Origin of the sequence: Blautia sp. LMAG:89, assembly GCF_008679485.1 — a bacterium.
Lineage (GTDB): Bacteria > Bacillota > Clostridia > Lachnospirales > Lachnospiraceae > Blautia_A > Blautia_A fusiformis.
This window is the reverse complement of record NZ_NANC01000004.1, coordinates 1-57,671: the sequence shown is the minus strand read 5'-3', so window position 1 is coordinate 57,671 and position 57,671 is coordinate 1. Positions and strand designations below refer to the sequence as shown.

The following is a 57,671-nucleotide window of genomic DNA, read 5'->3' as shown; positions in this document are numbered from 1 at the left end:
AGAAGCTGTTTCGTCCATGGGAACGGAATTTCAGAAATATGTGCTGGGACAGAAAACAGAAGCGGAATTTTTTGCCGGGGCACAGAACTGCATAGACCAGTATTACAAAAAAGCATCGTACTGATGCTTTTTTTGTTTTGAAAAAATAAGAACTTTTTTTCAAAACATATTGACAAATATTTTACATGGTGATATCTTAAAGACTGTAGATGTTAGCACTCCACTAAAATGAGTGCTAACAGATGTAAAAAAAGAATCAACATCCGTCAGGAAAGAATAAAAAGGAAAGGAGATGGATTCATGGAAGAGGTGTTGAATGAGCGCAAGCAAAAAATCTTAAAAGCAATCATCAAGACCTATATGGAAACCGGAGAACCGGTTGGTTCCAGGACCATTTCCAAGTATGCGGATCTCAATGTCAGTTCCGCAACGATCCGAAATGAAATGTCAGACCTGACAGATATGGGCTATATCGTCCAGCCTCATACCTCAGCAGGAAGGATTCCTTCAGATAAAGGCTACAGACTTTACGTCAATGAGCTGATGAAGGAGAAGGAAGCGGAGGTTGCAGAGCTGCGAGATCTGATCATTGAGAAGACAGATAAGATGGATAAGGTGCTTAAGAAGGTTGCGAAGGTTCTTGCTTCCAATACCAACTATGCTACCATGGTTTCCGTTCCGCAGTACAGCGGCAACAAGATCAAGTTCATCCAGCTGTCGAGAATGAGCGAGCTTCAGCTTGTGGCAGTGGTTGTCAGTGACAACAATACAGTCCGGAACCAGATCATCAATCTGGATGAGGAAATGGACGACCAGACGATCCTGAAACTGAATCTTCTTCTTAACACCAATCTCAATGGGATCCCGATTCAGGATATCAACCTTGGGATGATCGCCAGACTGAAGGAACAGGCAGGCAGCCACAGCGGTGTGGTGGCAACGGTTCTGGATGCAGTGGCAGCCACCATTCATGTGGAAGAGGAAGATATGGAGATCTATACTTCAGGTGCAACTAACATCTTCAAGTATCCGGAGCTTGCCGATAAAGAGAAGGCAACGGAGCTGATCTCCGCATTTGAGGAGAAGCATGAACTTGCCGATCTTGTAAAAGAACAGATGTCAGATGGAGAGAATACAGGAATCCAGGTTTACATCGGTGATGAGATGCCGATCCAGACCATGAAGGACTGCAGCATTGTAACTGCCAGATATGAACTGGGAGACGGAATGTACGGAACCATCGGGATCATCGGTCCCAAACGAATGGATTATGAGAATGTAGTGGACAGTCTGAAGGAACTGAAGAATCATCTGGATGACGTTTTGAAAAAGAAGAAAACTTAGAAAGGCGGTAGAAAAAAAGTGTCGGAGGAAACAAAGAAAACATCCGAAGAGCAGGAAGCGGAGAAGGAAATCCCCGTAACTGACGGAGATCAGGAAGAAGAAAACCTGACACCGGAGGGAGAAGATCTGCCGGAGGAAGAAAACAATACTCCAGGCGAAGAAGCTGCCTCAGAGGATAAAAAAGAAGAAAAATCAAAAACTTCCTTTTTCGGAAAGAAGAAAAAAGATAAATCTGAGCAGAAGGTGGAGGAACTTACCGATCGCCTGAAGCGTACCATGGCTGAATTTGATAATTTCCGTAAAAGAACGGAAAAAGAAAAATCCAGTATGTACATCATCGGAGCAAAAGAGATCGTTGAAAAGATCCTGCCGGTTGTGGATAACTTTGAAAGAGGTCTTGCACAGGCACAGGAAGGCGATGCTTTTGCAGATGGAATGAAAATGATCTACAAGCAGCTTACCACAACACTGGATGAGCTTGGTGTGAAGCCGATCGAAGCAGTGGGAAAGGAATTCAACCCGGATTTCCATAATGCAGTGATGCATGTGGAGGATGAAGAGGTTGGAGAGAACATCGTGGTGGAAGAATTCCAGAAGGGTTACACCTACAAGGATTTCGTAGTACGCCACAGTATGGTGAAGGTTGCGAACTAACTGACAACAAACTTTATTTTAACAGATACAGACTAAAACAGGAGGAAAAAATCATGGGAAAGATTATTGGTATTGACTTAGGTACAACAAACAGCTGTGTAGCCGTAATGGAAGGTGGACAGCCGACAGTTATCGCAAATACAGAAGGCGCAAGAACAACACCATCCGTTGTAGCATTCACAAAAACAGGAGAGCGTCTGGTAGGTGAGCCTGCAAAACGTCAGGCAGTTACAAATGCAGACAGAACGATCTCCTCTATCAAAAGAGAGATGGGTACCGATTACCGTGTAACCATCGATGACAAGAAATATTCTCCACAGGAGATCTCAGCAATGATCCTTCAGAAACTGAAAAAGGATGCAGAGGCATATCTTGGTGAGAAAGTAACAGAGGCAGTTATCACAGTTCCGGCTTACTTCAACGATGCTCAGCGTCAGGCAACCAAAGATGCAGGTAAGATCGCAGGTCTTGATGTAAAACGTATTATCAACGAGCCTACAGCAGCAGCTCTTGCATATGGTCTTGACAATGAGAAAGAGCAGAAGATCATGGTATACGACCTTGGCGGCGGTACATTCGATGTATCCGTGATCGAGATCGGTGATGGCGTTATCGAGGTTCTTTCCACAGCTGGTAACAACCGTCTTGGTGGAGATGACTTTGATAAGAAAGTTACAGATTACATGCTTGCTGAGTTCAAGAGAACAGAGGGCGTAGACTTAAGCAACGACAAGATGGCTCTTCAGAGACTGAAAGAGGCAGCTGAGAAGGCTAAGAAAGAGCTTTCTTCCGCAACAACAACAAACATCAACCTTCCGTTCATCACAGCTACAGCTGAGGGACCGAAGCATTTTGATATGAACCTTACAAGAGCTAAATTTGATGAGCTGACACATGACCTTGTAGAGATGACTGCAGAGCCGGTTCGCCGTGCACTGTCTGATGCAGGTATCACAGCTTCTGAGCTTGGCCAGGTACTTCTGGTTGGTGGTTCTTCCCGTATCCCGGCTGTACAGGATAAGGTAAGACAGTTAACTGGCAAAGAGCCAAGCAAGAACCTGAACCCGGATGAGTGTGTTGCACTTGGTGCTTCCGTACAGGGTGGTAAACTTGCAGGTGATGCAGGTGCCGGTGATATCCTTCTTCTGGATGTTACTCCACTGTCACTGTCCATCGAGACAATGGGTGGTATCGCAACTCGTCTGATCGAGAGAAATACTACAATTCCTACAAAGAAGAGCCAGATCTTCTCCACAGCAGCAGATAACCAGACAGCTGTAGATATCAACGTTGTACAGGGTGAGCGTCAGTTCGCGAAAGACAACAAATCCCTCGGCCAGTTCCGCCTGGATGGAATCCCGCCAGCACGTCGTGGAGTTCCGCAGATCGAGGTAACATTTGACATCGATGCCAACGGTATCGTTAATGTATCTGCTAAGGATCTTGGAACAGGTAAGGAGCAGCACATCACGATCACAGCTGGTTCTAACATGTCCGATTCCGATATCGACAAAGCTGTCAAAGAAGCAGCTGAGTTCGAGGCTCAGGATAAGAAACGTAAAGAGGCTATCGACACAAGAAACAATGCAGACTCCATGGTATTCCAGGTTGAGAATGCACTGAAAGAAGCTGGCGACAAGCTTGACGCAAACGATAAAGCAAGTGTTGAGGCTGACCTCAATGCACTGAAAGATCTTCTTGCACAGACAGCAAATGCTCAGGAGCTTACTGATTCTCAGGTTGCAGATATCAAGGCTGCACAGGAGAAGATGATGGAGAGCGCTCAGAAACTGTTCTCCAAGATGTATGAGCAGACTCAGGGAGCTCAGGGTCAGGCTGGTCCTGGACCGGATATGGGCAACATGGGCGGAAACGCTGGTGCCCAGGGCGGAAATGAAGCAGGATACGGCGATGATGTTGTAGATGCTGATTACAAGGAAGTCTAAGACAAGTAGGAAATAATTACAATGGCTGATAAAAGAGATTATTATGAAGTCTTAGGTGTGGATAAAAACGCCGACGACGCAACATTAAAAAAAGCATATCGTAAGCTGGCCAAGAAATATCACCCGGATGTAAATCCGGGTGATAAAGAGGCTGAGGCGAAGTTCAAAGAGGCGACAGAGGCTTATTCCGTTTTAAGTGATGCCGACAAGAGAAGACAGTATGATCAGTTTGGTCATGCAGCATTCGAAAACGGCGGCGGAGGCGGTGCCGGCGGCTTTGGTGGATTCGACTTCAACGGTGCGGATATGGGAGACATCTTCGGAGATATCTTCGGAGACCTGTTCGGCGGCGGAGGCAGAACCAGACGGGCCAACAATGGACCGATGAAGGGTGCCAACCTTCGTGCACGTGTGAACATTACTTTTGAGGAAGCGGTTTTCGGATGCGAGAAAGAGCTGGAGATCGTTCTGAAGGATGAGTGTACCACATGTCACGGAACCGGAGCGAAACCTGGAACATCACCGGTCACATGTCCGAAATGTAAAGGCCAGGGTCAGATCGTTTACACTCAGCAGTCCATGTTTGGTATGGTACGTAATGTTCAGACCTGTCCGGACTGTAATGGAACCGGTAAGGTGATCAAGGATAAATGCAGTGCCTGCCGTGGAACCGGATATACTTCTTCCAGAAAGAAGATCCAGGTATCTGTACCGGCCGGTATCGACAATGGCCAGTGCATCCGTATCCGTGAAAAAGGTGAGCCGGGAACCAACGGCGGTCCGAGAGGAGATCTGCTGGTGGAGGTAAATGTAGCCCGTCATCCGATCTTCCAGAGACAGGATATGAATATCTTTTCAACAGCTCCGATCACATTTGCACAGGCTGCACTCGGCGGTGAGATGCGTATTAATACCGTTGACGGTGAGGTTTCCTATGAGGTGAAACCGGGAACACAGACGGATACAAGAATCCGCCTGAAGGGCAAAGGTGTTCCGTCATTACGTAACAAGAACGTTCGTGGTGACCACTATGTAACACTGGTAGTCCAGACTCCGACTAACCTTAATGAGGAGGCAAAGAAAGCTTTGGAGGCTTTTGATGCGGCATGCGGCAACCGTCCGGCAGCAGACAGTACAGCCGAGACTTCCGAAAAATCTGAAAAAACAGAAAAGAAGAAAAAAGGTTTCCGTGAGAAAGTAAAGGAAATGTTTGAGGAATAAATAAAGTGAAAACAGGAAAGAGGCACAAAATGCCTCTTTCTTTTTTTTCTGTATTCGTGTATATTAAAAGAAGTGCCCGTTTTCGGGACAATAGAAAACAGGCGACAGACTGGAATGAAAATCCGTAAATGTGTATACAGCATAAGGAGATATAAAAGATGAAATGGAACCGTTTTACACTTAAGACAAAAACAGAGGCAGAGGATATTGTGATCTGTACACTTGCCGAGGTGGGAATTGAAGGTGTGGAGATCCAGGACAAGCAGCCGCTGACCGATGAGGATAAGGCACAGATGTTTGTGGATATTATGCCGGAAGGACCAGCAGATGACGGGATCGCATATCTGAACTTCTATCTGGAAGAGGATGCGGATACCGAGGCAATCCTGAAAGATGTGAAGGCTGCACTGGAGGATCTGAGAAGCTTTGTGGATATCGGAGAGGCAACCATCACAGAATCCCAGACAGAGGACAAGGACTGGATCAATAACTGGAAACAGTACTTCCATCAGTTCTATGTAGACGATATTCTAATCGTACCGTCCTGGGAAGAAGTGAAGGCAGAAGATAAGGACAAGATGATCCTCCACATTGATCCGGGAACAGCCTTTGGTACAGGAATGCATGAGACCACACAGCTTGTGATCCGTCAGCTGAAGAAATTTGTGAAGCCGGGAATGGAGATTCTTGATGTGGGAACCGGAAGTGGAATCCTGGGAATCGTTGCACTGAAGCTTGGAGCAGGCCATGTGGTTGGTACAGATCTTGATCCCTGTGCAGTTCCGGCAGTATCTGAGAACAAGGAGGCCAACCAGATCGAGGAGAAATCCTTTGACATGATGATCGGAAACATCATCGATGACAAAGAAGTTCAGAATCAGGTCGGATATGAGAAATATGATATCGTAACTGCAAATATCCTGGCAGATGTTCTGGTACCGCTGACTCCGGTGATCGTTGCACAGATGAAAAAAGGCGCTTACTACATTACATCAGGCATCTTGGATGTAAAGGAGGATGTCGTAGTGAAGGCTGTAAAAGACGCCGGACTGACGCTTGTTGAGGTGACTCATCAGGGCGAGTGGGTATCTGTGACAGCAAGAAAGGACTGATCTCATGCAGCGATTTTTTGTGGAACCTCATCAGATCGACAGGGACAGACATGAGATACGTATCACAGGAAATGATGTCAATCATATTGTCAATGTACTCCGCATGAAAAAAGACGAGGAGCTCTGGATCAGCGATAAGGAAAAAGAATATCACTGTGTGATCGAAAACGCGGGGGAGGATGAAGTCCTGCTTCATATCCTCTATGTACAGGAGCCGGATTATGAGCTGCAGAACCGTATTTATCTTTTTCAGGGACTGCCGAAGGCTGATAAGATGGAGCTGATCATCCAGAAGGCAGTAGAGCTTGGAGCATATTCCGTAGTTCCTGTTTCAACCAGGCGCTGCGTGGTAAAACTGGATAACAAAAAAGCAGAAAAAAAAGTATCCCGCTGGCAGCAGATCGCAGAAAGTGCGGCAAAACAGTCCAAGCGTATGCTGGTGCCGGAGGTACATTCTGTGATGACCTTTAAAGAAGCCCTTGTCTATGCAAAAGAACTGGACGTTCTATTGATCCCTTATGAGCTTGCAAAGGGAATGAAAGAGACGAAAGAACTGATCCGGTCGATCGAACCGGGAAAAAGCATAGGTGTCTTTATCGGCCCTGAGGGTGGTTTTGAAGAGCAGGAAGTGGCAGATGCTATGGAAGCCGGTGCGAAACCCATCACCCTGGGACACCGGATCTTACGGACAGAAACCGCGGGACTCGCAGTACTTTCTGTTCTGATGTTTCAACTGGAGGATGAATAGATTATGGAAGCATATTTTGACAATTCCGCGACAACGAGATGCTTCGATGAAGTAAAGGATATTGTCTGCAAAACCATGACAGAAGATTTCGGAAATCCTTCTGCCATGCATAAAAAGGGAATGGAAGCGGAGAATTATGTCCGCAGAAGTGCCCAGACCCTTGCAAAATTACTGAAAGTGAATGAAAAAGAGATTCTTTTTACCTCCGGTGGAACAGAATCGGATAACCTTGCTATCATCGGTGGTGTGGAAGCCAATAAGCGTATGGGAAACCATATCATCACAACTGCAGTAGAGCATGCAGCAGTGGCCCAGCCTTTTGCTTATCTGAAGGAACAGGGCTATGAGGTGACCATTCTTCCTGTTGATCATCAGGGCGTTGTAAAGCTGGATGCACTGGAAGCGGCTCTTCGTCCGGATACCATTCTGGTGTCTGTGATGTACGTGAACAATGAGGTGGGAGCCGTGATGCCGGTAGAAGAGATCGGAAAGCTTGTCCATGAAAAAAGTCCGAAAGCACTTTTTCATGTAGATGCCATCCAGGCGTTCGGAAAGTATCGTATCTATCCGAAAAAGCTGGGGATCGATCTTCTTTCTGTGAGCAGCCACAAGATCCATGGACCAAAGGGCGTAGGCTTTCTCTATATTAACGAAAAAGTAAGAGTACAGCCGCAGATCCTTGGCGGCGGACAGCAGAACGGTATGCGTTCCGGAACAGACAATGTACCGGGAATCGCAGGCCTTGGCGTTGCCGCAGAGATGGTATATACGGATTTTGATAAAAAAATACAGCACCTTTATGACCTGAAAGAACGGATGGCAGAGGGACTTTCAAAGCTTGGAGACATCACCATCAACGGAATGCCTTTAAGAGAAGGGGCACCGCACATCATGAGCGTGACTTTTCATGGAGTCCGAAGCGAAGTCCTGCTCCATACGCTGGAAGAATTCGGAGTATATATTTCCGCAGGAAGTGCATGCTCCAGTCATAAGAGAAAACCAAGTGCAACACTGACAGCTATAGGCTTGAGCAGAGCCGATGTGGAAAGTACCGTTCGCATCAGCTTCTGTGAGGAAAATACCTTTGAAGAGGTAGATTACTGCCTGGAAGTACTGGGAAAAACAATTCCGATGCTGCGCAGGTATGCACGTCGATAGAGAATACAGAAGAAAGGGATTTTTATGTTAGTACATGCATTTCTGATTAAATATGCGGAAATTGCCCTTAAGGGAAAAAACCGCTATCGTTTTGAAGATGCTCTCGTACATCAGATGGAGATCGCACTCTCCAAGATCGAGGGAGATTTTGAAGTAAAAAAAGAGCAGGGAAGAGTTTATGTATTCTGCCCGGAGAATTATGATTACGATGAGGCTGTAGATGCGCTGCAGCATGTATTCGGTATTGTAGGCATCTGCCCGGTTATGATCTATGAAGAACAGGGCTTTGAGAAGCTTGCCGAAGATGTTGTGGGTTATATGAAGCAGTGGCATCCGGACTTTAACGGAAGCTTCAAGGTCTGGACACGCCGCGCAAAGAAATCCTATCCGATCAGCTCCATGGAAGTCAGCGCTGAGCTTGGCGGACGTATCCTGGATGCGTTCCCGGAGGCAAGTGTAGATGTTCATCATCCGGAGCTGGATCTTTCTGTTGAGATCCGTGACAAGATTTACGTATATTCCCAGACCATTCCGGGCGCAGGCGGAATGCCCATCGGAACAAACGGAAAAGCCATGCTTCTTCTTTCCGGTGGGATCGACAGTCCGGTTGCCGGCTATATGATCGCAAAACGTGGTGTCAAGATCGATGCGGTATATTTCCATGCACCGCCCTACACCAGTGAGCGCGCAAAACAGAAGGTAGTGGATCTTGCCCGCCTGGTAGCCAAATACAGCGGACCGATCCGTCTCCATGTAGTTAACTTTACAGATATACAGCTTTATATTTATGATCAGTGTCCTCATGATGAGCTTACTATTATCATGAGAAGATATATGATGCGCATTGCCGAGCATTTCGCTAAAAAAGACCGTTGTCTCGGACTTATCACAGGTGAGAGTATCGGACAGGTTGCAAGCCAGACCTTACAGAGCCTTGCTTCTACAAATGAGGTCTGCACACTTCCGGTATATCGTCCGGTGATCGGCTTTGATAAAGAGGAGATCGTCCGTATTTCCAGAAAGATCGATACCTTTGAGACTTCTATTCAGCCGTTTGAGGATTGCTGTACCATCTTTGTAGCGAAACATCCTGTAACAAAGCCGAATCTTAAGGTGATCCGCCGTTCTGAGCAGAAGCTTTCTGAGAAGATCGATGAGCTTATGGAAACGGCTTTGAATACCACAGAGATCATTGAAATTCAGTGATCCGTTTTTAGATAAGAAAAAACAAACAGGGAACCTCGCTGCAGAGGTTCCCTGGAATTACCGATATATCAGGAAAAGGGAGTTCATTGAGAACAGAAGGATTCTGAAAGCATGAAAAAAGAGGAACTGTATCCGATACAGTTCCTCTCAAATATACAGTATAGATTAGTCGATTGTATATTTGGAAATAATCTGCATTACGTTATCCAGAGCAGCGCCATCTGCATGGATGTTGAGGTCGATCGGCTTGGAAAGATCCAGGCTGAAGATACCCATGATGGATTTTGCATCGATCACATATCTTCCGGATACTAAATCAAAATCGCAGTCGAATTTGCTGATCTCGTTTACGAATGCTTTCACCTTATCGATGGAATTCAGTGAGATTTTAGCTGTTTTCATTATAATAACCTCCCTTGATAAATTTTTGTTATTTTACAGCTTTCATCTTACCTGTCAGTACCCAAAAAGTCAAGGTGAAAAGAGATAAAAATTGTTTTAATAATTAGTTAAAGTGTAAAAAAAGTGAGGAAAAATGGGAAATAAAGTTGCATTACACAACCTGGGCTGCAAAGTAAATGCCTATGAGATCGAGGCCATGCAGCAGCTTCTGGAGGAGGCGGGATATGAGATCGTGCCTTTTGAGCCGGGAGCGGATATTTATGTGATCAATACCTGCACAGTAACCAATATTGCAGACAGAAAATCAAGACAGATGCTCCACAAAGCAAAAAAAATGAATCCGGAAGCGATCGTGGTGGCAACGGGCTGTTATGTACAGACCGGTGGCGAGAAACTGGAAAAAGACGAAGCCATTGATCTTGTTCTGGGAAATAACCAGAAGATCAATATTGTGGAGGCACTGGCCGAATATGCGGAAAACAAACCGGGCCATGGTTCCCATGTGATCAAGATCAATCAGACAAAAGAGTATGAGGAACTTTCCATTGATCATACAGCAGAACATGTAAGGGCATATATCAAGGTTCAGGACGGATGCAATCAGTTCTGTACGTACTGTATCATTCCCTATGCAAGAGGCCGTGTCAGAAGCCGGAATATTGAAAGTGTGCTGAAGGAGGTCCGTGCACTTGCGGAAAAAGGGTATAAGGAAGTGGTCCTTACAGGAATCCATTTAAGCTCCTATGGAGTGGATTTCCCGGAGGAGAAAAAAGAGACACTGCTTTCTCTGATCCGTGCTGTGCATGAGATCGAAGGAATCAGGCGTATCCGTCTGGGATCGCTGGAACCGGGAATCGTTACAAGAGAATTTGCGGAAGGGATCGCGGCGCTGCCGAAGGTATGCCCGCATTTCCATCTTTCTCTGCAGAGTGGCTGTGATGAGACTCTGGAGAGGATGAACCGCAGATACAGAAGCGGGGAATACAGAGAGCGCTGTGAGCTTTTAAGAGAAGTGTATGGAAATCCGGCACTGACAACTGATGTGATCGTAGGCTTTCCGCAGGAATCGGAGGAAGAATTCCGGAAATCCTATGATTTTGTGGACAGCATCCGTTTTTATGAGACTCATATCTTCAAATATTCCAGAAGACAGGGAACAAAGGCGGCTGCCATGGACGGACAGCTGACAGAGGCGGAGAAATCCTTCCGCAGTGAGAAGATGATCGAGCTGCATCATCGTCATGCAGGGGATTATGAGAAATCCATGCTTGGCAAAAACCTGGAGGTACTGATCGAGGAAGAGTATACAAAGGATGGACGGACCTGGTATCTGGGACACAGCCGGGAGTATATAAAAACTGCTGTACCGAAATCGGAAGCTTATGGTGTAAATGATATCGTAATCGTAAAGGCAGAAGGCTTTCTTGAAGAGCATATCATGACCGGTGAAGCCGTGGAGTGAAGAACGGGATCGTATGTTGAAAGGTTATTTGTTCACTGGTAATATTTTGCGAAACGTGTTACTGAGAACGGAATGAACAGTAACGTTGACAGTTTGTATCCGCAATCCTCGTTAAATTTAAGATTGTAATTTATGTAAATTTATATTAAAATAAAAAAGAATATATTTTAAGGACGTGAGAGACAATGGCAGAGAATAATCTGGGAAATACACAGTATTTCAGAACAAAACCGGATCAGGAGCTTCAGGTAAAAGAAGTCCTGGATCTGGTGTACAATGCAATGGATGAGAAGGGCTACAATCCGGTGAATCAGATCGTAGGATATATTATGTCCGGAGACCCGACCTACATCACAAGCCACAAGGGTGCGAGAAGCATGATCATGAAGGTGGAACGTGATGAACTGGTAGAAGAGCTTCTCACCGAGTATATCAAGAACAAGTCCTGGGAACGGTAATATGAGAGTACTGGGACTGGATTATGGCTCGAAGACTGTGGGGGTTGCAGTGAGCGATCCCCTTGGTCTGACAGCCCAAGGTGTGGAAACCGTATGGCGCAAGCAGGAAAACAAGCTTCGTCGTACTCTGGCACGTATTGAAGAGATCATTTCGGAGTATCAGGTTACGGAGATCGTTCTGGGATACCCGAAAAACATGAACAATACAGTAGGAGAGCGGGCCGAGAAATCTCTGGAGTTTAAGGAAATGCTGGAGAAACGTACAGGCCTGCCTGTTGTTATGTGGGATGAGAGACTGACTACCATGGCGGCAGACCGTACTCTGGAGGAGACCGGTGTGCATAAGGAAGACCGCAAACAGTATCTGGATCAGGTAGCGGCAGTTTTTATCCTGCAGGGATATCTGGATGCTGCCGCACACAGAAGAGAGCAGCAGGAAGGCGTGGAAGAATGATCGGAAACGCAAATAGATATTTTGAGCGGATCAGGTAGCAAATGCGGATTGCGAATATCCGCTTGACAAGAACGGATAAGGAAGAATTAAATATGGAAAAAATAATATTTCAGTCAGACGACGGCACAGCTGCTGAGTTTTACGTAGAGGAGCAGACCCATATTGCGGGTGTGACTTATCTTTTGGTGTCCGATTCACAGGATGAGGAAGCAGACGCATATATTCTGAAGGATATTTCAGCTCCGGGAAGTACAGAAGCCTGTTATGAGATGGTCGAGGATGATGACGAACTTCAGGCTGTATATGCAGTTTTTCAGCAGATGCTGGATGACGTGAATTTTGAATGGAGGAGCGATTTTTGAAAAGCGAGAACAACGATGACAACAAAAATGCGGAGAGCAGAGTACAAGCTTCTGCAGGCGGTGCCAGAAGAACCGCATCAAGACAAAAGAATGCCGGATCAAGAACAAGACAGTATCGTGGTGGCAGCAAAAACCGTCAGGATAAGCCTTTCCGGCCAACAGCAAAGAAAACAGCAGCCGGTGGCGCTGTAAAAAACAGCAGAAACACACAGAAACCGGCAAAGACCGGCGGCAGGCCATCCGGTCGGAAAACCGGCCGCAGAACAACATCCAAGCTTAAGATCATACCACTTGGCGGTCTGGAGCAGATCGGAATGAACATTACCGCTTTTGAGTATGGCGACAGTATTGTAGTTGTAGACTGTGGCCTTTCTTTCCCTGAGGACGATATGTTGGGAATCGATCTGGTCATTCCGGATGTAACATACCTTAAGGAAAATATTTCCAAGGTGAAGGGATTTGTGATCACTCACGGACATGAGGATCATATCGGAGCCCTTCCGTATGTGTTGAAAGAGATCAATGTTCCGATCTATGCTACCAAGCTGACACTGGGACTGATCCGCAACAAACTGAAAGAGCATAACCTTGTGCGTTCTACCAAATTGAAAGAGGTAAAACACGGGCAGGTGATCAATCTTGGGGATTTCGCTGTGGAATTTATCAAAACGAATCACAGTATCCAGGATGCATCCGCACTTGCTATTTATTCACCGGTGGGAATCGTGATACACACAGGAGACTTTAAAGTTGATTATACACCGGTATTTGGAGATGCCATCGATCTGCAGCGTTTTGCAGAGATCGGCAAGAAGGGTGTGCTTGCACTGATGTGTGAGAGTACCAATGCAGAGAGACCGGGATTTACAATGTCCGAGCGTACAGTGGGACATGTATTTGATAATCTTTTTAATGAGTACCGGACATCCAGGATCATCATTGCAACCTTTGCATCCAACGTGGATCGTGTGCAGCAGATCATTAACACTGCATACCGGTTCGGAAGAAAGGTTGCTGTGGAAGGCCGCAGTATGGTCAATGTTATTTCCGTAGCGTCAGAGCTTGGCTATCTGCAGATCCCGGAGAACACACTGATCGAGATCGATCAGGTGAAGAATTATCCGGACGATAAGGTGGTTCTGATCACAACCGGAAGCCAGGGTGAGTCCATGGCGGCACTTTCCCGTATGGCAGCCAATATCCATAAGAAGATCACGATCAAGCCTAACGATACCATCATTTTCAGCTCCAATCCGATCCCCGGAAATGAAAAGGCAGTTTCCAAGGTCATCAACGAACTGTCTATGAAGGGAGCCAAGGTTATTTTCCAGGATGTCCATGTTTCCGGACATGCCTGCCAGGAGGAGATCAAGCTGATCTACTCCCTCGTAAAACCGAAATATGCCATTCCGATCCATGGTGAGTACCGTCATCTGACTGCACAGAAACACATTGTGGAAGATCTGGGAATCCCGAAGGAGAATATTTTTATCCTTTCTTCCGGAAATGTTCTGGAGTTGGACGGACAGGATGCCAAGGTGACAGGAAGCGTTCATACAGGTGCGATCTTCGTAGACGGACTTGGCGTTGGCGATGTGGGAAATATCGTACTCCGTGACCGTCAGCATCTGTCTGAAGATGGAATCATGATCGTAGTTATGACACTGGAGCGCCACAGTAATGTAGTTCTCGCAGGTCCGGATATCGTTTCCAGAGGTTTTGTGTATGTAAGAGAATCTGAGGATCTTATGGAGCATGCCAGACAGGTTGTGGAAACTGCACTGGATTCCTGCCTGGAGAACAATATCACGGACTGGGGCAAGATCAAAACCGAGGTCAAGGATGCCCTTGGAGAGTATCTGTGGAAACGGACCAAGAGAAATCCTATGATCCTGCCTATCATTATGGAGGCGTAGGTTCATGGATGAGATCAGCATGGAGATCGAGAAGCTTCTCGATGCTGTGCACAGAAGCGATGAATATCAGGAATATCAGAAACAGGCAGCCCAGCTTGAAGCGGATCCTGAGCTGAAAGCCAGAGTGATGAGATTCCGTGGAGATAATTTCAGACTGCAGAATCATTCAGACAAGGATGAGCTGTTCCATATTGCGGAACAGCTCAATCAGGAGTCTGCAAGTCTGAGACAGAACCTGAAAGTAAATGCCTATCTCGACGCAGAGCTTGCGCTGTGCAGACTGATGCAGCGGATATGCAGGACGCTGGTGGACGGGATCGACATACAGATTCCTGACTTATAGGAGGAAAGACTATGGCAGACACAAGAGACAAGGTTGGCAGGGCCGGCGTTTTTCTGGCTGGAGGGGTATTTAAAACCGCTGTATATATCTTTATTATCGTATTTCTGATCTGGGTTGGAAAATCAGCATATCAGTTTGGCTACGATGTGTTTAACCAGCAGGCTATGAGCCCGGGAGAGGGACAGCAGGTCACGGTAGTCATAAAAGAAGGTGCCTCTGCATATAAAGTAGGCAAGACACTGGAGCAGAAGGGTCTTATCAAGGATGCGCTTGCATTTACCATACAGGAAAGAATGTCCGCATATCACGGACAGATCAAAGCAGGTACATACCTTCTCAGTACAGCTTATACACCGACCAGGATCATTGCAGTGCTGTCAGGAGAAGAGAGCAAGGAAGGATCGAACAGCCAGTGATCGTAGAAGAACGCATGCAGACCTATATCAATTCACTGGATATGGGGAATACTCCATTTCTGCAGGAGTTGGAGACAAAGGCACTTGCAGATCGGGTGCCGATCATCCGGAGAGATATGCAGAGCTTTATGAGGATGCTTCTGGCACTGAAACAACCGAAGCGCATTTTGGAGGTGGGGACTGCCGTAGGCTTCTCCACACTTCTTATGTGTGAGTATGGGCCGGAAGATATGGAAATTGTTACCATAGAGAATTATGAAAAAAGAATTCCTGTCGCAAAGGATAATTTCAGGCGCGCAGGAAGAGAGTCACAGATCACGCTTCTGGAGGGAGATGCCGGAGAGATCCTGAAGAATCTTACCGGAACCTTTGATATGATCTTCATGGACGCAGCCAAGGGCCAGTATATCCACTGGCTTCCTGACGTGCTGAGACTGATGAAAGAGGGAAGCGTGCTGGTATCTGACAACGTGCTGCAGGAAGGGGATATTATTGAATCTCATTATCTTGTGGAACGGCGTAACCGTACAATCTATAAAAGAATGAGAGAATATCTCTGGCAGCTGACTCACAGTCCGGTGCTTCGTACATCGGTGCTTCCTCTTGGAGACGGAGCGGCTGTAAGTGTAAAAACAGGAGAACAGGTTTATGAAACGACCAGAACTATTGGTTCCGGCGAGCAGCCTTGAGGTTTTAAAGGTTGCCGTCATATATGGTGCAGATGCTGTTTACATCGGCGGAGAAGCTTTTGGACTTCGTGCAAAGGCTAAGAATTTTTCAAAAGAAGATATGTGTGAGGGAATCGCATTTGCCCATTCCCATGGTGTAAAGGTTTATGTGACAGTAAACATCCTGGCGCATAACCGTGATCTTGAGGGTGTAAGGGAATATCTTCAGGAACTGAAGGAGATCGGACCGGACGCATTGATCATTGCAGATCCGGGAATCTTTATGTATGCAAAGGAAATCTGCCCGGAGATCGAGCGTCACATCAGTACACAGGCAAATAATACCAATTATGAGACTTACCGTTTCTGGTATAACCTTGGTGCCAAACGTGTGGTAAGTGCAAGAGAGCTTTCTCTGGAAGAGATCCGGGAGATCCGGGCACATATTCCGGAGGATATGGAGATAGAAACGTTTATCCACGGCGCCATGTGCATTTCCTATTCCGGAAGATGTCTTCTCAGTAACTTTATGGCAGGAAGAGATGCCAATCAGGGAGCCTGTACCCATCCCTGCAGATGGAAATATTCTGTTGTGGAGGAGAAGCGTCCGGGAGAATACATGCCAGTATTTGAAAATGAGAGAGGAACTTTTATTTTTAATTCCAAGGATCTTTGTATGGTAGAACATATGGAAGATATCCTTACAAGCGGTATTGACAGCCTGAAGATCGAAGGACGTATGAAAACAGCTCTTTATGTGGCAACAGTGGCAAGAACCTACCGCAAAGCCATTGATGACTGTATGGAAAGTCCGGAAAAATATCATGCAAATATGCCGTGGTATCAGGAGCAGATCTCAAACTGTACCTACCGTCAGTTTACCACCGGATTTTTCTACGGAAAGCCGGATGAGAACACCCAGATCTATGACAGCAACACATATGTAAGAGAATACACATATCTTGGATTTGCAGAAGAGATCGATGAGAGAGGTCTGGCAAGACTGACACAGAGAAACAAGTTTTCTGTAGGAGAGACCATCGAGATCATGAAACCGGACGGAAGGAATATTCCGGTCACAGTGGAAGCCATTTATAATGAAGAGGGCGAAGCTATGGAGAGTGCACCACATGCTCAGCAGAGGATCTATGTGAAACTGACTGAGATGCCGGAGGTATTTGATATTCTCCGAAGAGGTGAATGATCCGAAAGGGTGGATAAGAGAGTAAAGGGGAGAACGAAAAGAACGTTCTCCCCTTTACTGATTTTCAGGAAAAAGAGTACGGAGTTTTCGAAGAGCGTTCTTTTCGATACGGGATACATAGGAGCGGCTGATGGAGAGATTTTCAGCAATCTCTCGCTGGGTCAGTGGCTCCTGACCATTCAAACCGTAGCGGCAGCAGATCACCTGGTATTCCTTTGGGGAGAGTACTGTCCGGATATAACGGAGAAGATAGGAAATGCTGTCCCTTTTGAAACAATCATCCACAACATCAACGGGTGGACTTTCAATGATATCGAGAAGGCTGATCTCGTTGCCTTCCCGGTCTGTGCCGATGGGTTCATAGAGAGAAACTTCTCTGGAACGTTTCCTGCGGGCACGGAACATCATGAGAAGCTCATTGTCAATGCACCGTGCAGCATAAGTGGAAAGCTTGGAAGTCCGGCTGGGATCAAAGGTGGAAATGGCTTTGATCAGACCTATGGTGCCTATGGAGATTAGATCATCCGGATCCTCGTCACATCCCTGATATTTTTTTGCAACATGTGCTACGAGGCGGAGATTGTGTTCGATAAGGATATTTTTTGCTTCCGGATCGCCCCTTTGGAGCTGTAGAAGATAGAACTGCTCTTCCGCAAAAGAAAGCGGTTTCAGAAAGGTTTTCAAGGGTTCACCTCAAAGGGGATTTCCTTATAGCTTATGAGCCGGACGTGCTTTTCGTGCTTTTCCAACAGAAACTTTATAAAAAGGACAGAGGCGAACACCTGTTGCGTCACATTCTGATCTGGTGTATAATCATAAAATACGAGTGACAACAATCAGTGTATATTGATGAGGAGTATATATTTTGAAAAAGAGGATAGAACAGCTTCTTAACGGAAAATTTATTTATGAACAGCCTGAGCTTCTGTTTTCACAGGACCGTATTTTCGCTACGCTGAAGGCAGGAGAGACTACAAAGGATGAGATTTATTTCGGTACCGATGACAACCGCAGGATCAGTGGCTTTGTGACTTCATCTGACCGGAGACTGGTGCCGGGATTTGACCGCTTTTCCGGAACCACAGTGCGCATGCCTTATGGGGTAGATGCAGAGGGAATGAGGCCGGGAGAGAGCTTTGAAGGCTGGCTGTGTTTTACTACCAGTATCGGAGAATATAAGCTGCCGTTCACTGTACAGGTACAGACGGAAGAGGTGAAGAGTGCAGGCAGAAAGGTAGCTTCTCTGGAAGAATTTCTGCATATTGCAAAGGAAGATTTCCATGAGGCTTACCGGATCTTTACAGAACGCCATTTTTCCCTGATCCTGAGTGATCAGAGCGAGAAGATCCGTTCTCTTTATGCAGGAATGTCACAGCAGCCGGTGACCTATCAGCATCTGGAGGAATTTCTGATCGCAGCCGGTGCCAAGGAAAAGGTGACATTGAGTCTGAACAGAGAAGAGGCGAGTTTTTATGATGTCAGTGAATCTGTTCAGGAATCCCTTTATATCCACAGGAGCGGATGGGGACACCTGCGGGCAGATATTGAGGTAAACGGGGATTTTCTGGAGGCAGGCAAGCATGTGGTCACAGAAGAGGATTTTATCGGAAGTACCTGTGAAATAAACTATGTGATCCGCCAGGAAAAACTGGGAAAAGGAAATCAGTACGGCGAGATCATTGTAAAAACCCCATACCAGAAACTGGTATATCACGTTCTTGCATCCAGAGGAACTGAGAGTGCCGTGAACCTGGATCTTCTGGAAAAACAGTACCGGATATCTTTGATGAAGGAATACCTGGGATATCTCTGTAAAAGAACAGATTTTCAGGCCTGGACAGCCTCTACTCATGAGAAGCTTGACCGTATGGGCGAAAACGGACTGAAATATCCGGAATATCAGCTTCTGGAAGCCTATCTTCTTCATCTGGAAGGAGAAGATGACCAGGCTTCAGAAATCCTTGAGCGTTATCAGAATAAATCCTTTCATCACAATGAACTGGAACTGGCAGGGATTTATCTGTATCTGTGTACACAGACCGGGCTGTACCGGGATAAGGAACAGGCCCTCCGCAAGGTACAGAATTTCCAGATGCAGAAGGAAGACAGCTTTATCCTTCTGAAACTGGTATTTGAAATGGATCATACGCTTTCTCCGTCAAAAAAGATCTTTCTGATGGAGGAACTTTTTGAGCGGGGATGTACAAGTCCTTTTCTGTATCTGGAAGCATGGAACCGTATTTGTGCAGATATGTCTCTGCTGCATCGAATCAATGGGTTCTGGGCCCAGGTATTCCTTTTTGCAGGAAAAGAACAGATGCTGACGGAAGAGCTGGTCATGCGCCTGGCATATCTTTCCGGTTATGAGAAAGCTTTTAACGAAAGTCTGTACCGTGCTATGGCCATGGGATGTGAAGCCTTTCCGTCGGATGATACCGTGGAAGCTATCTGTAAATATATTATGAAGGGAAATCCAAGAAAACCGGAATATTTTCAGTGGTTTTCCGCTGCCGTGGACCGCGGGATCCGGATCACACGGCTGTATGAATATTATGTGGAAACACTGGATACTTCTTATCGGAGAGTCCTGCCGAAACCGCTTTTGATGTATTTTACCTATAACAACAATACTCTCGGTGATTCCAAGCGTGCCTATCTGTATGCATGCATCATTGCAGGGAAGGAACGTGATCCACAGACATACGAAAGTTATCGTGAAAGCATGGAGGAATTTGCTTTCCGTAAGTTACGGGAAGGCCGGATGAATGAAAATTATGCCGCTGTTTATCAGGAATTCATGCGGGAACCATCGGACAGCGAAAAAGCGCAGGTGATCGCCTCCAGAATGTTTACCTGCCGGCTGTATACGGATGATCCGAAGGTTCGCAGTGTGATCGTCCGTCACAGACAGATGAAACAGGAAGAAATCTATCCGTGTATCCATGGGATCGCTTACCCAAGGATCTGCAGCGAAGATGCGGCCGTTGTATTTCAGGATGAAAAACAGAGACGTTATGCTGCTACGGTAGATTATAATCTGACACCACTTTTTGATGATCGTGAGATGGTTCCGGCAGTGTTGGAAAAAGGGGCGGATGAACCGGCTGTGCTTTTGTATTACTGTCAGGGTCAGGAGATCAGTCGTAAGAATCTGGGGATTTTTCAGAAACTGGTCCTTTCACCGGCGTTTACCGATGAATATAAGAGGCTGATCCGCAAAAAGATCCTGGATTATTATCGGGATCACGTGCAGGGAGAAGATCTGGATGCCTGTCTGGAGATGATGGATTATCGGGAATATGCCATGGTCGACCGGAAAACCCTTCTGGAGATCCTGATCCAGCGGGGATTGTTTCCGCAGGCTATGAGCGTGGTGGAAGCATTTGGATTTGAAGGAGTAGAGGAGCGTGCTCTTCTGAAGCTGGTAAGCCGTATGATCATCCGTTGTGACTGTGCGGAAGACGAAGAGCTGATCGCACTTTCCTCTCATGTATACCGACAGGGAATCTATGATGAAGTGATCCTCATGTATCTGATGAAATTCCGGTTTGGACCTGTGGATGAACTTCTGGATATTTGGAAAAGTGCCTGTGGGTTTGATATGGATACCTATAATCTGGAGGAGAGGATCCTTTCTCTTCTGATGTTTAACTGGGATTATCGGCCAGAGGGTGAGGATATCCTGAAAGCATATATCCGCCATTCCGGAAAAGAGAGTGTGATCGGTGCGTATCTGACTCTGATGTCTTACGGAATGTTTGTAAAAGAAATGCCGGAGATGCCTGGACTTAAGGAGTATCTGAAAAATCGCAGAGAAAAGGAGTGGCCCGGAGACCGGATCTGTGACCTGACCCTTCTGAAACTGCTTTCCGAAGAAAAAACTGCTGATGAAGAAAATCTGGAAATGGAGGAAAAAATCCTCTCCTCCTGTGTAAAGGAAGGAATGATATTTGAGTTTTTCCGGAATCTGGATCAGAGTATCCTGCGACCGTATCAGCTGGATGATAAGACTTTTGTAGAGTATCATACTTCACCGGAGGCTTCGGTCACACTGTATTATTCCCTGGATACCGGTCTTGGAACTGTACCGGACTATAAAAGTGAACCGCTCAAAAATATCTATGAGGGAATTTTTGCCAGAGCATTTACATTGTTTTATGGAGAGACCCTGCGATATTATTTCCAGACAGAAGATGAAACCGGTGTACACAAAACGGAAGAAAAAATACTGACCATGAACCAGAGTAATGACCAGGCATCCAGCAAATATCAGCTGATCAATCAGATACTCTGTGCAAGGAAACTGGAGAAAGACACGGAAGTGAAGGAGAAGCTGGCACAGTATCTCCGGCAGGAACAGTACGTTAATGAAATGTTTGTCATAGAGAAGGAACCGGAAAGATGAATGAAATTCGTGACTTGATCATAGGAATTGATATTGGAAAAGAATACACACAGATCTGTTATTATGACAGAAAAGCAGAAGAAGCCCGTTCTCTTTCCATGAAGGTAGGAGCCAGTCAGTACGAAGCTCCGGGCTGTATCTGCTATCGTACCGATCACGGTGATTACTGCGTAGGCCTGGAAGCAGAGTATTTTGCCAGGGAAAAGGGCGGGATCATGATCGGAAATATTTATGATATCTGTCAGAAGGAAGAAAAGATCCAGGTGGCAGGAGAGGAAAAAGAGCCGGCAGAGCTTCTGGCACATTTTCTAAGGGGAATCCTGAAATTTCTGGGAATCCAGGATATCGTAAAGAATACCCGGTGTCTTTGTATCACATCGCCGGAGCTTAGTACACTTCAGGTACGGAATTATCAGAAGGCCTGCAGCCTTGCAGGTTTTTCCCGTGAGAAATATATGCTTATGGACTATGGCGAGAGCTTTTATTATTATGCACTGGGACAGAAACGGGAAACCTGGAATCGAAGTGTAGGCTGGTATGCCTTTGCAGGCGATACGGTAACCTTCCGGAAGCTGACCATCAACGGCTCTTCCAGACCGGTGCTTGTAAAACTGGAGGATCCGGTCAGTACAAAGCTTGAACCGGAAGATGAGATCCGTGATGTGGAATTTTACCGTTTTATCAGTAAGACTCTCGGCAAAGAGCTCTTCTCCAGTGTGCAGATCACGGGAGAAGGATTTGACCAGCAGTGGGCACAGCAGTCTGTAAAGCTCCTGTGTCATCAGGGACGGAAGGTTTTTTACGGAAACAATCTTTTTGCAAAGGGAGCCTGCATAGCCGGTAAGGACAGGCTGGAGGATAAAAAACTCAAAGGTTACCGCTATTTAAGTGATTCGCTGGTGACTGCGGACGTAGGAATGGATATGCGGGTGATGGGCTCTCCGGCTTACTATCCGCTGATCGAAAGCGGCAGCAACTGGTATGAATGCAGTGCATCCTGCGAGCTGATCCTGGATGATACCAGTGAACTGGTATTTGTAGTAAGTATTCCGGAAGAAACCGAGAAGAAACGTGTGGCCATGGCACTTGAGGGTCTGCCAAAGCGGCCTAATCGGACTTCAAGGCTTTCCCTCACGCTGAAATACGTATCGCCGAGAGACTGTGAGATCACAGTAGAGGATCTGGGCTTTGGCGAAATGTATCCTTCCAGTGGGAAGATCTGGAGGGAACTGGTACGATGGGATGAGCAGGAAGAAAGGAAGCAGGCATGAGCGGATATATTTTATGTCAGGTAAGAAAAGCAGAGAAGCCGTTTTATATCGAAAATATCAGTACCAATATCTATTCTATAGAAGAACTCTGCTATTATCTTTATAACAATCTTTATCTTGTGGACAGCTCATTGATCAGCAGTAAGCTCTGTACCTGGCTGGAGGAAGAACTGGAGCTTCCGAAGCTTGCGGCCAAGCTGAAACCTTATATTGGAAGAGAGGCCGGACTTGAAGAAGTACTGTATCCGATATTTAAAGAGATCAATTATCTGGCTTATGAAGAGCTTAAGACCTTAAACGGGCGCATTGAAGCCAGAAAACGTGAACCTGAAGAAATACGGGAGAAACGCAAAGGTGATGCGCTGATGGAGAATCGGATGTATGTGAATGCACTCCGTGTTTATCAGAAGCTTCTGGAGCATGGCGGGAAAGAAATCACCGGAGAGATGCGTGAAAGGATCCTGCATAATCAGGGATGCGCATACAGTTACCTGTTCCAGATGGATAAAGCGCTGGAATGCTTTTGGAAAGCATGGAAGGAGAATCATTCAGAGAAAGCGATGAAGGTTTATCTTCTGGCCTACCGCAGTGTTCACAGTGAAGAAGAATACAGGAAACGACAGGAAGATCTGAAGACAGATGAAATGGTAAGGCAGGAAACCGACCAGGCTCTGAAAAGCTTTGCCGGTCTCCCGGAGCAGCATATCGCATCCGGAGAAACCGACAGGATCCTGGAGGATCTCACAAGAGAATATCACAGAAGTACCGGCTCTTAAAGCTGTTCAAGAAGTCCCAGCAGGATCTGCCGGGCTTCTTTTTTTGTATATACGGATTCTTCCTCAGACAGGGAACAGAGGTAATCATTCAGGGCCTGTCCGATACTGGTTTCTTTCAGATAGATACAGAGAAAAGTATCTTTTTCGGAAAGAAAGCAGAGAAAAACGGAATAGTCAGACAGAACTTCCAGATGGATCCCGGTTTCAGGAAGTACGGAAGGCTTCAGGATCCTGCATTTTTCATGTCCCATATCTGTGTCAAGAAGATGCTTGAGGGCTTTTTTTCGTTCTTCTTTCGGAAGAGGGGTCTGATGGTAGGAATAAGGTCCGTCAAGGAGTCCGGTACGGGCAAATTTCCGGATCCCGCTCAGTGTAAAATAATTGCAGGAAAAGGCAGCTTCTGTAAAAGAAAAGGAAGTCTGGTTCAGAACCGCTGCCAGCTGGGTATAGACCGGATCGGAAAGATCGATATCCCTGTTATCAAACAATGACTGAATAAAGCCCGGACCATAGGACATCAGTGCAAGGCAGGGATGAGATTCCAGTGCAAAATTTGTTGAGATCTTTGTCTGCATGATAGAACCAAAGATATTAAGGATCCTGTCCGGAGAATCCGACTGCAGGAAGAATTGGCTGGAATTCTCAAGAGCCCGCCGGAATTCCTGTTGATATGCGTGGATCGCTTCCGGATTTTCAGTAAAAATACAGGTCATCATATCCGAGGATAACAGCAGCAGCTTTTTTTCAGTGAGTAAGAAAAAAGGAAACAGTTCATAGCTGGAAAACTCTCGGCCTGTCTGAGTATAGTAATAATATGGCTGGTAGCCCACAAAACCTGACAGGATCGGAAGGAGTGTGCAGAGAAAGGTTTCCAGATTCATGTTGTAATCCGGTGAGGCGGACGGGTTCTGGTGAAGCGGCAGGATCTGGATCACCGGTGGCAGTTTCTCATATTTGGGATAAAGATGGGAAAAGATCTGTACAAGAAGCCGGCAGTTGGCCGGAAGGTTGGTACGGATCGTTTCAGAAGAACCGGAAGACAGGATGTCCTCAAAAAGGCTCAGGACCTTCTTTTCCACATCAAGAGAAAAAGTTCCACGGTAAAAGGGAAAGGATGGAAGCCTGAGAAAACCCTCCCGGGAAATGACCTGCTGGGAGCTGATAACACCCAGAAGCTCCTGTATATATTTGCGGTTGTAATATATTTCTTTTCCGATTTTTTCTATTTTATATAATTCCATCAGTTCCCTGCGCTGGGAAGGATTGATCCGGAGGGAATCGCAGAACTGGCGCACAAAATCAATACCGGGAAGACGTTTCCCTGTGATCATACGTTGTAGCGAGGTACGGTCAAGTCCCGAAGAAGCAGATAATTGATAAACGTTTTCTCCTGTATCCTTTAGGGATTCCCGGCATTTGTTGCTGAAATCAGACATAGTAGTACTCCTTTTGGTGCTTATATGACATTATTATACGAAAACAGATCATGAATTGCAATAATTTGTAAAAAAACAAGGCACAATTAGAAGCACATATTGCGCAGGTCTTTCCTTGAAAATAAAATGTTAATATCAGAAAGAGCATGAGGGAGGAAAACACGGCAATGGCAGTGATGACGATCGCGATATGTGATGAAATACGAAAGGATGCACAGAAGCTGTACAGGCAGCTTTCCACACTGGTCCCTGATGCAGAGCTCCTTCTGTATCGGACCAGAGAGAGTCTTCTGAAAGGACTGGCAGAGGGACACAAGATCTGCAATCTGATATTTCTGGGGCTGGATGGTGATCAGGGCAGGAGTCTGGAAACTGTACGGACAATGCGCCTGAAAGGACATTATATCCCGGTTGTGCTGGTGGCAGAGAATGAAAAATTCTATAAAGAAGCATTTGAAGTGTTTGCCTATAACTATCTGGTCAAACCGGTTGAAAGTGGAGAACTGGAACATGTTCTGGTACATATCCTGGAGGTATGCAGGCGTGAAGGCGGAAGAGCGCTGTATTTTCGCTACAGGAAACAGGTTTATACACTGCAGCACGATCATCTGGCATATATATCCAGTAGTCTTCACAGTGTGACATTTCATCTTACCGATGGAAAAAAGATCAGCTGCAGAGCCAGGCTGGGGGATTTTTCGGGACAGCTGTCAGACAGCAGCTTTCTGAGATGTCATCAGAGCTTTTGTATCAACATGGAGAAGGTAACTTCACTTAAGAAGAACAGTTTTGTGGTCGGACAGGCGGAAATCCCAATTTCCAGAACATATCTGAAAACGGCCAGAAAGAAATACAAAGATTATCTGGCAGAGCAGAAGGTTTGCTCTTGACAGCTCCTTTTGGGTATGTTACTATAACCATACGCTTTCGCGTGGTAGAGTGACCATGTGATAAAGAGATAACCGAAAAAAGGAGAATGACCATGAAGAAAAGAACAGTTGCAGTAGTAATGGCGGCAGCGATGACAATAGGAATGATGGTAACAGGAGTGAGTGTACAGGCAGGTGTTGAGGATAAGACCCTGATCGTAGGATTTGATGCTGAATATCCTCCGTTCGGATATAAGGATGATAGCGGAGAATATGTAGGATTTGACCTTGACCTTGCCCAGGAAGTATGTGATAATCTTGGCTGGGAACTTGTTAAGAAGCCTATCAACTGGGATTCCAAGGATATGGAGCTGAACTCCGGAACGATCGACTGTATATGGAATGGATTTACTATCAACGGACGTGAGGATGACTATACATGGAGTGATCCATACATCAACAATGAGCAGGTGATCGTAGTTGCCAAGGATTCCGGAATTGAGAAGCTTGCGGATCTTAAGGGCAAGAACGTAGTGGTACAGGCTGCATCCGCTGCACTGGACGCATTGAACAACGATGACAATAAGGAACTCAAGGACAGCTTTGCATCTCTTACAGAGAATCCGGACTACAACACTGCATTTATGAATATTGATTCCGGAGCTGCAGACGCTGTTGCTGTTGATATTGGTGTTGCTAACTATCAGCTTTCCCAGAGAGGCAAGGATAAATATGTGATCCTTGACGAGCCAATCCAGAACGAGCAGTATGGCATCGGATTCAAGAAGGGAAATGATGAGCTGAAGGATCTCGTATGGGATGAGGTCAAGAAGCTTGACGAGTCCGGTGAGGTTGACAAGCTTGCAGATAAGTATGAACTGGATAAGAGCATGCTCTGCATCAGCGAGGACAAGGATAAGACAGAGAATTCTGATTCAGCAGAAGCTGACACAGAAGAAAGTGCAGACAGCACAGAGAAAGAAACCGATTCTGAATCCAAATGATCCGGTACAGATCCGGTACAGTAAAAGCTGTGAAGATATTTTTTAAGCTATCCAACAGCAGTAGAAATAAGAAACATAGCAGAAGCTTTTGAAGCTTCCGCATAAAAAGGAAATGAGGGTGCTTCGGCGCAGAAAGAGCTGCCGTACACGCTCATTTCCTGTTGTTTACAGGAATTACAGGTATCAGTCCGATAAATGGGACTGATACTCCGAACCAGGAGGAAAAAAATGAGTTTTAGTGTAATGCTCCAGCAGCTGGCAGGAGGAATGCTGGTCTCTATTGAGATCTTTTTTGTAACCTTGCTGTTTTCTCTGCCGCTGGGACTTCTGATCTGTTTTGGCAGAATGTCCAGAAACAAAGTGATCCGTACCATTGTATCCGGGTACATATCCATCATGAGAGGAACGCCGCTGATGCTGCAGCTGATGGTGGTATATTTCGGCCCTTATTTTATCTTCGGGATCCGTATTTCCATGGGATATAGTCTGATCGCTGTATTTATCGCATTTGCCATCAACTATGCAGCTTACTTTGCAGAAATCTATCGCGGCGGCATTGAATCCATGCCGGTGGGACAGTATGAAGCTGCAAAGATCCTTGGATACAATAAGGTGCAGACATTTTTTCGCATCATCCTTCCACAGGTGATCAAGAGGATTTTGCCGTCTATTACAAATGAGGTCATTACGCTGGTCAAGGATACTTCCCTTGCGTTTGTTGTGGCAGTTGCGGAGATGTTTACCATTGCCAAGCAGATTGCAAGTGCACAGACAACAATGATGCCATTTGTGATCGCTGCGATATTTTATTATGTGTTCAACCTGATCGTGGCTGTTGTGATGCAGAAGGTTGAGAAAAGTATGAATTACTATCGCTAACCGGAATGGAGAGTATAAAATATGAAATTATTTGAAATGAAACATATCAAAAAAAGCTTTGACGGACTGGAAGTTCTCAAAGATATCTCTCTTGACGTGGAAGAGGGAGAAGTTTTAAGTATCATCGGTCCTTCCGGTTCCGGCAAGTCAACTATCCTGCGTTGTGCCACAGGACTTGAGACGCCGGACAGCGGCGAGATCATCAAAAACGGTGATGTGGGACTGGTGTTCCAGCAGTTCAATCTGTTTCCGCATTTTTCCGTACTGAAAAATATAGTGGATGCACCTCTGAAGGTGCAGAAGAGAAAGAAAGATGAGGTTTACGCCCAGGCAAGAAGCCTTCTTAAGAAAATGGGCCTTGCAGACAAGGAGAAGGCATATCCTTTTCAGCTTTCCGGAGGACAGCAGCAGCGAGTTTCCATTGCCCGTGCGCTCTGTATGAATCCGAAGATCCTGTTTTTTGATGAACCTACATCTGCACTTGATCCGGAACTGACCGGTGAGATCCTGAAGGTTATCAAGGATCTTGCTCAGGAGCATATCACCATGGTGATCGTTACTCATGAAATGAATTTTGCAAGAGATATTTCCGACCGTATCATCTTTATGGATAAGGGTGTGATCGCAGTGGAGGGAACGCCGCAGGAGGTATTTTCTTCCGAAAATGGCAGAATGAAGGAATTTTTGGGAAAATTCCATCAGGGTATGGAGTAACAAACGGTTGCTTTTAAAGAGGCAATGTTATATAATTTCAAGAGGCGTGAATTAACCAGAACCGGGCAGATAACGGATCTTTCGCCATTCCGGCCCGGAGGTATGTGATCAGGAGGTAGTAATGAATACAGACAGATATGTAAGCCCGCTGTCAGAGCGGTATGCAAGTAAAGAGATGCAGTATATTTTTTCCCCGGACATGAAGTTCCGCACATGGAGAAAGCTGTGGATCGCACTTGCTGAGACGGAACGTGAGCTTGGCCTTAACATTACCCAGGAGCAGATCGACGAAATGAAGGCTCATGCGGATGATATCAATTATGATGTGGCTAAGGAGCGTGAGCGTCAGGTTCGCCATGATGTAATGTCTCACGTGTATGCGTTTGGCGTACAGTGCCCGAAGGCAAAAGGCATCATCCATCTGGGAGCAACCTCTTGTTATGTAGGAGATAATACGGATATCATCATTATGACAGAGGCGCTGAAGCTTGTCCGCAAGAAACTTGTGAACGTGATCGCAGAGCTTTCCAAGTTTGCAGCACAGTATAAGGACCAGCCAACTCTGGCGTTTACTCATTTCCAGCCGGCACAGCCGACAACCGTAGGTAAGAGAGCAACTCTCTGGACTCAGGAATTCCTGATGGATCTTGAGGACCTTGAGTATGTATTAAGCACTATGAAGCTTCTTGGCTCCAAGGGAACAACCGGTACACAGGCTAGCTTCTTGGAACTTTTTGACGGGGATCAGGAGACCATCGACAAGATCGATCCGATGATCGCAGAGAAGATGGGATTCAGATCCTGCTATCCGGTTTCCGGACAGACCTATTCCAGAAAGGTTGATACCCGTGTGCTGAATATCCTTGCGGGAATCGCTGCAAGTGCACATAAGATGTCCAACGATATCCGTCTTCTTCAGCATCTGAAGGAAGTAGAGGAGCCATTTGAGAAATCCCAGATCGGATCTTCCGCTATGGCATATAAGAGAAATCCGATGAGAAGTGAGAGAATCGCTTCCCTGTCCAGATATGTGATGATCGATGCACTGAACCCGGCGATCACATCTGCAACACAGTGGTTTGAGAGAACTCTGGACGACTCTGCAAACAAGCGTCTCAGCGTTCCGGAAGGATTCCTTGCGATCGACGGAATCCTGGATCTCTGCCTCAATGTTGTAGACGGACTGGTTGTTTATCCGAAGGTTATCGAGAAAAGACTGATGTCTGAGCTTCCATTTATGGCAACTGAGAATATCATGATGGATGCAGTTAAGGCAGGCGGAGACCGTCAGGAGCTTCATGAGCGTATCCGTGAGCTTTCCATGGAAGCAGGAAAGAACGTGAAGGTAGAGGGTAAAGATAATAATCTTCTTGAGCTGATCGCAGCAGATCCGGCATTTAACCTGACTCTTGAGGATCTTCAGAAGGCCATGGAACCGTCCAGATATACAGGACGTGCCAAAGAGCAGACAGAAGCTTTCATTGCAAATGTGGTACAGCCGGTGCTGGATGCGCATAAAGATCTGCTTGGCGTTAAGGTTGAGATCAACGTATAATGCTGTAAGCATAAAAAGAACGCAGACAGGAATGTCAGTTTTCTGTGGATGATATACAGATAACGTGGCATTCCGAATAATAGAGAAAGACACAAGGAGGAAACTGTGTTATGGTAACTGCAGTAGTAGGAGCAAACTGGGGAGATGAAGGTAAAGGCAAGATCACAGATATGCTTGCTGAGAAAGCCGATATCATCGTAAGATTTCAGGGTGGAGCCAATGCGGGCCACACCATCGTAAATGATTACGGTAAATTCGCACTTCATACACTTCCGTCAGGTGTGTTTTACGGACATACGACCAGTGTCATCGGAAACGGTGTTGCACTGAACATTCCGGTATTCTTCAAGGAGTACAACGAAGTAGTAGGCCGTGGAGTACCGGCACCGAAGATCCTGATCTCCAACAGAGCACAGATGGTAATGTCTTACCACATTCTGTTTGATCAGTATGAGGAGGAGCGTCTTGGCGGCAAGGCTTTCGGTTCCACAAAATCCGGAATCGCTCCGTTCTATTCTGACAAATATGCAAAGATCGGCTTCCAGGTAAGTGAGCTTTTTGATGAGGAAGCACTGAAAGAGAAGGTTGTACGTATCTGCGAGACCAAGAACGTAACACTTGAGCATCTCTATCATAAGCCTCTTCTGAAACCGGAAGACATCATGAATGAGCTGATGGAATACAAGAAGATGGTTGAGCCATACGTATGCGACGTATCGCTCTATCTCTGGAATGCACTGAAAGAGGGAAAACAGGTTCTTCTTGAGGGACAGCTTGGAACTCTGAAAGACCCGGATCACGGAATCTATCCGATGGTTACATCCTCTTCCACACTGGCTGCTTATGGTGCCATCGGTGCAGGTCTGCCTCCATATGAGATCAAGAAGGTCGTAACCGTATGCAAAGCTTACTCCAGTGCAGTTGGAGCAGGTGCATTCGTTTCTGAGATCTTCGGCGAGGAAGCAGATGAGCTGAGAAAACGTGGCGGTGACGGTGGTGAGTTCGGTGCTACTACAGGCCGTCCGAGACGTATGGGATGGTTCGACTGTGTTGCATCCAAATACGGATGCCGTCTCCAGGGAGCTACAGACGTTGCTTTTACAGTACTGGATGTTCTGGGATATCTGGATGAGATCCCGGTTTGCACAGGCTATGAGATCGACGGAGAGGTAACAACAGAATTCCCGACAACTGTGCAGCTTGAGAAAGCAAAACCGGTTATTGAGAAGCTTCCGGGATGGAAATGCGATATCCGTGGAATCAAAAAATATGAGGATCTTCCGGAGAACTGCAGAAAATATGTAGAGTTCGTAGAAAAACATATTGGATTCCCGATCACAATGATCTCTAACGGACCAGGAAGAAACGACATCATTTATAGATAATTATTTTTACAGTATCAGGATTATGACAACAGGAAGCGCCGGGGAAGAATTTCTCCGGCGCCCTTTTGGTTCAAAGAGATATTCAGTTAAAATAACAGATAGAATAGCGGATGTATCATGTGAAAGGAAGCTCAATGAAAAATTTTAAAAGAATCGCGGCACTTGCAGGTGTTGTCATATTACTTCTTATATTCTGCCTTCCAATGGCATTTGCCTGGGGAAGCAGTGAAAACGCCCAGGCTTTGTTCCGGGGGGCTTTTGCGGCAGCAGTTCTGGTACCGATCGTAGCGTATGTTTTCTGGATGGCGTACCGGATCTGGGGAAATAAGAAGCCGAGAGAGGATGAAAACCGTATGATCGAGAATATTATTTTTGATGTGGGAAATGTGCTGATGGGCTATGACTGGGAAGAGTATCTTCGGAGCTATGACTTCCCGGAAGAAAAGTATCAGAAAATTGCAGATGCAGTATTTCGAAACCCGATCTGGGAGGAACAGGACCGTGGACAGCATGAGGAGTCCTGGTATGTAGATAAATTTGTGGAAAGTGCACCGGAATATGAAGCAGATATCCGTGAGGTGGTACGACGTGATCCGGAGTGTATGCATCTGTATGATTATGCGGAAACCTGGGTGAAATATCTCAAAAATCAGGGATATCATCTCTATGTCCTTTCCAACTACGGAACTTATATGCTGGATCGTACAAAGCAGGATATGTCTTTTCTGAAATATATGGATGGAGTGGTATTTTCCTGTGATGTGCAGCAGATCAAGCCTGAGGTGGATATTTACAAAACACTTCTGAAGCGTTACAGCCTGAAACCGGAGAAATCGGTATTTTTGGATGATCGTGCCGTGAACTGTGAGGGAGCCGGAAAAGCCGGTATCCATACCATCCAGTTTGAGAATCTGAAGCAGGCGGCGAAGGCGCTTGAGAAGCTTGGTGTGAAATGACCTTCAGTGTGAAAAGAGAAACGCAGAGGGCCTGCACCATCGCGAAGCCCTCTGCATTCTAAAGGGGAGGATATGATAAGTATCTCCCGGAACGGCATCTGTTATACAGAAAATATATAAGATCTTGTAATCTTTTATTCCCTGTTCTTCTTCCGGTATTCACCGGGAGTCATTCCATATGTTTTTTTAAAAGTACGCATGAAATGCTCCGGACTTTCATACCCTACAAGTTCACAGATCGCAAGATTGCTGAGCGAGGTTTCACGCAGAGCATGACATGCCTGGTTCAGCTTGATATCCCGGATGATCTGTAAAAATGTCCGTCCGGTACTTTCCCTGATCAGGGTACTGAAGTGGGAAGTACTATAGCCAAAATGCTTCGCAGCTTCACGTAAGGTAACGCTCTGGTAGTGACGGTTCAGGTAGTTGAGGATTTCCGTTACAGAATTTCCGGTGCTGTCCTTTGTAAGGATGGATTCAATATCATTTTCGTGAAAACGCAGCAGCATGGCCCAGAATATTAAAAGCAACACTGTCATCAAAGATCCCCACACTGTGAGTGGTATGCGGTGGGATGATACAGATATCTCCGGTATGCAAAGTGTGTTCGATCCCCTGTATCGCAGTGTGGGCAGTTCCGTCATACAGACAGAGAATCTCAAAAAATTCATGTTCATGGGGAAAAACAGGGGTATAGCGGTAATGCTTGGAAAGCACGATATTGCCATTTATATCATGAGCAAGTCAGGTATGGATGATCCTGGCAGAAGCGGTCAGCAGCGAAGAAGGAGCAGAAATACTGGATCGTCTGGTGGAACTGAAACCGGAAAAAGGAATGGTTTCTCCATATATGAACCATCATTTTGTGGAAGCACTTCTGATGTGTGGTAAAAAAGACCAGGCAATGGAATATATGAAATATTACTGGGGCGGAATGATAAGCCACGATGCGGATACATTCTGGGAGCTTTATAATCCGGAAAATCCTGCAGAATCTCCATATGGAAGCAGCATTGTCAACAGCTACTGCCACGCATGGAGCTGCACTCCGACTTATCTTCTCAGAAAATATTTTAACTGAAGCAAGTAAGTCCCCTGCGGAGGCACGAATATCTGCTTGAACTAAATCACAGTGTGATAAAATAACTCGGATATGAAACAGATGTATTTGATTTCTTCACCAAAAGATGATATAATAAATAGAAATTGCGAAGCGGAATATAAATCTCCGTCTTATTTATCTAAAATTTTGGAAAAGAGGATCAGACAATGAGCGATATGACAATTCTTGAGCAGTGGCGTTCCATTGCTTATAATCAGAATGCAGATAAGAATAAGCTTCAGCGCTTCTGGGCAAATTATTTTAACATTGAGAAGAATATTTATGAGCAGCTTCTTGAGAACCCGGATGAGATCGTTTCCGGAACTGTAAAAGAGCTTGCTGAGAAATACGGTCAGGACGTTATGACTATGGTTGGTTTCCTTGACGGAATCAATGACAGTCTGAAGGTTCCGAACCCGATCGAGACTATGGATGAGGATACCAAGGTAAACCTTGCATTTGATAAAGAGGCACTCTATAAGAACATGGTAGATGCCAAGGCTGACTGGCTTTACAACCTTCCTCAGTGGGACAAGATCTTCACAGAAGAGAAAAAGAAAACCCTCTACATGGAGCAGAAGAAATCCGGCACAGTTGTGAAACCGCACAAGGTCGGAAGAAACGATCCGTGCCCATGCGGAAGCGGCAAGAAATACAAACACTGCTGCGGAAGATAATGAGCGTAAAGAAGAATCTGGATTACATTATCGTGTTAGGTGCCCATGTGGACGGAACACGGATGACACTTGCCCTTCTGGAACGAGCCAGAAGGGCTCTTCTTTATCTTGAAGAAAATCCGGGTACGAAGGCAGTGCTATCCGGAGGAAAAGGAGATGGAGAAAACATTTCCGAGGCAGAGGCCATGTATCGTTATCTTACCGGTCACGGAATAAACAGGGACAGACTGATACGGGAAGAGGAATCTACCAGTACAAAAGAGAATTTGGAATTCAGCCGCAGAAGGATCGGAACCACAGACTGTTCCGTAGGCGTGGTGACGAACAATTTTCATGTATGGAGAGGAGCTGCCATTGCAAGAAAATGTGGATTCCGGGAAGTGGCCATGGTACCTTCCAGGTATCGAAGCTGGCGTCTTTTTATTTACATTCCCCGTGAGATTCTGGCCATTATTAAAGACAAACTCATGGGAAATCTGTAGATCTGTGCGAGAAGAGAAATCTCAAAAATTTTGTCAACATGCGTTGACAAATAAAAATACTGCGCTTATAATGAACCACAGAAAAAGAAATAAAAAACACGCTGACGAGACGAGTAAGCTGTGAAACGTTACAGAGAGAGATGTGAAGTGCTGGAAACATCTTATCGGGAAACAGCCGAAGACTACCTCCGAGTGGCCCCAATCCGGTCCGGTGATTCCGTTATCATCATAATTGAGAGGCTTTGCATCCTGGCATGACCGGGCAGCAGAGCAAGCAGGGTGGAACCGCGAGAATGAATGAACTCGTCCCTTACAGTATGTGATGTGCTGTGAGGGATTTTTTTATTGCAGAATCTCTTGCAAAAGCAGACACATACTGTGTACCATAGAAACTTCATTTAAAATGAAAGGAGAAACAACAATGATCATTACATTAAAAGACGGCTCAAAAAAAGAATATGCAGAAGCAAAAGCTGTGATCGATATCGCATATGACATCAGCGAAGGCCTTGCACGTGCTGCATGTGCAGGAGAAGTAAACGGAGAGGTCGTAGATCTTCGTACAGTTCTTGACAGCGACTGTGAGCTGAATATCCTTACAGCGAAAGACGAGAAGGGCCTTGCAGTTCTCCGTCATACAGCATCTCACGTAATGGCACAGGCTGTACAGAACTTATACCCGGAGGCAAAGGTTGCCATCGGACCATCCATTGATACAGGCTTCTACTATGATTTCGACCACGAGCCATTTTCACGTGAGGATCTTGACGCCATTGAGAAAGAGATGAAAAAGATCATCAAAAAAGGCGCAAAGATCGAGCGTTTTACAAAATCCCGTGAGGATGCCATCGCATACTTTAAAGAGAAAAATGAGCCATACAAGGTTGAGCTGATCGAGGATCTTCCGGAGGGAGAAGAGATTTCCTTCTATTCACAGGGAGACTGGACAGACCTCTGTGCAGGCCCGCACCTGATGAGTGTAAAAGGCATCAAGGCATTCAAGCTTCTTTCTTCTTCCAGCGCATACTGGAGAGGCAGTGAGAAAAACGCAATGCTCACACGTATCTACGGAACAGCCTATGCTACAAAGGATGAGTTGAAAGAGCATCTGGAGCAGATGGAAGAAGCAAAGAGACGTGACCATAACAAGCTTGGCCGTGAGATGAAGATCTTCACAACTGTAGATGTGATCGGACAGGGACTTCCGCTTATCATGCCAAACGGTGTGATCATAATGCAGGAGCTTCAGCGCTGGATCGAGGATGAGGAGACAAAGCGTGGCTATGTAAGAACAAAAACTCCTCTTATGGCAAAGAGCGATCTTTACAAGATCTCCGGACACTGGGATCATTACAAAGATGGTATGTTCGTACTTGGTGATGAGGAGAAGGACAAAGAGGTTTATGCACTTCGTCCGATGACATGTCCGTTCCAGTACTATGTATACAAAGCAGAGCAGCACAGCTACCGTGATCTGCCGATCCGTCTCGGCGAGACCTCCACACTGTTCCGTAATGAGGATTCCGGAGAGATGCATGGCCTGACACGAGTTCGTCAGTTTACTATTTCCGAGGGACATCTGATCGTAAGACCGGACCAGATGGTAAAAGAGTTCAAAGACTGTATCGCACTTGCCCAGTACTGTCTGCAGGTACTTGGTGTTGAGGAAGATGTAACCTATCATCTTTCCAAATGGGATCCGACAAACAAAGAAAAATACATCGGTGAGCCGGAGGTATGGGAAGAGACAGAAGGCCATATCCGCCAGATGCTTGAGGAGCTGAACATTCCATTCACAGAGGATGTGGGCGAGGCTGCTTTCTACGGACCGAAGGTTGATATCAACGCAAAGAACGTATACGGAAAAGAAGACACCATGATCACGATTCAGTGGGATGCACTTCTTGCAGAGCAGTTTGATATGTACTATATCGATGAGAATGGTGACAAACAGCGTCCGTACATCATCCACCGTACATCCATGGGATGCTATGAGAGAACACTGGCATGGCTCATTGAGAAATACGCAGGAATGTTCCCGACATGGCTCTGCCCGGAGCAGGTTCGTGTGATCCCGATCTCCGAGAAGTACAACGATTATGCACAGAAGGTTGAAGCTCAGATGAGAGAAGCAGGAATCCGCTGCTCTGTAGACGGACGTTCCGAGAAGATGGGATACAAGATCCGTGAGGCACGTCTTGAGAGAGTACCTTACATGCTTATCGTTGGTGCAAAAGAGGAAGAAGAGGGTAAGGTTTCCGTAAGAAGTCGCTACCTTGGCGATGAGGGAATGAAAGAGCTTGGTGAGTTCATTGACTTCATCAAAGAAGAGATCAAGAACAAAACGATCCGTAAGATCGAGGTTCAGGAAGAGAAGAAATAAACAAAACAGATGATTGACGGATAAATAAAAGGCGACCCGTGTGATAGGCGGGCCGCCTTTATTTTTGATCCGGCAATATTGAGGCCACGCTGTGATGCGGAGGCGGTCAGTATTGTCGGATATTTTTTATTTAAAATATTTCTCCCTGACGAGCTCAACCGGCATGTCCAGTCCGGTCCAGATGTGGAAAGCCTTTACACCCTGGTGGAGCAGCATGTACATTCCGTTAAAGGTCGGACATCCGGCTTCCCGGGCTTCCCTGAGAAGTCTTGTTTCTCTTGGTTCATATACAACATCGGCTACGGTAAGCTCCGGATGGAACAGAGTCTTGTCCGGGATCACGGTGCCTGTCACATCCGGAACCATTCCCACAGAAGTTGCATTGATGAGGAGATTGCTTTCCTCCAGTGCGTCCTTCAGCGCAGTGAGATCATCCATCTCATGAAGGATCATCTCACATTCTGTCATATGAGACATTTTTTCTGCCATGGAAACGGCGCGTTCCCAGTAACGGCTGGTAGGACGTGCAAAAACATGGATCTTTTTTGCACCCTCCAGGGCGGACTGGCCGCAGATCGCCATTCCGGCACCGCCGACGCCCATAACGGTGATGGTGCGTCCTTTTACATCACAGCCGGCATCTCTGGCAGACTGGGTAAATCCATAACCATCCGTATTAAACCCCTTTAATTTTCCGTTGTCGTTGCGTACGGTATTTACCGCTCCGATCAGCTGGGCAGTGGGAGAAAGCTCGTCCAGAAGCTCCACGATCTTATTCTTGTTTGGCATGGTCAGGTTAAAGCCCTTGATCCCACAGGCTTTCAGTCCTTCCACAGCCTGGGGAAGGGTCTCCTCTGTTACATCAAAACAGAGATACACATAATCAAGTCCAAGATAACGGAATGCCTCATTGTGCATTAAAGGTGATACGCTGTGTGCCACGGGGCTTCCCAGAAGGCCGGTAAGCCCGGTATGTCCGGTAATATTGATCATTGTTCGATTCCCTCCTGTATCTCATATAATAGAATTTCTTTACGAAATATAATAAAAAATATTTTAGCACTATAAAGTGCGAAAATCAATAAATACAAATATTGTACGGAAATTTATACATTTTTGTCGCCGATTCATAGAAAAAATCTATAAATGTCGAGGCAGACAGAAACGACCCGATAAGTTAGAAGAATCGACATCCGGATTTGACAAAATATGCAAAGAGCCTGCCCTATAATAAATACACTTACCAAAGTTGAGAATCGATGGCAGACGAAACAGCAGTGGGGGAAGCTTATGTATCAGAGGATGTACATAGATATCGTTTTTATGACGAATTTCCTTATGGATTACATGCTTTTAAGACTTGTGGGAAAATTTCTGCATCTTGACGGGAAACGCAGAAGATGTGTGATATCCGCTGCCTTTGGATCTTTTGTATCCTGCCTGCTTGTATGTGCACCTTTTAAGATCATTTTTCCTGCCGCTGTACTGATCCATGGCGGCTGCGCTTTTTTTATGGCGTCGTTTGCTTTTCGACTGAAAAAAGGCGGCCTTCTTGTAAAAACCATTCTGGCTCTGTATTTCACAGCTTTTGTGGTTGGCGGGATCTATCAGGCACTGGAAACGGAAAGAACCATGACTGTGAAAATATTTCTGCTTTTTCTGGCAGGGATTTATGGCACACTTTATACTCTGGGATGTGTGACCGAGACCTTCCGGTTTGGAAGAAGAAATATTTTTCCGGTCACTTTGAAATATCAGGGGAAGCTGCAGCAGACATACGGCTTTTATGATACCGGAAATCTCCTTATGGATCCTGTGAAAAAACAGCCGGTATCGATCATCAAACAGGAACTTTTGGGAAGCCTGATATCGAAAGAGCAGGTAAAAAAACTGATGGATATAAAAGATAAACCAGAGGAGCTGGAAAATACAGAATCTGTCAGCCTGCAGCCGCATTTTCTGAGCTGTCATACCGCAGATGGAAAAAAAGGACTGCTGCTGGCAGTGATCCTTGATGAACTTCTGATCCAGACTCCCGAAAGGGTGGTACATGTAGGAAAACCGGTGCTTGCCATAACATCCGAGCCCTCAGCTTTGGGAGAAGAGTACGAGATACTTTTGAATTCCAGACTATTAAATTGAGAAGGGGGCTTATGTTATGAACAGAGCAGCTGCAAGATCCTATCCGTTTCAGGTGATTCGGAAATTTATGTTCAATCGTCCGGGAGAGGTTTTTTATATTGGTGGAAATGATATCCTTCCGGCGCCGTTGTCAGCGGAACGGGAGGCTGAAGTGATCGAAATGCTGGGAACAGAAAAGGAAAAAGAGGGAAAGTCGGTTCTGATCGAGCATAATCTACGGCTGGTGGTTTATATTGCAAAGAAATTTGATAATACAGGGGTAGGTGTGGAGGATCTGATCTCCATCGGAACCATAGGGCTCATAAAGGCTATCAATACCTTTGATCCGGTAAAAAATATCAAGCTTGCTACCTATGCATCACGATGTATCGAAAATGAGATCCTGATGTATCTGAGGAGAAACAGCAAAACAAAGATGGAGGTTTCCATTGATGAGCCGCTGAATGTGGACTGGGATGGAAATGAGCTGCTGCTTTCGGATATCCTGGGAACGGATGACGATGTGATCTCCAGACGTCTGGAAGATGAGGTGGAGATCGCACTTCTTGGAAAAGCCATCAGCAAACTGACAAAGCGGGAACAGATGATCATCCGTCTGCGATTCGGTATCGGAAACCGGGAAGGAAGCGAGAAAACACAGAAGGAGGTAGCGGATCTTTTAGGAATTTCGCAATCCTACATTTCTCGCCTGGAAAAGCGGATCATGAAGCGGCTGCGGAAAGAAATCGTAAAGTATGAATAGATGAAACCGAAAAAAACGGTTTACCGGACAGGTTTCCCTTATGGAGGAAGTAAAACCAAAAAATATTTTTGAGACACCACAGGGAGATGAGCGTCTTGGATGGACCGGTGATGCAGAAATCTTCTGCCGTACGGCATGCTTCCTTGAAAATACCTATTCCTTCTACCGAAAATGGCTCCGTGATGTGGAGGCAGACCAGACAGAGGAGGGCGGTGTTGCCCATGTTGTTCCGGATATCATTTCCGGAAACGAAGGGGATAATTGGCTCCTTGAGCAGGGAAGTCATTCGGCAGCAGCGAGAAGATTTAAAATTCCGGGAAATACAGTAGAATTTGTCAGAGACCTTCGATATAATAAATACAGAGTGTTTACAGAGCTACAGAATGAACAAAAGAAGAAGGGGTGTGGCAGAATGATCGACATTGCACATGCAAAACAGGAATTCGAAAAATATCTGGATGAATACGACCGGGAGGATGAACAGATCTGTCTGAAGATCGTACATACCTATGGAGTGGTGAAATACGCAGGAGAGATCGCCAGAAAAATGGAATGTTCCGGTGAAGATGTGGAACTTGCGGAGCTGATCGGTCTGCTTCATGATATTGGACGTTTTGAGCAGATCCGTAGATTTCACAGCTTTGAGCCGGGAACCATGGATCATGCCGTGTTCGGTGCAGAACTTCTCTTCGGGGAGGAGAAGCTGATCCGACGTTTCGTGGAGGATGATAAATTTGATGAGCTGATCGATGCAGCAATTCGGAAGCACAGTGATTTCAAACTGGAAGGAATCCACGATGCAAGAACACTTTTCCATGCAAAACTGATCCGAGATGCCGATAAGCTGGATAACTGCAGAGTAAAGCTGGAGGCGTCAATAGAGGCCATGCTTGGTGTATCAGAAGAGGTTGCAGGAGAAGGGCTGATCTCACCGGCAGTGTGGGAGTCCTGTCTCAGAAGAGAATCCGTGTTATCCGCAGACAGACATGTGCCGGTGGATTACTGGGTATCTTATCTTGCACAGTATTATGATATCAATTTTCCTGAGACCTGTGAGATCATCGAAGAAGAGGATTATATCACCAGGATCGCAGGGCGGCTGACGTACCAGGAACAGGATACCAGAACTAAGCTCCATATTCTCACAGAAGATCTGAACAGGTATCTGGAGATGCCGGCTGTGTCTGTGAAGGAATAGGAGCATAGCAGTTACTGTTCACTGGTCAATGTCCCGCGAGGTGTTTTTTGTGAGCGAAGGTCACAGAAAACCCGAGACATACCGCGCGAATTTATGCGATTAGCATAAATTCTGTGCATCGCGAAGCGTGTTACTGAGAACGGAGTGAGCAGTAACTCATAGCAGAGAGACTTGTTATATTTTTTTGTTTGGGGTTGACTTTGAGGCGGTTTTCGCCTAAAATATATCAAAGATACGGCGATGATGAGAATAGTACACAGGGAATTATCTCAGAGAGGGATCTGCTTTGGTGGAAGGATCCTGTGCGTGAACTGTGGAACCGGCCTCGGAGCTCTGCGTGATTGAAGCGTGGCGTGTGTTTCCGGCGTTAACGGGTGTTGAGAGAACAGCTTTTCAGGCTGTTAACTGGGGTGGTACCGCCGAAGTCATTCGGTCCCTTGTGAGGGATTTGGATGGCTTATTTTTTTGTCCGTAAAACGGGATTGTAAATACAGTGTACGGTTTATGGGACAGAAGAGTGAGCTGGAAGGATTCCGGATTGCTGTGGCTGCCTGACAGCCGGCAATATGTAACAGATCACAAGAAAAAGGAGATTTATCATGGCAAAAGAAAAGAAATTAGTACAGGCCATCACATCTATGGATGAGGATTTTGCTCAGTGGTATACAGACGTTGTTAAGAAGGCTGAGCTCTGTGGCTATACAAGTGTTAAGGGCTGTATGGCGATCAAACCTGCAGGTTATGCGATCTGGGAGAATATCCAGCATGAGCTTGACCGCAGATTTAAAGAAACCGGTGTAGAGAACGTTTACATGCCGATCTTTATCCCGGAGTCTCTTCTTGATAAAGAGAAAGATCATGTAGAAGGTTTTGCTCCGGAGGTTGCATGGGTGACTCATGGCGGCCTTGATCCGCTGCAGGAGAGACTTTGCGTGCGTCCGACTTCTGAGACTCTGTTCTGCGATTTCTACCAGAAAGAGATCCAGTCCCACAGAGATCTTCCAAAGGTATATAATCAGTGGTGTTCCGTTGTCCGTTGGGAGAAGACAACCCGTCCCTTCCTTCGTTCCAGAGAGTTCCTGTGGCAGGAGGGACATACTGCTCATGCAACAGCTGAGGAAGCGGAGCAGCGTACCATCCAGATGCTGAACATCTATGCAGACTTCTGCGAGGAAGTTCTTGCGATTCCAGTCATCAAAGGCCAGAAGACAGACAAGGAGAAATTTGCAGGTGCTGAGGCTACTTATACCATCGAATCTCTGATGCACGACGGCAAGGCTCTCCAGTCCGGTACAAGCCATAACTTTGGAGATGGCTTTGCCAAAGCATTCGGAATCCAGTACACAGATAAAGATAACACACTGAAATATGTTCACCAGACATCCTGGGGAATGACAACCCGTATGATCGGTGCGATCATCATGGTTCACGGTGATAACAGCGGACTTGTTCTTCCTCCGAGGATCGCTCCGGTACAGACTGTGATCATCCCGATCCAGCAGCGTAAAGAAGGGGTTATGGAGAAGGCTGACGAGCTTCTTGCAGCACTGAAGGCAGCAGGTATCCGTGCAAAGGTTGACGCGACAGACAAGAGCCCGGGATTCAAGTTTGCTGAGCAGGAGATGCGTGGTATCCCGCTTCGTGTGGAATGTGGACCGAAGGATATCGAGAACGGTCAGGCAGTTCTCTGCAGAAGAGATACCCGTGAGAAATACACAGTATCCTTCGAGGAACTTGCAGATAAGGTAAAAGAGCTTCTGGATACCATTCAGCATGATATGCTGGAGCGCGCACGTGCACACAGAGAGGCACATACTTACGTAGCAAAGAATTATGAGGAGTTCGGTGAGATCATCAACAGCAAACCGGGATTCATCAAAGCTATGTGGTGCGGTGATCGTGCATGTGAAGACAAGATCAAGGAAGATTTCCAGGCAACATCCAGATGTATGCCGTTTGAGCAGGAGCAGTTAAGCGACGTTTGCGTATGCTGCGGAAAACCGGCTAAGAAAATGGTTTACTGGGGACGTGCATACTAAAAAAATACAGCAGGCCACTTCAAAAAAGTGGGATGATCATATTGCGTTACTGTTCACTGGTAATGTCCCGCGAGGTGTTTTGTGTGAGCGAAGGTCACAGAAAACCCGAGACATACCACGCGAATTTATGCGATCAGCATAAATTCTGTGCATCGCGAAGCGTGTTACTGAGAACGGAGTGAACAGGAACCATATTGCAGAAACAACGGCGGGGCAAAATATGCTCCGCTGTTTTTATGAATCTATGTTATAATAGCGTTAAGGAAAACATATCAGAATATTATTCGGCTGCTGACATGGAGATAATACAGCGAAATGTAAACGTGTTTTGAACGCAGATCGCGAAGCGACTGCGTTCATGAGCAAGTAGCGAAGCGGATTGCGAATGTCCGCTTTACCGGACGGCAGCGATCATCAAGAGGAGTTATTATGACGATTAACATACCACAAAAAGCAGAACAGATCCTGCATATTCTCAATGAAGCCGGCTATGAGGCATATGTTGTTGGCGGCTGTGTCCGGGATTCCATCCTGGACCGGGTGCCTGGGGACTGGGATATCACTACCTCCGCACTTCCAGAGCAGGTGAAGGAGCTTTTTCACAGAACTGTAGATACGGGGATCCAGCATGGAACAGTAACTGTAATGATGGGCAAAGAGGGCTTTGAGGTGACAACCTACCGTGTGGACGGAGAATATCATGATGGCCGTCACCCGGATGCCGTGACCTTTACCAGGAGTCTTGAGGAAGATCTGAAACGAAGAGATTTTACCATTAACGCCATGGCTTATCATCCGGGGCATGGACTGGTGGATCTGTTTGGCGGAATGGAGGATATCAATAGGAAGATCATCCGTTGTGTCGGGGATCCGGTGGAACGTTTTACAGAGGATGCTCTTCGGATGCTCCGTGCAGTGCGTTTTTCCGCACAGCTTGGTTTTACTGTGGAGGAGAATACGAAAGCGGCACTGGCGCGGATGTCGGGGAACCTGGAGCATGTCAGTGCAGAGCGTATCCAGACAGAGCTTGTAAAGCTTCTGGTATCCGATCATCCGGATTACCTCCGGACAGCCTGGGAGACAGGCCTTACCCGGGAATTTCTTCCGGAATTTGATGCCTGTATGGAAACAGCGCAGAATACCCCCCATCACTGCTGCAGCGTAGGCGAGCACATCCTGAAAAGCCTTACGGAGATCGAGAATGACAGGCTTCTTCGTATCACCATGCTTCTTCATGACATTGCCAAGCCGGTTGTAAAAAAGACAGATGAGAATGGAAGAGACCACTTTAAGACTCACGGACCGGCAGGCGAAAAGCTGGCAGGAAAGATCCTGCGTCGTCTGAAATTTGATAATGTAACGATCCGAAATACCTGTCGTCTGATCCGGTATCATGATCTTCGTCCCACTCCGGACGCCGAGGATGTGCGGAGAGCTGTGAATCTTATCGGAGAAGAGCTTTTTCCGCTGTATCTGAAAGTGCAGAAGGCAGATCTTTTATCCCAGAGTACTTACAGGAGGGAGGAGAAGCTGGCACGGTTAAGCGGTGTGACGGAAGCTTATCAGGGGATCCTTGAAAGAGGTGAATGTACATCTCTGAAAACCCTGGCAGTTTCCGGAAAGGATCTTATAAAGGCAGGACATCCGGCCGGACCGGCACTGGGAGCACTGCTCGAAAGACTTCTTGACTGTGTGCTGAAAGATCCAACCCTTAATACAAAAGAAAAACTTCTTGAAACAGCAGAAAAAGACAGCATAAAAACCGAATAGAATAACAAAAATCCCCCCTGCATAAAATAGAACGTAAAATAAGGCAGGGGGGAACTTTTTTGTATGATTATGGGTTGAGCGTGCTGGAGCAGTATGGGCTTACGGCTTCATTCTCCGGCAGGGTGCGGGGGGCACTTCTGTGCCGGACAGAAAAAGGTCCGGTGATACTCCGGGAATTTCATGGCTCGGAAAAAAAGCTTTCCATGCAGCAGCAGCTTCTTGAAAAAATGAAAGAACAGAACTGTCTTGTGGACGCCTATCTCAGAAACAGGGAAGGCGTACTGGTAAGCAGGGACAAAGATTCTGTTCCATATACTGCACAGATCTGGTTTGAGGGACGGGAATGTGACACGAGATCCGAAAACGATATTTTAAAAAGCATCCGGACTCTGGCACAGATCCACAAGATCATGCAGCTTCCTGTGGAAATGGATTATGCGGGAAGAAATCTGCAGGAAGAATATATCCGGCATAATCAGGAAATGAAAAAAATACGCCGTTTTATCCGAAAAAAAGGAGCGGTCAATTCTTTTGAGAAGGATTATCTGAAAAGCGTGGAATGGTTTCTGCAAAAAGGAGAAGAAGCGGCAGCTATGCTGGAAACCACGGATTATAAAAATCTGCGGCAGCAGTCTCTTCAAAGCGGCAGTATCTGTCATGGCGAATATAATCAGCATAATGTGCTGATACTTGGGAAAAACACAGCGGTGACGAATTTCAGTCACTGGAGCTTTGATGTGCAGATGGCAGATCTGTACCGCTTTATGCGGAAAATTCTGGAGAAATACAGTTGGGATCTGCACCTCGCGCAGAAGATGCTTTCTGCATATGATTCCGTACGGCCGCTTTCGGAGTCTGAGTGGCAGAACCTGAGAGTCCGGTTCTGTTATCCGGAAAAATACTGGAAATTGGCAAATCATTATTATACACATAACAAGGCTGTGATCTCTGGAAAAAATGTGGAAAAGCTGAGAACCCTGATCCATCAGAAAAAACAGTGGGAGGAATTTTCAAAACAGTGCTTCAGGCAGTAATGATTCTGAATGTGAAAAAAACAAAACTTCCCTTTTTCTGAAAATTGTTATATAATATTAAGTATCTTATATAAAGAAACAGGGAGGTATTTTGGAACATGGATTATAAAGAAATCTATAATCAGTGGCTTGAAAACCCATACTTCGATGAGGCGACAAAAGAAGAACTGAAAGCGATCAAAGACGACGAAAATGAGATCAAAGAGCGTTTTTATATGGATCTTGAGTTTGGTACGGCAGGCCTGCGTGGTATCATCGGCGCAGGTACCAACCGTATGAATATTTATGTGGTAAGAAGAGCAACCCAGGGGCTTGCCAATTATATTGCCAAGGTTGACAAGAAATCCCAGGGAGTTGCTATCGCATATGATTCCCGTCATATGTCACCGGAGTTTGCCCAGGAAGCAGCACTTTGCCTGGCAGCAAACGGGATCAAGGCTTATATCTTTGAGACACTTCGTCCGACACCGGAGCTTTCCTTTGCAGTACGTCATCTGGGCTGTGTGGCAGGTATCAACGTAACAGCCAGCCACAATCCTCCGGAATACAACGGATACAAGGTTTACTGGGAGGACGGCGCGCAGATCACACCACCTCATGATTCCGGTATCATGGGCGAGGTAAAGGCAATCTCCGACTGGAATACCGTAAAGACCATGGACAAGGAAGACGCAGTAAAGGCAGGACTTTTCGAAGTGATCGGACAGGCTGTCGATGATGCTTACATGGCAGAGCTTAAGAAACAGATCATCCATATGGATGCGATCCAGGCAGAGGGCAGGAACCTGAAGATCGTTTACACACCTCTTCACGGAACCGGCAATATCCCGGCCAGAAGGATCCTTAAAGAGCTTGGATTTGAGAATGTATATGTAGTACCGGAGCAGGAGCTTCCGAACGGGGATTTCCCGACAGTCAGCTATCCGAACCCGGAGGCAGCAGAGGCATTTGAGCTTGGCCTGAAGCTTGCGAAGGAAGTGGATGCAGACATCGTACTTGCTACAGACCCGGATGCAGACCGTCTTGGCGTCCGCGTAAAGGATAAAAACGGAGAGTATCATGATCTTACCGGTAACATGTCCGGATGCCTTCTTGCAAACTATGAGCTGAGCCAGAGAAAGGCTGTAAACGGAAGCCTTCCGGAGGACGGAGCTCTTGTAAAGACTATCGTTACAACAAACCTGGCAGATGCCATTGCCAAGGGATACAACGTGAATCTTATCGAAGTACTTACCGGATTCAAATACATCGGACAGCAGATCCTCGGATTTGAGAACAGTGGCAAGGGTACATATCTTTTCGGATTTGAGGAGAGCTACGGCTGCCTGATCGGAACTTATGCAAGAGACAAGGATGCTATTGTTGCTACCATGGCACTTTGCGAAGCTGCTGCTTACTATAAGACACAGGGCAAGACTCTCTGGGATGCAATGATCGATATGTATGAGGAGTTCGGTTACTATAAGGATGCCATTCAGGCAGTTACCATGAAGGGTATCGAGGGACTTCAGAAGATCCAGGAGATCATGACAACACTTCGTCAGAATCCGCCTGCTGAGTTTGCCGGACATAAGGTGACTGCTGTACGTGACTACAAGCTGGATGAGATCACAGATCTTGCAACAGGTGAGAAGAAGCCGACAGGACTTCCGAATTCCAATGTTCTCTACTATGAGCTTACCGATGATGCATGGGTTTGCGTAAGACCGTCCGGAACAGAGCCTAAGGTTAAATTCTATTATGGCGTTAAGGGAACATCTCTTGCAGATGCAGACGAGAAATCCGATGCAATGGGCAAGGCTGTTCTTGAAATGGTTGATTCCATGAAATGATAAAATGGTCACATTCCGCCTGTAATATGCGAAAAACCTTGACATTATAAGCCAAAAGCGGTATATATATAAAGCAAAGTCAAAAATAAGAGAACATCAATTATAGGAGGAAACACCATGAATAAAACAGAGTTAGTGGCAGCAATGGCGAAAGACACCAATCTTTCCAAGAAAGATGTAGAAGCTGTTCTGAAATCTTTTATCGATGTTGTAACAGATGAACTGAAAAAAGGCGAGAAGATTCAGCTGGTTGGATTTGGAACTTTCGAAGTAAGCACAAGAGCTGCAAGAGAGGGAAGAAATCCTCAGACTGGTGAGACCATGACGATCGAGGCTTCCAAGTCTCCGAAGTTCAAAGCAGGAAAAGCTTTAAAGGACGTTGTCAACGGTAAATAATCTGTTGGTTCAGAGTGATAACGGCAGGGGAAACCGGTTTTTGGTTTCCCCTGCTTTTTTAGGAGGAAAAATTATGCGTCTTGATAAATATCTGAAAGTCTCCAGACTGATCAAACGCCGTACGGTGGCAAATGAAGCCTGCGATGCAGGAAGAGTTCTGGTCAATGACAAGCCGGCCAAGGCTTCTGTACAGGTAAAGACCGGTGACACTGTGGAGATCCAGTTTGGAAGCCGTAATGTAAAGGTTGAAGTCCTGGAAGTTAAGGAAACGGTAAAAAAGGATGAGGTGGAAAGCATGTTCCGCTATATCTGATGCAGGGACAGCTGCCGTTTGGGCGTGATGGTCTATTCCGGATGGATTTTTCATAAAATAAAAGAGAAATCATCCCCAGGGAGGTATGGATTGGACGAGAAGAAACCGGCAGCATTTCACAGTCTGATGCTGGAGCGGCAGAAAGGCGGCACCATAACGGGAATCCGGGAGGTGATCTCTTTCGATGAAAAAGAAATACTGCTGCATACAGAGGAAGGAAAGTTATCCATAAAAGGCGAAGGACTTCATGTAAAACATCTTGATCTGAAAAGTGGGCAGCTTAGCTTGGAGGGAAAAATCGACAGTCTTACCTATCTTGGCAGGAAAAAGGACAAAAAAGAAGGATCCCTTTTAAAAAGACTGTTCCATTAAAGCTAAAATGACAGCAAACCGGTTGATATTTTTTTGAAGAAGTTGTAAAATTTGGATGTATAAGCTCGTAAAAGGTAAAGAGATCAGATTGTGTAAAAAAGGAGCAGCAGATTGAAAAATCCAAAAAAGGGAAAAGAAAAAAAACGGATCGGATATAATTATCTTGGCATGGCGGGGATCATGGTGATCGCACTGGTGTTGCTGGGAAGCCTTATGCTGCAGAGTAAGACTCTGGAACGGCGCAGGGATTATTATGATTCCAAAGCTACAGCACTGGAGAAGTCCATTGAAAGTGAGAAGGAACGTACCAAGGAGATCGAAGCAGAGAAAGAACATATGAAGACCGACGAATATGTGGAAGAGGCGGCTCGTGAGAAGCTGGGACTTGTGAAAGACAACGAGATCGTGTTTCAGGAAGAAAAATAGCTGAAAATCAAAGGTTTCGACGAAATTTTTTTTGACATTTTCGTGCGGCTTTGACAGATATTTCAGGGATCTTCCTTTATAATGTTCAGTCAGTGAAGGTTATAAGGGGAGGGGAAAATATGCAGGAATGGATCATTGCCATGCTCGTAGTCAGCATACTGCTGATACTCCGGGACATGGCAAAAACTGTCTTTTCGGGAAAAACGAAGGAAAAAGAAGAAATGCTGCCGCTTTGTGAAAGCCATCCCCAGAAGGAAAAAGTGGAACGGTATGCAGCATCCTTCCGGAAGCTTGCGGATACATTCTACGGAATGCCTTACCGTAAGGAATTTTTGAGCGGAGGACAGCTGAACCGTATCATATCGGACACCAGTGCGGCTGTATGTTCCAGATGTTATCAGAGAGAGATCTGCTGGGGAGAGCGTGCCGGGGAAACCATGCGGGGCAGTGAGAATATGATCCGTACCATGGAGGAAGGCAATGAAGAGAGTATCCAGAGAGCACGCAGTGAATGGATGGGAGCATGTGGCCGTTCCGCCCAGTATTTTCAGGTCCTGAATGAGGGATTTCGTGAAGAAAGGCAGAATCTCGTGTGGGATAACCGGATGATCGAAAGCCGGCTTGCAGTTGCACAGCAGCTGACGGAAATCTCGAGGATCATGGATCATATGGCAGAAGAGCTGTATGATATCATGCCGGCAGATCCGCAGTTTCAGGAAGATCTGAAAAAGGCACTTCGTAAAAAGCATGTACTTGTAAAGAATGTCTGGGTCATGGATAAGATCGAAGGAAGACGGCAGATATTTCTGAATCTGAGAGCCAGGAGCGGACAGTGTGTTTCCATGACAGAGATCGCACAGATCCTGTCCAGGATCTGCGGAAGCTCCATGACGCCGGACGCCGACAGCCGCAGTATTGTAAATGGAGATTTTCGTATGGTCCATTTTGTGGAGGATGTCAGTTATCAGATGCTTTACGGAGTAGCGCGGCTTACAAGAGAAGCGGAAAAGGTTTCCGGAGACAATTATATCTGTCGTCAGGAAGAGGATGGCAGGTTTTTTCTCTGTCTGTCTGATGGGATGGGTTCCGGAATAGAAGCGTTTAAAGAAAGCGAGATCGTGGTAGAACTTCTGGAACAGTTTCTGGAATCCGGCTTTTCTCAGGAAACAGCTGCCAGAATGGTGAATTCCGCACTGCTATTGAAAGGACGGGAAGGGATGTTTTCTACTGTTGATATCTGTGCGGTGGATCTTTATACCGGGATCTGTGATTTTCTGAAAGCAGGGGCGTCTTCCACATTTATTAAAAGAGATCACTGGGTGGAATCCATTGCTTCGGAAAATCTTGCAGCAGGCTTGGTCCAGCAGCTGGATTTTGATACTGCCTCAAGGAAGCTTTATCATGGAGATTATCTGATCATGATGACAGATGGAGTTCTGGATGCACTTCCTACAGAACGGGAAGAGGAAACCATGAAGGAGATCATTATGGATGTCCGGGAAAAAGAGCCCAGGGAGATGGGACGGGGAATACTGGAAAGGGTCCTGGGATACAGTGATTATCATGCCAGGGATGATATGACAGTAGTTGTGGCAGGATTGTGGAAAAAATAGAGTATTTTTGGTTACAGGAGAAAAAATGATCACACGTGTAAGAAAATATATCAGAGACAATCGGATGCTGAAAGCAGAGGATATGGTTGTGGCAGGGGTTTCCGGAGGGGCGGATTCCATAGCAATGCTTCATATTTTGAAAAGTCTTCAGAAAGAGATCGGTTTTTCCATGGAAGTGGTTCATGTCCATCATGGGATCCGGGGCCAGGAGGCGGACCGGGATGAGCAGTTTGTGGAAAAAATCTGCCGGGATTGGGGAATTCCTTTCCGGTCCAGGCATTATCCGGTTCCGGAACTTTCCGGAAAGTGGAAGCTGGGAGAAGAAGAAACCGGAAGAATCGTGCGAAAACAGGCGTTCCAGGAGGAAAAAAAGAGACTTGGTTTTTCCGGGGAACAGTCAGAAAAGAACGGACAGTTCCGGATTGCGCTGGCACATAATCGCAACGATCTGGCAGAGACTATGCTGCATCATCTGGCAAGGGGAACCGGTATCCGGGGACTTTCCGGGATACAGGCGGTAAATGGTGAGATCATCCGGCCGGTTTTGTGTTTAGAACGGAAGGAAATCGTCAATTATCTGAAGGAGAGAGGTATTTCCTATATCACAGACAGCAGCAATCTTTCAGATGACTATACAAGAAACCGGATCCGTAACCATATTCTTCCGGCTATGGAACAGAAGATCAATGCAAAAGCGGTGGAGCATATGGCAGAAACCGCACGGGTTCTGGCAGAGGCAGATTCGTATCTTCAGAAAAAGGGAAGGGAGCTTCTGGCAGGCTGCCGGAAAGAAAATGGCTATCTGCTGGATGAAAAATTTTTTGCACAGGATCCTATCCTTCAGGAATATGCGGTGATGGAGGCGTTTGAGATACTGTCAGGAAAACGTAAGGACTTTACATCTCTTCATGTGGACCAGGTCCTTTCGCTTCAAAAAAAAGAAAACGGTCGTTATATCAACCTTCCGGAATCGCTGCGGGTAATACGACAGTACGGAGGGGTATGTCTGAAAAAGAACTTTGCATCAGACGGGGAGAACGCTGCTTCCACTGAAAAAAAAGTATCGGCAGGTCTCAGAGAAATGTCTATGGAGCTTCCGGTACCTGGAATTCTGGAAAGTCCTTTCGGAGTTTTTGAGTCGAAAATTTTTTCTTATAAGAAACAGAAGATTGAAGAAAAAAAGTATACGAAATGGTTTGATTATGATAAAATAAAAAATAGTCCATGCGTTCGGACCAGAAGACAGGGAGATTATCTTACTGTAAACAGTGAAGGCGGAAGAAAGAAGCTGAACCGGATCTTTATTGATGAGAAGATTCCGGCGGAGATGAGAGACAGGCTTCCGGTTGTTGCGGTAGGATCTGAGATACTCTGGATCCCGGGAGGACGTATGAACGAGAAGTATAAGATCACTTCCACTACAGGGAGAGTGTTAGAATTACATTACCAAGGAGGAGCTTTAGCATGAGCGAAAAAATCAGGGTTTTACTCAGTGAAGAAGAGGTAGATGCCCGTATCCAGGAAGTTGCAGATATGATCAACAAGGATTATGACGGAAAAGATGTACACATGATCTGCGTTCTGAAAGGCGGCGTTTTCTTTATGTGTGAGCTTGCCAAGAGGATCACACGCCCGGTAACACTGGATTTCATGTCTGTGTCCAGTTACGGTGATGATACGAAATCCAGCGGTGTTGTAAAGATCGTCAAGGATCTGGATCAGCCACTGGACGGGAAAGATGTTTTGATCGTAGAGGATATTATTGATTCAGGCAGAACCTTAAGCTATCTGCTGCGTATCCTGAAGGGCAGACATCCGGCAAGCATCAGACTCTGTACACTTCTTGACAAACCGGAGAGACGTGTGACAGATGTAGAGGTAGATTACTGCTGCTTCAATATTCCGGACGAGTTTGTAGTAGGATACGGACTTGATTATGCCCAGAAATACAGAAACCTTCCTTACATCGGAGTAGTGGAGCTTCAGGACTGAAAGGAGATTTAACCAAGTGAGCAAGCATTCAGGTAAGATAGGCCTGTACCTTCTGCTTATTGTGGCACTGATCGCAGGATATCTGTATCTCAATGACCAGGTATCTACCCAGGGCAGCTACACAATGGGCCAGCTGGAAAAGGCTCTGGAAGAAGACAAAGTGACGGATGCGGTGATCCATCAGAACAGAGAAGTGCCCACCGGTTATGTAACAGCAAACATTGTTTCAGATGGTCAGAAGACAGTCTACGTAACCGATGTAAAGGAAGCGGAGGCGCTTCTTGAAGAACATGATATCGATCCGACGATCCGCAATGTACCCAAGGACAGCTCCATGATTGGAACAGTACTTCCGGTAGTGCTTACCGGCGCGATCCTTCTCTTTTTCTTTATGATGATGAACCGGCAGATGTCTGGAGGCGGCGGAAGCAATGCGAAGATGATGAATTTCGGAAAAAGCAGAGCCAGGATGTCGTCCCCTGATGATAAGAAAGTAACGTTCAAGGATGTTGCAGGTCTTCAGGAGGAGAAGGAGGATCTGGAGGAAGTGGTGGATTTCCTGAAATCCCCACAGAAGTATACCAAGGTAGGTGCCAGGATCCCGAAAGGCGTGATCCTTGTGGGCCCTCCGGGAACAGGTAAAACTCTTCTCGCGAAGGCAGTTGCAGGAGAGGCCGGAGTTCCGTTTTTCTCCATTTCCGGATCCGATTTCGTGGAGATGTTTGTTGGTGTCGGTGCTTCCCGTGTACGAGATCTTTTTGAAGAGGGCAAGCGTCATGCACCGTGCATCATCTTTATTGATGAGATCGATGCGGTAGCCCGTCAGAGAGGAACCGGTATGGGCGGCGGCCACGATGAGAGAGAGCAGACGTTGAACCAGCTTCTTGTAGAGATGGATGGTTTTGGAGTAAATGAAGGAATCATCGTAATGGCAGCGACCAACCGTGTGGATATTCTGGATCCTGCGATCCTCCGTCCGGGACGATTTGACCGTAAAGTCGGTGTGGGACGCCCGGATGTCAAGGGCAGAGAGGAGATCCTTATGGTCCATGCCAAGGACAAACCGCTGGGAGATGATGTGGATCTTCGCCAGATCGCCCAGACAACCGCAGGATTTACAGGTGCAGATCTGGAGAACCTTCTTAACGAAGCTGCTATTGATGCTGCAAAAGAGGGCCGTCCTTATATCATGCAGAAGGATATCAAGAAAGCATTCATCAAGGTCGGGATCGGTGCAGAAAAGAAGAGCAAGGTCATCTCTGATAAAGAGAAAAAGATCACAGCTTATCATGAAGCAGGCCATGCGATCCTGTTCCATGTACTTCCTCATATGGATCCGGTATACACCATTTCCATTATCCCTACGGGAATGGGAGCTGCCGGCTACACCATGCCGCTGCCGGATAATGATGAGATGTTTAATACAAAGAACAAAATGCTGGAGGATATCACCACGCTTCTTGGCGGACGTGTGGCTGAGGAGATCATCTTCGGAGATATCACCACAGGTGCTTCCAATGATATCAAACGTGCCACAGAGACTGCACGCTCTATGGTAATGAAATACGGTATGTCTGAAAAAATCGGTCTGATCGCTTACGGCAACGATGACGATGAGGTATTTATCGGCCGTGATCTGGCACATACCAGAGGCTACAGTGAGGAAGTGGCAAGAGAGATCGATGGGGAGATTTCCCGTATCATCCGTGAGTGCCATGAGAATGCAGAGAGCATCATCCGTGAGAATATCGGCGTTCTTCACAGCTGTGCGGCCCTTCTTCTCGAGAAGGAAAAGATACATCGTGAAGAGTTTGAAGCACTTTTTACAACAGAAAAAGAAGAGGTTGCAAAAACAAACGAATAAAATGCACAAAAAAATATATTGAATTTTGTGAACTTTGTGCACACTTTTTGGTGGACACATGGTACTATAAATACCGTAAAAACCCCCCAATACATTATATAGTTTTTGCTACACCCCATAAGAAGAAATACCTTCTCCAAAAAAGGCAGCCTAACCAGCTGTCTTTTTTACTGCCCAAAAATAAAAGGCGAATTACGGAGAAAACAGATATATATGCTTGCGGGATGGAAAAAATTAAGATAATATATTTGAAACATGGTACTAAAAACGGAATGAGGAAGATAGAATGTTATATGAAAGCATGGAGACTGCAAAGAAGATGCGGTATATACTCAATATGAGTCCGGTATTAAATAAAGACGCAATGTTCAGTGACGGGACGGAATATTACCGTACACCTGTGGAGCCGCGGGAAGGTGATACAGTTACGATCCGTTTTCGTACCCAGAGAAATAATGTGGACAACGTCTGTCTTGTGCATGACGGAGAATATCTGGAAATGAAGTGGGAAAAAACTTCCGGAAGCTTTGATTATTATACTGCACAGATCGTAATGGGAAAAAATCTTGTACGATATTACTTTGAGATTCATTCAGGACTTGTTACCTGTTATTATGATACAAATGGTGTAAGCACCAGACATGAGGAAAGGACAGAATTTGAGATCTATCCCGGATATCATGTGCCTGAGTGGCTGAAGGGTGCTGTGATGTATCAGATTTATGTGGATCGTTTCTGTAACGGAGATCCTTCCAATGATGTGGAAACAGGGGAATATTTCTATATCGGGGACACTTCCGTAAAAGTGGATAACTGGGAAAAGGTTCCGGCTGTGATGGGTGTCCGGGAATTTTATGGCGGCGATCTTCAGGGAGTTATGGATAAGTTGGATTATCTTCAGGAGCTTGGAGTAGATGTGATCTATCTGAATCCGGTCTTTGTCTCTCCCAGCAACCATAAGTATGACTGTCAGGATTACGATCATATCGATCCGCATATCGGAAGGATCGTAGCGGACTGTGATGGTCTGTTAAGTCCCGGAGACAGTGATAACAGTCATGCCCTTAAGTATATCCGCCGTGTGACCGATAAACGGAATTTGGAGGCCAGTAATAAGCTTTTTCAGGAGCTTGTGGAGGAAATTCACAGAAGAGGGATGAAAGTGATCCTGGATGGGGTATTTAACCATTGCGGATCCTTTAATAAATGGATGGACAGGGAACGGATCTACGAAAATCAGGAAGGCTACGAGAAGGGGGCCTATGTTTCGGCGGACAGCCCTTATCGTTCTTTCTTCTGTTTCCAGGATCAGAACCGCTGGCCCTATAATCCAACCTACGACGGCTGGTGGACCCATGATACCCTGCCAAAGCTGAACTACGAAGAATCTGAGGAGCTTTGCCGGACGATCCTTGATGTGGGCAGAAAATGGGTTTCGCCGCCGTATAACGTAGACGGCTGGAGACTGGATGTAGCTGCAGATCTGGGCCACAGCAATGATTTTAACCATCACTTCTGGAAAGAATTCCGGAGGACAGTAAAAGAAGCCAATCCTGATGCAGTGATCCTTGCAGAACACTACGGAAATCCGGAAAGCTGGCTTCGCGGCGATGAGTGGGATACGGTTATGAACTATGACGCTTTTATGGAGCCTGTAACCTGGTTCCTGACCGGAATGGAGAAGCACAGTGATGAGTACCGGGAGGACCTTTATGGCAACAGTGAGGCCTTTATCGGGGCGATGAAGCATCATATGCAGTCTTTGCATATGGGAGCGCTTTATGGAGCCATGAATGAGCTTTCAAACCATGACCATTCCAGATTTTTGACAAGGACCAATCACAGAGTAGGAAGGCTTTCCTACGCAGGCGCAGAGGCAGCATCTGCAGGCATCAATCCTGCCATCATGAGAGAGGCTGTTGTGATCCAGATGACGTGGCCTGGTGCGCCTACGGTATATTACGGGGATGAGGCCGGCGTCTGCGGCTTTACAGATCCGGATAACCGCAGAACTTATCCCTGGGGAAAAGAAGACCAGGAGATGCTGGACTTTCATAAACGTATGATCTGCATACACAAGGCATATCCGATTCTTGCAAAGGGTTCCCTGGAATTTCTGTGGAACGATCATCAGGGCTTGAGCTATGGTCGTTTTTCTGATTCTGAACAGATCATAGTGATCCTTAATAATCAGGATCAGGAGAGAGACATAAGGGTAACAGCTTGGAAAACCGGTGTAAGCCGGAAAGAAGCAACGGCTTTTCAGCGCCTGATGCTTTCTTCCGGAGAGGGTTATACGGAAATGCCGGAAGAATATATTGCAGATGCAGGGATTCTTCAGGTGAAGATGCCTGCATACGGAGCGATGGTGCTTCACCACAGGACGAGAGATAAATATAAATGATGCACGAATAAGGCAGAGAAAAAAGCCAATCTGTTCTTCCATTAGGAAACGGATTGGCTTTTTGCGTTGTGTTTTATGGGTTATTCTTCTGTAACATGTTCCAGTCCCTGATTCATGATGGTTGCCACATGGCTGTCTGCCAGGGAGTAGTAAATGGTTTTTCCATCTCTTCGAAATTTGACCAGTGACATCTGCTTCAGTATCCGGAGCTGATGGGAAATGGCACTCTGGGTCATGGAAAGACGATCGGCAATATCCTGAACACAGAGCTCTTCCACAGAAAGTACGTACAGGATACGGATCCTGGTAGGATCACCGAAAACCTTGAACAGGTCGGCAAGCCGGTACAGTGTATCATTATTGATCGGGTAATCTATATGTGTTTTCTTCATTTGCGCATCCTCCAAACTGTTAACTTCTATTGTAGCTGAAAAAAACGCACCGGTCAAATTCTTTTCTGCATCACGGGGGAGTTGTATGGATGCACAGGGATCCGCTGCAGGATATCTGCCCTGCAGAACGGATCTTATTTTTTATACAGGATACGAATGGAATTCAGCACGCAG

Annotated in this window: 55 protein-coding genes and 1 other annotated feature (1 of these 56 running past the window's edge); of the genes, 48 read left to right on the top strand and 7 right to left on the bottom strand. The window is 46.1% G+C overall.

The window, feature by feature from the left end; translation table 11 throughout:
- The 9 genes from CCC70_RS04295 to thiI form a co-directional block, all read left to right on the top strand.
- On the top strand, positions 1-124 hold the end of the coding sequence (locus CCC70_RS04295) for an ABC transporter substrate-binding protein (RefSeq protein ID WP_287084337.1). The gene continues 1,130 nt to the left of window position 1, outside the view; only the last 124 of its 1,254 coding nucleotides appear in the window; the start codon falls outside the window, past its left edge; the stop codon is at positions 122-124.
- Positions 125-300: 176 nt separating this feature from the next.
- Positions 301-1,344 (top strand): heat-inducible transcriptional repressor HrcA, encoded by a 1,044-nt coding sequence (gene hrcA / locus CCC70_RS04290; protein ID WP_015527075.1) that lies wholly within the window; start codon positions 301-303, stop codon positions 1,342-1,344.
- Positions 1,345-1,362: 18 nt separating this feature from the next.
- Positions 1,363-1,998, top strand: coding sequence for a nucleotide exchange factor GrpE (gene grpE, locus CCC70_RS04285; RefSeq protein ID WP_059085388.1), 636 nt, complete (start codon positions 1,363-1,365; stop codon positions 1,996-1,998).
- A 53-nt stretch (positions 1,999-2,051) separates the two neighbouring features.
- Positions 2,052-3,944 carry a molecular chaperone DnaK gene (gene dnaK, locus CCC70_RS04280; RefSeq protein WP_110102502.1) on the top strand — a complete coding sequence of 631 codons (1,893 nt, stop codon included), beginning with the start codon at positions 2,052-2,054 and terminating at the stop codon, positions 3,942-3,944.
- 21 nt (positions 3,945-3,965) lie between these two features.
- Positions 3,966-5,165, top strand: coding sequence for a molecular chaperone DnaJ (gene dnaJ, locus CCC70_RS04275; protein ID WP_021977659.1), 1,200 nt, complete (start codon positions 3,966-3,968; stop codon positions 5,163-5,165).
- Between the two features lie 158 nt (positions 5,166-5,323).
- The gene (gene prmA, locus CCC70_RS04270; RefSeq protein WP_021652332.1) at positions 5,324-6,277 is read left to right on the top strand and encodes a 50S ribosomal protein L11 methyltransferase; all 954 of its coding nucleotides are present in this window, start codon (positions 5,324-5,326) and stop codon (positions 6,275-6,277) included.
- Positions 6,278-6,281: 4 nt separating this feature from the next.
- Complete coding sequence (locus tag CCC70_RS04265) at positions 6,282-7,025, top strand: 16S rRNA (uracil(1498)-N(3))-methyltransferase (RefSeq protein ID WP_092071274.1); 744 nt, start codon at positions 6,282-6,284, stop codon at positions 7,023-7,025.
- 3 nt (positions 7,026-7,028) lie between these two features.
- Entirely contained in the window at positions 7,029-8,183 is a 1,155-nt protein-coding gene (locus tag CCC70_RS04260) for a cysteine desulfurase family protein (protein ID WP_287084336.1), read from the top strand.
- A 24-nt stretch (positions 8,184-8,207) separates the two neighbouring features.
- Complete coding sequence (gene thiI, locus CCC70_RS04255) at positions 8,208-9,389, top strand: tRNA uracil 4-sulfurtransferase ThiI (RefSeq protein ID WP_015527083.1); 1,182 nt, start codon at positions 8,208-8,210, stop codon at positions 9,387-9,389.
- A gap of 165 nt (positions 9,390-9,554) precedes the next feature.
- On the opposite strand, the gene CCC70_RS04250 is transcribed toward thiI, so the two are convergent.
- A complete protein-coding gene (locus tag CCC70_RS04250) occupies positions 9,555-9,791 on the bottom strand; it encodes an HPr family phosphocarrier protein (RefSeq protein WP_015527084.1) in 237 nt (78 codons plus the stop codon).
- 133 nt (positions 9,792-9,924) lie between these two features.
- On the opposite strand from CCC70_RS04250, the gene mtaB reads away from it, so the two are divergent.
- From mtaB to CCC70_RS04205, 9 genes are all read left to right on the top strand, one after another.
- Entirely contained in the window at positions 9,925-11,253 is a 1,329-nt protein-coding gene (mtaB, locus tag CCC70_RS04245) for a tRNA (N(6)-L-threonylcarbamoyladenosine(37)-C(2))-methylthiotransferase MtaB (protein WP_021652336.1), read from the top strand.
- 185 nt (positions 11,254-11,438) lie between these two features.
- On the top strand, positions 11,439-11,711 hold the full coding sequence (locus CCC70_RS04240; protein WP_015527087.1) for an IreB family regulatory phosphoprotein: 273 nt from the start codon (positions 11,439-11,441) through the stop codon (positions 11,709-11,711).
- Position 11,712: 1 nt separating this feature from the next.
- Positions 11,713-12,165: a Holliday junction resolvase RuvX gene (gene ruvX / locus CCC70_RS04235; RefSeq protein WP_092071282.1), complete on the top strand. Its 453-nt coding sequence runs from the start codon at positions 11,713-11,715 to the stop codon at positions 12,163-12,165.
- A 92-nt stretch (positions 12,166-12,257) separates the two neighbouring features.
- On the top strand, positions 12,258-12,527 hold the full coding sequence (locus CCC70_RS04230) for a DUF1292 domain-containing protein (RefSeq protein ID WP_287084335.1): 270 nt from the start codon (positions 12,258-12,260) through the stop codon (positions 12,525-12,527).
- A gap of 281 nt (positions 12,528-12,808) precedes the next feature.
- Positions 12,809-14,443 (top strand): ribonuclease J, encoded by a 1,635-nt coding sequence (locus CCC70_RS04225; protein ID WP_118513134.1) that lies wholly within the window; start codon positions 12,809-12,811, stop codon positions 14,441-14,443.
- 4 nt (positions 14,444-14,447) lie between these two features.
- Positions 14,448-14,786, top strand: a complete 339-nt coding sequence (locus tag CCC70_RS04220) for a YlbF family regulator (RefSeq protein WP_015527090.1) — start codon at positions 14,448-14,450, stop codon at positions 14,784-14,786.
- Between the two features lie 11 nt (positions 14,787-14,797).
- A complete protein-coding gene (locus CCC70_RS04215; RefSeq protein WP_015527091.1) occupies positions 14,798-15,202 on the top strand; it encodes an endolytic transglycosylase MltG in 405 nt (134 codons plus the stop codon).
- A complete protein-coding gene (locus CCC70_RS04210) occupies positions 15,199-15,891 on the top strand; it encodes an O-methyltransferase (protein ID WP_021652340.1) in 693 nt (230 codons plus the stop codon). Before CCC70_RS04215 ends, CCC70_RS04210 begins: the two co-directional genes overlap by 4 nt.
- Positions 15,851-17,074, top strand: coding sequence for a peptidase U32 family protein (locus CCC70_RS04205; RefSeq protein ID WP_015527092.1), 1,224 nt, complete (start codon positions 15,851-15,853; stop codon positions 17,072-17,074). The genes CCC70_RS04210 and CCC70_RS04205 overlap by 41 nt, the downstream gene beginning before the upstream one ends.
- 54 nt (positions 17,075-17,128) lie before the next feature.
- On the opposite strand, the gene sigK is transcribed toward CCC70_RS04205, so the two are convergent.
- Positions 17,129-17,758 (bottom strand): RNA polymerase sporulation sigma factor SigK, encoded by a 630-nt coding sequence (sigK, locus tag CCC70_RS04200; RefSeq protein ID WP_144094545.1) that lies wholly within the window; start codon positions 17,756-17,758, stop codon positions 17,129-17,131.
- A gap of 181 nt (positions 17,759-17,939) precedes the next feature.
- On the opposite strand from sigK, the gene CCC70_RS04195 reads away from it, so the two are divergent.
- The 3 genes from CCC70_RS04195 to CCC70_RS04185 are packed head-to-tail and all read left to right on the top strand — an operon-like array spanning position 17,940 to position 23,526.
- Positions 17,940-21,479, top strand: coding sequence for a DUF5717 family protein (locus tag CCC70_RS04195; protein WP_287084334.1), 3,540 nt, complete (start codon positions 17,940-17,942; stop codon positions 21,477-21,479).
- A complete protein-coding gene (locus tag CCC70_RS04190; RefSeq protein WP_287084333.1) occupies positions 21,476-22,750 on the top strand; it encodes a DUF5716 family protein in 1,275 nt (424 codons plus the stop codon). The genes CCC70_RS04195 and CCC70_RS04190 overlap by 4 nt, the downstream gene beginning before the upstream one ends.
- Positions 22,747-23,526 (top strand): hypothetical protein, encoded by a 780-nt coding sequence (locus tag CCC70_RS04185; RefSeq protein ID WP_287084332.1) that lies wholly within the window; start codon positions 22,747-22,749, stop codon positions 23,524-23,526. The genes CCC70_RS04190 and CCC70_RS04185 overlap by 4 nt, the downstream gene beginning before the upstream one ends.
- On the opposite strand, the gene CCC70_RS04180 is transcribed toward CCC70_RS04185, so the two are convergent.
- Complete coding sequence (locus CCC70_RS04180; protein WP_186582055.1) at positions 23,523-24,962, bottom strand: hypothetical protein; 1,440 nt, start codon at positions 24,960-24,962, stop codon at positions 23,523-23,525. The two genes, CCC70_RS04185 and CCC70_RS04180, sit on opposite strands and share 4 nt — an antisense overlap.
- A 167-nt stretch (positions 24,963-25,129) precedes the next feature.
- Between CCC70_RS04180 and CCC70_RS04175 the strand changes: the two genes are divergently transcribed.
- From CCC70_RS04175 to CCC70_RS04145, 7 genes are all read left to right on the top strand, one after another.
- Positions 25,130-25,852, top strand: coding sequence for a LytR/AlgR family response regulator transcription factor (locus tag CCC70_RS04175; protein ID WP_186582054.1), 723 nt, complete (start codon positions 25,130-25,132; stop codon positions 25,850-25,852).
- Positions 25,853-25,944: 92 nt separating this feature from the next.
- A complete protein-coding gene (locus CCC70_RS04170; protein WP_287084331.1) occupies positions 25,945-26,835 on the top strand; it encodes an amino acid ABC transporter substrate-binding protein in 891 nt (296 codons plus the stop codon).
- Between the two features lie 228 nt (positions 26,836-27,063).
- Positions 27,064-27,714, top strand: coding sequence for an amino acid ABC transporter permease (locus CCC70_RS04165; protein ID WP_022426149.1), 651 nt, complete (start codon positions 27,064-27,066; stop codon positions 27,712-27,714).
- A 21-nt stretch (positions 27,715-27,735) separates the two neighbouring features.
- Positions 27,736-28,428, top strand: a complete 693-nt coding sequence (locus CCC70_RS04160; RefSeq protein WP_021652351.1) for an amino acid ABC transporter ATP-binding protein — start codon at positions 27,736-27,738, stop codon at positions 28,426-28,428.
- Between the two features lie 121 nt (positions 28,429-28,549).
- Positions 28,550-29,983: an adenylosuccinate lyase gene (gene purB, locus CCC70_RS04155; RefSeq protein ID WP_287084330.1), complete on the top strand. Its 1,434-nt coding sequence runs from the start codon at positions 28,550-28,552 to the stop codon at positions 29,981-29,983.
- Between the two features lie 110 nt (positions 29,984-30,093).
- A complete protein-coding gene (locus tag CCC70_RS04150) occupies positions 30,094-31,368 on the top strand; it encodes an adenylosuccinate synthase (protein WP_022426147.1) in 1,275 nt (424 codons plus the stop codon).
- A 134-nt stretch (positions 31,369-31,502) separates the two neighbouring features.
- A complete protein-coding gene (locus CCC70_RS04145; RefSeq protein ID WP_015527102.1) occupies positions 31,503-32,324 on the top strand; it encodes an HAD-IA family hydrolase in 822 nt (273 codons plus the stop codon).
- Between the two features lie 134 nt (positions 32,325-32,458).
- Here the strand turns inward: CCC70_RS04145 and CCC70_RS04140 are convergent, their stop codons facing one another.
- Both CCC70_RS04140 and CCC70_RS16670 read right to left on the bottom strand, forming a co-directional pair.
- Positions 32,459-32,863 (bottom strand): helix-turn-helix domain-containing protein, encoded by a 405-nt coding sequence (locus CCC70_RS04140; RefSeq protein ID WP_178015640.1) that lies wholly within the window; start codon positions 32,861-32,863, stop codon positions 32,459-32,461.
- A complete protein-coding gene (locus tag CCC70_RS16670) occupies positions 32,808-33,041 on the bottom strand; it encodes an AraC family ligand binding domain-containing protein (RefSeq protein WP_173745700.1) in 234 nt (77 codons plus the stop codon). Before CCC70_RS16670 ends, CCC70_RS04140 begins: the two co-directional genes overlap by 56 nt.
- Before the next feature lie 37 nt (positions 33,042-33,078).
- Between CCC70_RS16670 and CCC70_RS04135 the strand changes: the two genes are divergently transcribed.
- The 4 genes from CCC70_RS04135 (at position 33,079) to thrS (ending at position 36,968) form a co-directional block, all read left to right on the top strand.
- Positions 33,079-33,405 carry a hypothetical protein gene (locus CCC70_RS04135; protein WP_118609191.1) on the top strand — a complete coding sequence of 109 codons (327 nt, stop codon included), beginning with the start codon at positions 33,079-33,081 and terminating at the stop codon, positions 33,403-33,405.
- Positions 33,406-33,593: 188 nt separating this feature from the next.
- Complete coding sequence (locus tag CCC70_RS04130; RefSeq protein WP_021652360.1) at positions 33,594-34,103, top strand: SEC-C metal-binding domain-containing protein; 510 nt, start codon at positions 33,594-33,596, stop codon at positions 34,101-34,103.
- Complete coding sequence (locus CCC70_RS04125) at positions 34,103-34,585, top strand: YdcF family protein (protein WP_279201286.1); 483 nt, start codon at positions 34,103-34,105, stop codon at positions 34,583-34,585. The genes CCC70_RS04130 and CCC70_RS04125 overlap by 1 nt, the downstream gene beginning before the upstream one ends.
- Before the next feature lie 421 nt (positions 34,586-35,006).
- Positions 35,007-36,968, top strand: coding sequence for a threonine--tRNA ligase (thrS, locus tag CCC70_RS04120; protein WP_118609193.1), 1,962 nt, complete (start codon positions 35,007-35,009; stop codon positions 36,966-36,968).
- Positions 36,969-37,094: 126 nt separating this feature from the next.
- Here thrS and CCC70_RS04115 read toward each other — a convergent pair whose 3' ends face one another.
- Entirely contained in the window at positions 37,095-37,961 is an 867-nt protein-coding gene (locus CCC70_RS04115; protein WP_287084329.1) for a shikimate dehydrogenase, read from the bottom strand.
- A 297-nt stretch (positions 37,962-38,258) separates the two neighbouring features.
- On the opposite strand from CCC70_RS04115, the gene CCC70_RS04110 reads away from it, so the two are divergent.
- From CCC70_RS04110 to CCC70_RS04030, 16 genes are all read left to right on the top strand, one after another.
- Complete coding sequence (locus tag CCC70_RS04110; protein ID WP_287084328.1) at positions 38,259-39,110, top strand: sigma-E processing peptidase SpoIIGA; 852 nt, start codon at positions 38,259-38,261, stop codon at positions 39,108-39,110.
- Between the two features lie 16 nt (positions 39,111-39,126).
- Complete coding sequence (gene sigE, locus CCC70_RS04105) at positions 39,127-39,852, top strand: RNA polymerase sporulation sigma factor SigE (protein ID WP_015527110.1); 726 nt, start codon at positions 39,127-39,129, stop codon at positions 39,850-39,852.
- Between the two features lie 40 nt (positions 39,853-39,892).
- Complete coding sequence (locus CCC70_RS04095; protein WP_330577131.1) at positions 39,893-41,050, top strand: alpha-L-rhamnosidase-related protein; 1,158 nt, start codon at positions 39,893-39,895, stop codon at positions 41,048-41,050.
- A 231-nt stretch (positions 41,051-41,281) separates the two neighbouring features.
- Positions 41,282-41,491: a binding site (T-box leader), on the top strand.
- A 158-nt stretch (positions 41,492-41,649) separates the two neighbouring features.
- Positions 41,650-43,089 (top strand): proline--tRNA ligase, encoded by a 1,440-nt coding sequence (proS, locus tag CCC70_RS04090; RefSeq protein WP_015527114.1) that lies wholly within the window; start codon positions 41,650-41,652, stop codon positions 43,087-43,089.
- 429 nt (positions 43,090-43,518) lie between these two features.
- Positions 43,519-44,859 carry a CCA tRNA nucleotidyltransferase gene (locus CCC70_RS04085; RefSeq protein ID WP_015527115.1) on the top strand — a complete coding sequence of 447 codons (1,341 nt, stop codon included), beginning with the start codon at positions 43,519-43,521 and terminating at the stop codon, positions 44,857-44,859.
- A 59-nt stretch (positions 44,860-44,918) separates the two neighbouring features.
- Complete coding sequence (locus CCC70_RS04080) at positions 44,919-45,893, top strand: hypothetical protein (protein ID WP_022427359.1); 975 nt, start codon at positions 44,919-44,921, stop codon at positions 45,891-45,893.
- 98 nt (positions 45,894-45,991) lie between these two features.
- Positions 45,992-47,725 carry a phospho-sugar mutase gene (locus tag CCC70_RS04075; RefSeq protein ID WP_015527116.1) on the top strand — a complete coding sequence of 578 codons (1,734 nt, stop codon included), beginning with the start codon at positions 45,992-45,994 and terminating at the stop codon, positions 47,723-47,725.
- Between the two features lie 102 nt (positions 47,726-47,827).
- Complete coding sequence (locus tag CCC70_RS04070) at positions 47,828-48,121, top strand: HU family DNA-binding protein (protein WP_227573730.1); 294 nt, start codon at positions 47,828-47,830, stop codon at positions 48,119-48,121.
- A 73-nt stretch (positions 48,122-48,194) separates the two neighbouring features.
- On the top strand, positions 48,195-48,434 hold the full coding sequence (locus CCC70_RS04065; protein ID WP_015527118.1) for an RNA-binding S4 domain-containing protein: 240 nt from the start codon (positions 48,195-48,197) through the stop codon (positions 48,432-48,434).
- 90 nt (positions 48,435-48,524) lie between these two features.
- Positions 48,525-48,806, top strand: a complete 282-nt coding sequence (gene yabP / locus CCC70_RS04060; RefSeq protein ID WP_044960948.1) for a sporulation protein YabP — start codon at positions 48,525-48,527, stop codon at positions 48,804-48,806.
- Between the two features lie 111 nt (positions 48,807-48,917).
- A complete protein-coding gene (locus CCC70_RS04055) occupies positions 48,918-49,232 on the top strand; it encodes an FtsB family cell division protein (RefSeq protein ID WP_227573720.1) in 315 nt (104 codons plus the stop codon).
- A 119-nt stretch (positions 49,233-49,351) separates the two neighbouring features.
- The gene (locus CCC70_RS04050) at positions 49,352-50,845 is read left to right on the top strand and encodes a SpoIIE family protein phosphatase (RefSeq protein ID WP_015527120.1); all 1,494 of its coding nucleotides are present in this window, start codon (positions 49,352-49,354) and stop codon (positions 50,843-50,845) included.
- 25 nt (positions 50,846-50,870) lie between these two features.
- A complete protein-coding gene (gene tilS, locus CCC70_RS04045) occupies positions 50,871-52,313 on the top strand; it encodes a tRNA lysidine(34) synthetase TilS (protein ID WP_287084327.1) in 1,443 nt (480 codons plus the stop codon).
- Positions 52,310-52,837 (top strand): hypoxanthine phosphoribosyltransferase, encoded by a 528-nt coding sequence (gene hpt / locus CCC70_RS04040; protein ID WP_015527123.1) that lies wholly within the window; start codon positions 52,310-52,312, stop codon positions 52,835-52,837. Before tilS ends, hpt begins: the two co-directional genes overlap by 4 nt.
- Positions 52,838-52,853: 16 nt before the next feature.
- Positions 52,854-54,701: an ATP-dependent zinc metalloprotease FtsH gene (ftsH, locus tag CCC70_RS04035; protein WP_022427362.1), complete on the top strand. Its 1,848-nt coding sequence runs from the start codon at positions 52,854-52,856 to the stop codon at positions 54,699-54,701.
- A 286-nt stretch (positions 54,702-54,987) separates the two neighbouring features.
- Positions 54,988-57,105: a glycoside hydrolase family 13 protein gene (locus CCC70_RS04030; protein ID WP_287084326.1), complete on the top strand. Its 2,118-nt coding sequence runs from the start codon at positions 54,988-54,990 to the stop codon at positions 57,103-57,105.
- A gap of 80 nt (positions 57,106-57,185) precedes the next feature.
- Here the strand turns inward: CCC70_RS04030 and CCC70_RS04025 are convergent, their stop codons facing one another.
- Positions 57,186-57,497, bottom strand: coding sequence for an ArsR/SmtB family transcription factor (locus tag CCC70_RS04025; RefSeq protein WP_287084325.1), 312 nt, complete (start codon positions 57,495-57,497; stop codon positions 57,186-57,188).
- Between the last annotated feature and the right edge of the window lie 174 nt (positions 57,498-57,671).

Coding starts and splice junctions, on each gene's coding strand:
- hrcA (WP_015527075.1), top strand. CDS start 301: ATGGAAGAGGTGTTGAATGAGCGCAAGCAAAAAATCTTAAAAGCAATC.
- dnaK (WP_110102502.1), top strand. CDS start 2,052: ATGGGAAAGATTATTGGTATTGACTTAGGTACAACAAACAGCTGTGTA.
- dnaJ (WP_021977659.1), top strand. CDS start 3,966: ATGGCTGATAAAAGAGATTATTATGAAGTCTTAGGTGTGGATAAAAAC.
- prmA (WP_021652332.1), top strand. CDS start 5,324: ATGAAATGGAACCGTTTTACACTTAAGACAAAAACAGAGGCAGAGGAT.
- CCC70_RS04265 (WP_092071274.1), top strand. CDS start 6,282: ATGCAGCGATTTTTTGTGGAACCTCATCAGATCGACAGGGACAGACAT.
- CCC70_RS04260 (WP_287084336.1), top strand. CDS start 7,029: ATGGAAGCATATTTTGACAATTCCGCGACAACGAGATGCTTCGATGAA.
- thiI (WP_015527083.1), top strand. CDS start 8,208: ATGTTAGTACATGCATTTCTGATTAAATATGCGGAAATTGCCCTTAAG.
- CCC70_RS04250 (WP_015527084.1), bottom strand. CDS start 9,791: ATGAAAACAGCTAAAATCTCACTGAATTCCATCGATAAGGTGAAAGCA.
- mtaB (WP_021652336.1), top strand. CDS start 9,925: ATGGGAAATAAAGTTGCATTACACAACCTGGGCTGCAAAGTAAATGCC.
- CCC70_RS04240 (WP_015527087.1), top strand. CDS start 11,439: ATGGCAGAGAATAATCTGGGAAATACACAGTATTTCAGAACAAAACCG.
- ruvX (WP_092071282.1), top strand. CDS start 11,713: ATGAGAGTACTGGGACTGGATTATGGCTCGAAGACTGTGGGGGTTGCA.
- CCC70_RS04230 (WP_287084335.1), top strand. CDS start 12,258: ATGGAAAAAATAATATTTCAGTCAGACGACGGCACAGCTGCTGAGTTT.
- CCC70_RS04220 (WP_015527090.1), top strand. CDS start 14,448: ATGGATGAGATCAGCATGGAGATCGAGAAGCTTCTCGATGCTGTGCAC.
- CCC70_RS04215 (WP_015527091.1), top strand. CDS start 14,798: ATGGCAGACACAAGAGACAAGGTTGGCAGGGCCGGCGTTTTTCTGGCT.
- CCC70_RS04205 (WP_015527092.1), top strand. CDS start 15,851: ATGAAACGACCAGAACTATTGGTTCCGGCGAGCAGCCTTGAGGTTTTA.
- CCC70_RS04190 (WP_287084333.1), top strand. CDS start 21,476: ATGAATGAAATTCGTGACTTGATCATAGGAATTGATATTGGAAAAGAA.
- CCC70_RS04185 (WP_287084332.1), top strand. CDS start 22,747: ATGAGCGGATATATTTTATGTCAGGTAAGAAAAGCAGAGAAGCCGTTT.
- CCC70_RS04180 (WP_186582055.1), bottom strand. CDS start 24,962: ATGTCTGATTTCAGCAACAAATGCCGGGAATCCCTAAAGGATACAGGA.
- CCC70_RS04175 (WP_186582054.1), top strand. CDS start 25,130: ATGGCAGTGATGACGATCGCGATATGTGATGAAATACGAAAGGATGCA.
- CCC70_RS04170 (WP_287084331.1), top strand. CDS start 25,945: ATGAAGAAAAGAACAGTTGCAGTAGTAATGGCGGCAGCGATGACAATA.
- CCC70_RS04165 (WP_022426149.1), top strand. CDS start 27,064: ATGAGTTTTAGTGTAATGCTCCAGCAGCTGGCAGGAGGAATGCTGGTC.
- CCC70_RS04160 (WP_021652351.1), top strand. CDS start 27,736: ATGAAATTATTTGAAATGAAACATATCAAAAAAAGCTTTGACGGACTG.
- purB (WP_287084330.1), top strand. CDS start 28,550: ATGAATACAGACAGATATGTAAGCCCGCTGTCAGAGCGGTATGCAAGT.
- CCC70_RS04150 (WP_022426147.1), top strand. CDS start 30,094: ATGGTAACTGCAGTAGTAGGAGCAAACTGGGGAGATGAAGGTAAAGGC.
- CCC70_RS04145 (WP_015527102.1), top strand. CDS start 31,503: ATGAAAAATTTTAAAAGAATCGCGGCACTTGCAGGTGTTGTCATATTA.
- CCC70_RS04140 (WP_178015640.1), bottom strand. CDS start 32,863: ATGACAGTGTTGCTTTTAATATTCTGGGCCATGCTGCTGCGTTTTCAC.
- CCC70_RS04135 (WP_118609191.1), top strand. CDS start 33,079: ATGATCCTGGCAGAAGCGGTCAGCAGCGAAGAAGGAGCAGAAATACTG.
- CCC70_RS04130 (WP_021652360.1), top strand. CDS start 33,594: ATGAGCGATATGACAATTCTTGAGCAGTGGCGTTCCATTGCTTATAAT.
- CCC70_RS04125 (WP_279201286.1), top strand. CDS start 34,103: ATGAGCGTAAAGAAGAATCTGGATTACATTATCGTGTTAGGTGCCCAT.
- thrS (WP_118609193.1), top strand. CDS start 35,007: ATGATCATTACATTAAAAGACGGCTCAAAAAAAGAATATGCAGAAGCA.
- CCC70_RS04115 (WP_287084329.1), bottom strand. CDS start 37,961: ATGATCAATATTACCGGACATACCGGGCTTACCGGCCTTCTGGGAAGC.
- CCC70_RS04110 (WP_287084328.1), top strand. CDS start 38,259: ATGTATCAGAGGATGTACATAGATATCGTTTTTATGACGAATTTCCTT.
- sigE (WP_015527110.1), top strand. CDS start 39,127: ATGAACAGAGCAGCTGCAAGATCCTATCCGTTTCAGGTGATTCGGAAA.
- CCC70_RS04095 (WP_330577131.1), top strand. CDS start 39,893: ATGGAGGAAGTAAAACCAAAAAATATTTTTGAGACACCACAGGGAGAT.
- proS (WP_015527114.1), top strand. CDS start 41,650: ATGGCAAAAGAAAAGAAATTAGTACAGGCCATCACATCTATGGATGAG.
- CCC70_RS04085 (WP_015527115.1), top strand. CDS start 43,519: ATGACGATTAACATACCACAAAAAGCAGAACAGATCCTGCATATTCTC.
- CCC70_RS04075 (WP_015527116.1), top strand. CDS start 45,992: ATGGATTATAAAGAAATCTATAATCAGTGGCTTGAAAACCCATACTTC.
- CCC70_RS04065 (WP_015527118.1), top strand. CDS start 48,195: ATGCGTCTTGATAAATATCTGAAAGTCTCCAGACTGATCAAACGCCGT.
- CCC70_RS04050 (WP_015527120.1), top strand. CDS start 49,352: ATGCAGGAATGGATCATTGCCATGCTCGTAGTCAGCATACTGCTGATA.
- tilS (WP_287084327.1), top strand. CDS start 50,871: ATGATCACACGTGTAAGAAAATATATCAGAGACAATCGGATGCTGAAA.
- hpt (WP_015527123.1), top strand. CDS start 52,310: ATGAGCGAAAAAATCAGGGTTTTACTCAGTGAAGAAGAGGTAGATGCC.
- CCC70_RS04030 (WP_287084326.1), top strand. CDS start 54,988: ATGTTATATGAAAGCATGGAGACTGCAAAGAAGATGCGGTATATACTC.
- CCC70_RS04025 (WP_287084325.1), bottom strand. CDS start 57,497: ATGAAGAAAACACATATAGATTACCCGATCAATAATGATACACTGTAC.